The sequence below is a fragment of the Acinetobacter sp. SWBY1 genome, assembly GCF_002946595.1.
GTDB classification, from domain to species: Bacteria; Pseudomonadota; Gammaproteobacteria; order Pseudomonadales; family Moraxellaceae; genus Acinetobacter; species Acinetobacter towneri.
Map to the genome: position 1 here is coordinate 2,708,905 of NZ_CP026616.1, position 57,671 is coordinate 2,766,575.

The 57,671-nt window shown below is 41.9% G+C and carries 57 protein-coding genes, 6 tRNA genes and 1 other RNA gene (1 of these 64 running past the window's edge); 32 read left to right on the forward strand and 32 right to left on the reverse strand.

All coding sequences use genetic code 11. The annotated features are described in order from the left end of the window. The first annotated feature begins 193 nt into the window (after nt 1–193). From rplU to C3Y93_RS13055, 8 genes are all read left to right on the forward strand, one after another. Nucleotides 194–505, forward strand: a complete 312-nt coding sequence (gene rplU / locus C3Y93_RS13020; protein WP_004972275.1) for a 50S ribosomal protein L21 — start codon at nt 194–196, stop codon at nt 503–505. Between the two features lie 19 nt (nt 506–524). Next, nucleotides 525–779, forward strand: a complete 255-nt coding sequence (rpmA, locus tag C3Y93_RS13025; RefSeq protein ID WP_004760935.1) for a 50S ribosomal protein L27 — start codon at nt 525–527, stop codon at nt 777–779. A gap of 231 nt (nt 780–1,010) precedes the next feature. After that, on the forward strand, nt 1,011–1,709 hold the full coding sequence (lolA, locus tag C3Y93_RS13030) for an outer membrane lipoprotein chaperone LolA (protein ID WP_104853135.1): 699 nt from the start codon (nt 1,011–1,013) through the stop codon (nt 1,707–1,709). Between the two features lie 131 nt (nt 1,710–1,840). Then, a complete protein-coding gene (locus tag C3Y93_RS13035; protein ID WP_004972270.1) occupies nt 1,841–2,179 on the forward strand; it encodes a hypothetical protein in 339 nt (112 codons plus the stop codon). A 420-nt stretch (nt 2,180–2,599) separates the two neighbouring features. Beyond that, nucleotides 2,600–3,397 carry an RsiV family protein gene (locus tag C3Y93_RS13040; protein WP_104853136.1) on the forward strand — a complete coding sequence of 266 codons (798 nt, stop codon included), beginning with the start codon at nt 2,600–2,602 and terminating at the stop codon, nt 3,395–3,397. 120 nt (nt 3,398–3,517) lie between these two features. After that, the gene (gene serS / locus C3Y93_RS13045) at nt 3,518–4,789 is read left to right on the forward strand and encodes a serine--tRNA ligase (protein ID WP_104853137.1); all 1,272 of its coding nucleotides are present in this window, start codon (nt 3,518–3,520) and stop codon (nt 4,787–4,789) included. 63 nt (nt 4,790–4,852) lie between these two features. After that, nucleotides 4,853–6,223 (forward strand): siroheme synthase CysG, encoded by a 1,371-nt coding sequence (gene cysG / locus C3Y93_RS13050; protein WP_004972262.1) that lies wholly within the window; start codon nt 4,853–4,855, stop codon nt 6,221–6,223. 92 nt (nt 6,224–6,315) lie between these two features. Then, nucleotides 6,316–6,795 (forward strand): tRNA (cytidine(34)-2'-O)-methyltransferase, encoded by a 480-nt coding sequence (locus C3Y93_RS13055; RefSeq protein ID WP_004972260.1) that lies wholly within the window; start codon nt 6,316–6,318, stop codon nt 6,793–6,795. 195 nt (nt 6,796–6,990) lie between these two features. Here C3Y93_RS13055 and C3Y93_RS13060 read toward each other — a convergent pair whose 3' ends face one another. From C3Y93_RS13060 to rpoD, 6 genes are all read right to left on the reverse strand, one after another. Further along, entirely contained in the window at nt 6,991–8,385 is a 1,395-nt protein-coding gene (locus C3Y93_RS13060; RefSeq protein ID WP_104853138.1) for an APC family permease, read from the reverse strand. Between the two features lie 267 nt (nt 8,386–8,652). Further along, nucleotides 8,653–9,837: an iron-containing alcohol dehydrogenase gene (locus C3Y93_RS13065; RefSeq protein ID WP_104853139.1), complete on the reverse strand. Its 1,185-nt coding sequence runs from the start codon at nt 9,835–9,837 to the stop codon at nt 8,653–8,655. A gap of 1 nt (nt 9,838) precedes the next feature. After that, nucleotides 9,839–10,372: a hypothetical protein gene (locus C3Y93_RS13070; RefSeq protein WP_026438100.1), complete on the reverse strand. Its 534-nt coding sequence runs from the start codon at nt 10,370–10,372 to the stop codon at nt 9,839–9,841. Nucleotides 10,373–10,447: 75 nt separating this feature from the next. After that, nucleotides 10,448–11,104 carry a lipoyl(octanoyl) transferase LipB gene (lipB, locus tag C3Y93_RS13075; protein WP_004972253.1) on the reverse strand — a complete coding sequence of 219 codons (657 nt, stop codon included), beginning with the start codon at nt 11,102–11,104 and terminating at the stop codon, nt 10,448–10,450. A gap of 152 nt (nt 11,105–11,256) precedes the next feature. Further along, nucleotides 11,257–11,550 carry a YbeD family protein gene (locus C3Y93_RS13080; protein WP_004972250.1) on the reverse strand — a complete coding sequence of 98 codons (294 nt, stop codon included), beginning with the start codon at nt 11,548–11,550 and terminating at the stop codon, nt 11,257–11,259. Nucleotides 11,551–11,663: 113 nt separating this feature from the next. Continuing rightward, nucleotides 11,664–13,550: an RNA polymerase sigma factor RpoD gene (rpoD, locus tag C3Y93_RS13085; RefSeq protein WP_004972247.1), complete on the reverse strand. Its 1,887-nt coding sequence runs from the start codon at nt 13,548–13,550 to the stop codon at nt 11,664–11,666. Nucleotides 13,551–13,923: 373 nt separating this feature from the next. Here rpoD and C3Y93_RS13090 point away from each other — a divergent pair, with 373 nt between their 5' ends. Together C3Y93_RS13090 and C3Y93_RS13095 are read left to right on the forward strand one after the other, a co-directional pair. Then, nucleotides 13,924–14,133, forward strand: a complete 210-nt coding sequence (locus tag C3Y93_RS13090) for a PA3496 family putative envelope integrity protein (protein WP_004972246.1) — start codon at nt 13,924–13,926, stop codon at nt 14,131–14,133. A 68-nt stretch (nt 14,134–14,201) separates the two neighbouring features. After that, entirely contained in the window at nt 14,202–14,726 is a 525-nt protein-coding gene (locus tag C3Y93_RS13095; RefSeq protein ID WP_004972244.1) for a YecA family protein, read from the forward strand. 105 nt (nt 14,727–14,831) lie between these two features. Here the strand turns inward: C3Y93_RS13095 and C3Y93_RS13100 are convergent, their stop codons facing one another. The 5 genes from C3Y93_RS13100 to C3Y93_RS13120 form a co-directional block, all read right to left on the reverse strand. Beyond that, nucleotides 14,832–15,374, reverse strand: a complete 543-nt coding sequence (locus C3Y93_RS13100) for a hypothetical protein (RefSeq protein ID WP_096901027.1) — start codon at nt 15,372–15,374, stop codon at nt 14,832–14,834. A gap of 225 nt (nt 15,375–15,599) precedes the next feature. Further along, nucleotides 15,600–16,016, reverse strand: coding sequence for an ABZJ_00895 family protein (locus C3Y93_RS13105; protein WP_104853140.1), 417 nt, complete (start codon nt 16,014–16,016; stop codon nt 15,600–15,602). 48 nt (nt 16,017–16,064) lie between these two features. Next, nucleotides 16,065–16,679, reverse strand: a complete 615-nt coding sequence (locus C3Y93_RS13110; RefSeq protein ID WP_004972240.1) for a DedA family protein — start codon at nt 16,677–16,679, stop codon at nt 16,065–16,067. Nucleotides 16,680–16,754: 75 nt separating this feature from the next. Further along, the gene (locus tag C3Y93_RS13115) at nt 16,755–17,042 is read right to left on the reverse strand and encodes a hypothetical protein (RefSeq protein WP_004972238.1); all 288 of its coding nucleotides are present in this window, start codon (nt 17,040–17,042) and stop codon (nt 16,755–16,757) included. A 342-nt stretch (nt 17,043–17,384) separates the two neighbouring features. Beyond that, a complete protein-coding gene (locus C3Y93_RS13120; RefSeq protein WP_104853141.1) occupies nt 17,385–18,317 on the reverse strand; it encodes a rhodanese-related sulfurtransferase in 933 nt (310 codons plus the stop codon). A gap of 217 nt (nt 18,318–18,534) precedes the next feature. Here C3Y93_RS13120 and C3Y93_RS13125 point away from each other — a divergent pair, with 217 nt between their 5' ends. Next, nucleotides 18,535–19,020, forward strand: a complete 486-nt coding sequence (locus C3Y93_RS13125; protein ID WP_004972234.1) for a DUF1289 domain-containing protein — start codon at nt 18,535–18,537, stop codon at nt 19,018–19,020. A gap of 95 nt (nt 19,021–19,115) precedes the next feature. Here the strand turns inward: C3Y93_RS13125 and panD are convergent, their stop codons facing one another. From panD to C3Y93_RS13180, 11 genes are all read right to left on the reverse strand, one after another. Continuing rightward, on the reverse strand, nt 19,116–19,496 hold the full coding sequence (gene panD / locus C3Y93_RS13130; protein WP_004972232.1) for an aspartate 1-decarboxylase: 381 nt from the start codon (nt 19,494–19,496) through the stop codon (nt 19,116–19,118). Nucleotides 19,497–19,642: 146 nt separating this feature from the next. Further along, complete coding sequence (gene pth, locus C3Y93_RS13135; RefSeq protein WP_004972230.1) at nt 19,643–20,224, reverse strand: aminoacyl-tRNA hydrolase; 582 nt, start codon at nt 20,222–20,224, stop codon at nt 19,643–19,645. 18 nt (nt 20,225–20,242) lie between these two features. Then, complete coding sequence (gene rplY, locus C3Y93_RS13140; protein WP_004972228.1) at nt 20,243–20,539, reverse strand: 50S ribosomal protein L25; 297 nt, start codon at nt 20,537–20,539, stop codon at nt 20,243–20,245. A gap of 101 nt (nt 20,540–20,640) precedes the next feature. Next, on the reverse strand, nt 20,641–21,594 hold the full coding sequence (locus C3Y93_RS13145) for a ribose-phosphate pyrophosphokinase (protein WP_004972226.1): 954 nt from the start codon (nt 21,592–21,594) through the stop codon (nt 20,641–20,643). A gap of 36 nt (nt 21,595–21,630) precedes the next feature. Then, nucleotides 21,631–21,705 (reverse strand) — tRNA-Gln (locus C3Y93_RS13150). 93 nt (nt 21,706–21,798) lie between these two features. Further along, nucleotides 21,799–21,873: transfer RNA gene (locus C3Y93_RS13155), tRNA-Gln, on the reverse strand. A gap of 19 nt (nt 21,874–21,892) precedes the next feature. Further along, nucleotides 21,893–21,967, reverse strand: a tRNA-Gln gene (locus C3Y93_RS13160). A 27-nt stretch (nt 21,968–21,994) separates the two neighbouring features. Next, nucleotides 21,995–22,069: transfer RNA gene (locus C3Y93_RS13165), tRNA-Gln, on the reverse strand. After that, nucleotides 22,068–22,898, reverse strand: a complete 831-nt coding sequence (ispE, locus tag C3Y93_RS13170) for a 4-(cytidine 5'-diphospho)-2-C-methyl-D-erythritol kinase (protein ID WP_104853142.1) — start codon at nt 22,896–22,898, stop codon at nt 22,068–22,070. The genes C3Y93_RS13165 and ispE overlap by 2 nt, the downstream gene beginning before the upstream one ends. A 19-nt stretch (nt 22,899–22,917) precedes the next feature. Further along, nucleotides 22,918–23,496, reverse strand: coding sequence for a lipoprotein insertase outer membrane protein LolB (lolB, locus tag C3Y93_RS13175; RefSeq protein WP_004972223.1), 579 nt, complete (start codon nt 23,494–23,496; stop codon nt 22,918–22,920). Nucleotides 23,497–23,503: 7 nt separating this feature from the next. Then, nucleotides 23,504–25,216 carry a tetratricopeptide repeat protein gene (locus C3Y93_RS13180; RefSeq protein WP_104853297.1) on the reverse strand — a complete coding sequence of 571 codons (1,713 nt, stop codon included), beginning with the start codon at nt 25,214–25,216 and terminating at the stop codon, nt 23,504–23,506. A 78-nt stretch (nt 25,217–25,294) separates the two neighbouring features. Between C3Y93_RS13180 and hemA the strand changes: the two genes are divergently transcribed. Then, nucleotides 25,295–26,569 (forward strand): glutamyl-tRNA reductase, encoded by a 1,275-nt coding sequence (hemA, locus tag C3Y93_RS13185; RefSeq protein ID WP_104853143.1) that lies wholly within the window; start codon nt 25,295–25,297, stop codon nt 26,567–26,569. A gap of 68 nt (nt 26,570–26,637) precedes the next feature. Here hemA and C3Y93_RS13190 read toward each other — a convergent pair whose 3' ends face one another. Both C3Y93_RS13190 and C3Y93_RS13195 read right to left on the reverse strand, forming a co-directional pair. Beyond that, nucleotides 26,638–28,617 carry a DNA primase gene (locus C3Y93_RS13190; RefSeq protein WP_104853298.1) on the reverse strand — a complete coding sequence of 660 codons (1,980 nt, stop codon included), beginning with the start codon at nt 28,615–28,617 and terminating at the stop codon, nt 26,638–26,640. Nucleotides 28,618–28,815: 198 nt separating this feature from the next. Further along, complete coding sequence (locus C3Y93_RS13195) at nt 28,816–29,796, reverse strand: outer membrane protein assembly factor BamD (RefSeq protein WP_104853144.1); 981 nt, start codon at nt 29,794–29,796, stop codon at nt 28,816–28,818. 71 nt (nt 29,797–29,867) lie between these two features. On the opposite strand from C3Y93_RS13195, the gene rluD reads away from it, so the two are divergent. From rluD to C3Y93_RS13210, 3 genes are read left to right on the forward strand one after another with little or no spacing between them, the layout of a single operon-like run. Then, nucleotides 29,868–30,920, forward strand: a complete 1,053-nt coding sequence (gene rluD, locus C3Y93_RS13200) for a 23S rRNA pseudouridine(1911/1915/1917) synthase RluD (protein WP_104853145.1) — start codon at nt 29,868–29,870, stop codon at nt 30,918–30,920. A 58-nt stretch (nt 30,921–30,978) separates the two neighbouring features. Further along, nucleotides 30,979–31,722: a peptidoglycan editing factor PgeF gene (gene pgeF / locus C3Y93_RS13205; protein WP_104853146.1), complete on the forward strand. Its 744-nt coding sequence runs from the start codon at nt 30,979–30,981 to the stop codon at nt 31,720–31,722. A 39-nt stretch (nt 31,723–31,761) separates the two neighbouring features. Next, a complete protein-coding gene (locus tag C3Y93_RS13210) occupies nt 31,762–32,331 on the forward strand; it encodes a flavodoxin family protein (protein WP_004972210.1) in 570 nt (189 codons plus the stop codon). Between the two features lie 78 nt (nt 32,332–32,409). On the opposite strand, the gene smpB is transcribed toward C3Y93_RS13210, so the two are convergent. Continuing rightward, entirely contained in the window at nt 32,410–32,886 is a 477-nt protein-coding gene (gene smpB / locus C3Y93_RS13215; RefSeq protein WP_004972209.1) for an SsrA-binding protein SmpB, read from the reverse strand. 179 nt (nt 32,887–33,065) lie between these two features. On the opposite strand from smpB, the gene coaD reads away from it, so the two are divergent. From coaD to C3Y93_RS13235, 4 genes are all read left to right on the forward strand, one after another. Then, nucleotides 33,066–33,557, forward strand: coding sequence for a pantetheine-phosphate adenylyltransferase (gene coaD / locus C3Y93_RS13220; protein WP_004972207.1), 492 nt, complete (start codon nt 33,066–33,068; stop codon nt 33,555–33,557). Nucleotide 33,558: 1 nt separating this feature from the next. After that, on the forward strand, nt 33,559–33,822 hold the full coding sequence (locus tag C3Y93_RS13225; RefSeq protein ID WP_004972206.1) for a YfhL family 4Fe-4S dicluster ferredoxin: 264 nt from the start codon (nt 33,559–33,561) through the stop codon (nt 33,820–33,822). A 27-nt stretch (nt 33,823–33,849) separates the two neighbouring features. After that, an RNA gene (gene rnpB / locus C3Y93_RS13230) (RNase P RNA component class A) lies at nt 33,850–34,227 on the forward strand. A gap of 73 nt (nt 34,228–34,300) precedes the next feature. Then, nucleotides 34,301–34,377, forward strand: a tRNA-Met gene (locus C3Y93_RS13235). Nucleotides 34,378–34,415: 38 nt separating this feature from the next. On the opposite strand, the gene C3Y93_RS13240 is transcribed toward C3Y93_RS13235, so the two are convergent. Continuing rightward, a complete protein-coding gene (locus C3Y93_RS13240) occupies nt 34,416–34,829 on the reverse strand; it encodes a hypothetical protein (protein WP_171287401.1) in 414 nt (137 codons plus the stop codon). Nucleotides 34,830–35,022: 193 nt separating this feature from the next. Here C3Y93_RS13240 and C3Y93_RS13245 point away from each other — a divergent pair. Continuing rightward, nucleotides 35,023–35,099: transfer RNA gene (locus C3Y93_RS13245), tRNA-Met, on the forward strand. 143 nt (nt 35,100–35,242) lie between these two features. On the opposite strand, the gene C3Y93_RS13250 is transcribed toward C3Y93_RS13245, so the two are convergent. From C3Y93_RS13250 to gltA, 3 genes are all read right to left on the reverse strand, one after another. Beyond that, complete coding sequence (locus C3Y93_RS13250; protein WP_104853148.1) at nt 35,243–36,868, reverse strand: NAD+ synthase; 1,626 nt, start codon at nt 36,866–36,868, stop codon at nt 35,243–35,245. 354 nt (nt 36,869–37,222) lie between these two features. Then, the gene (locus C3Y93_RS13255; RefSeq protein WP_104853149.1) at nt 37,223–37,738 is read right to left on the reverse strand and encodes a hypothetical protein; all 516 of its coding nucleotides are present in this window, start codon (nt 37,736–37,738) and stop codon (nt 37,223–37,225) included. A 191-nt stretch (nt 37,739–37,929) separates the two neighbouring features. Then, nucleotides 37,930–39,204: a citrate synthase gene (gene gltA / locus C3Y93_RS13260; protein ID WP_096901013.1), complete on the reverse strand. Its 1,275-nt coding sequence runs from the start codon at nt 39,202–39,204 to the stop codon at nt 37,930–37,932. A 1,166-nt stretch (nt 39,205–40,370) separates the two neighbouring features. Between gltA and sdhC the strand changes: the two genes are divergently transcribed. From sdhC to sucD, 9 genes are all read left to right on the forward strand, one after another. Beyond that, nucleotides 40,371–40,769 carry a succinate dehydrogenase, cytochrome b556 subunit gene (gene sdhC, locus C3Y93_RS13265; RefSeq protein WP_143228670.1) on the forward strand — a complete coding sequence of 133 codons (399 nt, stop codon included), beginning with the start codon at nt 40,371–40,373 and terminating at the stop codon, nt 40,767–40,769. Beyond that, nucleotides 40,769–41,134 (forward strand): succinate dehydrogenase, hydrophobic membrane anchor protein, encoded by a 366-nt coding sequence (gene sdhD / locus C3Y93_RS13270; RefSeq protein WP_004972200.1) that lies wholly within the window; start codon nt 40,769–40,771, stop codon nt 41,132–41,134. The genes sdhC and sdhD overlap by 1 nt, the downstream gene beginning before the upstream one ends. A 12-nt stretch (nt 41,135–41,146) precedes the next feature. Beyond that, nucleotides 41,147–43,045, forward strand: coding sequence for an FAD-binding protein (locus tag C3Y93_RS13275; protein ID WP_004972199.1), 1,899 nt, complete (start codon nt 41,147–41,149; stop codon nt 43,043–43,045). 14 nt (nt 43,046–43,059) lie between these two features. Continuing rightward, nucleotides 43,060–43,770 carry a succinate dehydrogenase iron-sulfur subunit gene (locus C3Y93_RS13280; RefSeq protein ID WP_004972196.1) on the forward strand — a complete coding sequence of 237 codons (711 nt, stop codon included), beginning with the start codon at nt 43,060–43,062 and terminating at the stop codon, nt 43,768–43,770. Nucleotides 43,771–44,653: 883 nt separating this feature from the next. Then, nucleotides 44,654–47,476, forward strand: a complete 2,823-nt coding sequence (locus tag C3Y93_RS13290) for a 2-oxoglutarate dehydrogenase E1 component (protein ID WP_178318583.1) — start codon at nt 44,654–44,656, stop codon at nt 47,474–47,476. 16 nt (nt 47,477–47,492) lie between these two features. Further along, nucleotides 47,493–48,707 (forward strand): 2-oxoglutarate dehydrogenase complex dihydrolipoyllysine-residue succinyltransferase, encoded by a 1,215-nt coding sequence (gene odhB / locus C3Y93_RS13295; RefSeq protein WP_104853152.1) that lies wholly within the window; start codon nt 47,493–47,495, stop codon nt 48,705–48,707. A gap of 60 nt (nt 48,708–48,767) precedes the next feature. After that, nucleotides 48,768–50,201 (forward strand): dihydrolipoyl dehydrogenase, encoded by a 1,434-nt coding sequence (gene lpdA, locus C3Y93_RS13300; RefSeq protein ID WP_004972188.1) that lies wholly within the window; start codon nt 48,768–48,770, stop codon nt 50,199–50,201. 174 nt (nt 50,202–50,375) lie between these two features. Beyond that, complete coding sequence (gene sucC / locus C3Y93_RS13305; protein WP_070153939.1) at nt 50,376–51,542, forward strand: ADP-forming succinate--CoA ligase subunit beta; 1,167 nt, start codon at nt 50,376–50,378, stop codon at nt 51,540–51,542. Between the two features lie 11 nt (nt 51,543–51,553). Continuing rightward, nucleotides 51,554–52,447, forward strand: coding sequence for a succinate--CoA ligase subunit alpha (gene sucD / locus C3Y93_RS13310; protein WP_104853153.1), 894 nt, complete (start codon nt 51,554–51,556; stop codon nt 52,445–52,447). Between the two features lie 593 nt (nt 52,448–53,040). Here the strand turns inward: sucD and trpS are convergent. Beyond that, nucleotides 53,041–54,054, reverse strand: coding sequence for a tryptophan--tRNA ligase (trpS, locus tag C3Y93_RS13315; protein ID WP_004972183.1), 1,014 nt, complete (start codon nt 54,052–54,054; stop codon nt 53,041–53,043). A 206-nt stretch (nt 54,055–54,260) separates the two neighbouring features. Between trpS and C3Y93_RS13320 the strand changes: the two genes are divergently transcribed. The 3 genes from C3Y93_RS13320 (at nt 54,261) to C3Y93_RS13330 (ending at nt 56,547) form a co-directional block, all read left to right on the forward strand. Beyond that, nucleotides 54,261–55,187, forward strand: a complete 927-nt coding sequence (locus C3Y93_RS13320; RefSeq protein WP_004972181.1) for a DUF808 domain-containing protein — start codon at nt 54,261–54,263, stop codon at nt 55,185–55,187. A 34-nt stretch (nt 55,188–55,221) separates the two neighbouring features. Continuing rightward, nucleotides 55,222–56,127, forward strand: coding sequence for a neutral zinc metallopeptidase (locus C3Y93_RS13325; protein ID WP_104853154.1), 906 nt, complete (start codon nt 55,222–55,224; stop codon nt 56,125–56,127). 84 nt (nt 56,128–56,211) lie between these two features. Continuing rightward, nucleotides 56,212–56,547 (forward strand): MGMT family protein, encoded by a 336-nt coding sequence (locus C3Y93_RS13330; RefSeq protein WP_004972177.1) that lies wholly within the window; start codon nt 56,212–56,214, stop codon nt 56,545–56,547. 155 nt (nt 56,548–56,702) lie between these two features. Here C3Y93_RS13330 and C3Y93_RS13335 read toward each other — a convergent pair whose 3' ends face one another. Continuing rightward, a complete protein-coding gene (locus C3Y93_RS13335) occupies nt 56,703–57,143 on the reverse strand; it encodes a universal stress protein (RefSeq protein ID WP_004972175.1) in 441 nt (146 codons plus the stop codon). 189 nt (nt 57,144–57,332) lie between these two features. Continuing rightward, nucleotides 57,333–57,671, reverse strand: partial view of a CatB-related O-acetyltransferase gene (locus C3Y93_RS13340; RefSeq protein WP_096901002.1) — the 3' portion only. Its footprint extends 300 nt past the window's final position; the window shows 339 of its 639 coding nt (coding positions 301–639); its start codon lies off the right edge, out of view; it ends in the stop codon at nt 57,333–57,335.

Consider the following 57,671-nt stretch of genomic DNA (forward strand, 5'->3'; position numbering starts at 1 on the left):
AGGCTACAAAAGTCATTTGCGCGGCTGGGTATTAAACAATCAACCTTGTTGTGCAATAATTGCCGTAAATGGCTTGTTGTTTGTGCGAATATCGCTTAAAATCCTTGCCCTTGAATAACCCCCAGTGGCGTTCGTTTTAAGATCGATATATCCCTTTATCGGCACGACGACACGGGCATGTTTGGAGTACATTATGTACGCAGTAATCCAAAGCGGTGGTAAACAGCACCGTGTTGTTGAGGGTGAAACCCTTAAAGTTGAATTATTGAAAGCTGAAACTGGCGCAACTATTACGTTTGATGACGTATTAATGGTTGTAAACGGTGACAACGTTCAAATCGGTGCTCCAGTTGTTGCTGGCGCTAAAGTAACTGCAGAAGTGGTTGGTCATGGTCGTCACGACAAAATCCGTATTGTTAAAATGCGTCGTCGTAAACACTACCGTAAGCAACAAGGTCACCGTCAATGGTTTACCGAGTTGAAAATTACTGGTATTGCAGGCTAATCACTAGGAGTAAATAGACATGGCAACTAAAAAAGCCGGTGGATCGACTAAGAACGGTCGTGATTCGAATCCTAAGATGTTAGGTGTTAAAGTTTACGGTGGTCAAACTGTAACTGCTGGTAACATCATCGTTCGTCAACGTGGTACAGAATTCCATGCTGGTGCAAACGTAGGTATGGGCCGTGACCATACTTTATTTGCTACTGCTGACGGCGTAGTAAAATTCGAAGTGAAAGGTCAATTTGGCCGTCGCTACGTATCTGTTGAAGCGTAAGCTGAAATAGTGAAAAAAACCCACAAGTGATTGTGGGTTTTTTTATGCTTGTATGATGAAGAAGAAATGCTAAATGATAAATTTTAGTTCTTCATCATGATGGATAAATTTCTACATTTTATATTAATAAGCATACAAAACTTCTTATTTTCTATCATATTAGCGCCAGAAATTGGTTTAAGATGGGACATCCAAAACATTGCGATTGAGCAAATATAAAAAGGTGAATCTATGAATATGCTTCGTAAAACGATGTGTGCTGTGGCATTGGGTGCAACCACTTTAGCGCCAATCATGAGTACTACAGTGTTCGCTGTGCCAGTGGCAGCATCGGAGCAACAAGCGACAGCAAACCTTGTTAAACAATTAAATGGCATTAAAAGTTTTACTGCCAATTTTGAGCAAACCACAAAAGTTAGCAACAATGGCAAGGCTTTGCCAAACCGTGGTTTATCGGCACAGCACATGAACCAGAATTTTAAAGGGGTTATGAAAGTTGAGCGTCCGGGTAAATTCTTCTGGGAAACCACCAGTCCAGCCAAACAAACAATTGTGACTACGGGTAAAACCGTATGGATTTATGACCCAGACTTACAACAAGCTGTACGCCAAAGCCTAGATGATCAAGTGGCAAATACGCCTGCGTTGTTGCTTTCGGGCAATACCAATCAAATCATGCAGTCGTATCGTGTGACCCAGCCGAATAAGTCAAAGACTTATTACACCTTATACCCAAAAAGTGATGATGGCGTATTTCAGAGTTTAACCATTAGTTTTGGTGCGCGTAACGCGCCAACCTTAATGATTTTACAGGACTCATTGGGACAAACCACGCATGTGCGTTTTAACAATGTGAAAGTCAATGCCCAAATTCCTGCATCGACCTTTAACTTCACACCGCCAAAAGGTACGGACATTATTGATCAATAATCGAATGCTTCCCTACGTTGTTTTTTAAGCATAATTTGCTGTCCCTTTCTAGCCTTCTCCCACAGGGAGAAGGCTCTTTTAATCCCAATTTGGTTTATCGCTCATAATTTTTAGCTTATGAAAGGACTCTGATGTCAATTTTACATAATAAAAAGTTTGTAAATCAGCAAAACACCGCGAATGGTGAGGTATCTGGCTCAACAGTTTTTTACTATAAACAAGTAGGGGAAACAATTGAAGCTACTTATTCTGGCGGAAGTATTAGGCAAGGGCATCTGTTGGGAGTCATGACTTCAGTAGATACATTTAGTATGGTTTATCATCATGTCAATCAGTTAGATGAACTACGTATTGGTCAATGCAACTCAACTATCATTTTGGATGAAAACGGAAAAATCAAATTGCTTGAACGTTGGCAATGGTTAAATGGTGATTGTTCAACAGGTGAGTCTGTACTTGTAGAAATTTAATCCGATTATTTAGGTTTTAATCATAGATTTTTAGTTGAAGCATTTTCAATACAGCGGAAATTTATTTGAATATTCTTCCTGAGAAATCCACAATTTCTGTGGATAAATCTCGGGATAATTCATATTTTGCAGTATGCGGGATATAGATTGAGTCATCACAGATCATTATTTTATATTAAGGATTTGTTATCAAAATTTTGATTTATAATGAAAAAATAAAAATAATCATACAAAAATATGAGCATTAATTTTAAGCAACTTTATCCCCCGATTATTCCGTTACACAACTGCTCTAGGATTGAACAGCGAGAGTTATCTATAGTCTTGACTAATTCAATTGAAGCAATTTTATCGCAAGATTTGTGCAGGTTTGCATTTCTAATCATTGGACTTTATGAATCGTGGTAGAAGGGGAATTTAATGCAATATTTAAAATCACAGGTGTTTTTGGGTGCTGTCGCTTTAAGTTCGGTTCTGTTGTTGACTGCATGTCAGCCAAAGAGTGAGGCAACTTCTAAAACCGAAACTGAGCAAGCTGCGCCTGCATCTGTCACAGCCGAGATTCCTGTGATTCAAGCTAAAGTGGTGGTGCTTAAATTGCCACAACAGCAAATTTGTGATGAAGAAGGCTGTACTGCTTACGATATTCAGACAGTAAAAACCAATGTGGCGTGGATTGATGAATATTTTATGCAGCGTTTGCAAAAGGCAGACCCAATTGCATTTTCTGAAGCTGCGGCATCAACTGCAACGCCAAAGGTAGAAGAAACCGATCCTATGCGACTGAGTCAGAGTTCGAGCTATGTGCGTTATATCGGGCAACATGCCAATTTAGCGACGTTTAGTTTGCAAAGCTATAGTTACCCTGCGGGTGCAGCATATGGTATTCATCACCAAGAATTTGTGACTTTTGATTTAAAACAGAAAAAGCGTTTGGCGTTGCAAGATATTATGCTGCGCAATACGGAAGCCAAAATGACAGAAGAATTATTTAACCATAATTATAACTGGCTAGATGAACATGATATTTCCCGTGAAAAGTTTAAACTGAGCGATAATTTTTATTATGGCGCCAATGGTTTGGTCTTTGTCTACCCGTTGTATGAATTGGCATCTTATGCAGAAGGTATGCCTGAGTTGATTCTGCCTTACTACGCGACAGAAAAATTAATAAAGTCTGAATATTTGCCAAGTTTGCCGCAGTATCCTAGCCAATAAAATTGCACAAAAATACGCAGAGATTGCTGTAATAAGGTGCAGCCGTGAATCGGGTTACTGTATTTTTTAACCCGAAGCGCTTACACTATAGCCAGTTTTTTTCTTATTCCAAGATTGGCTATGATTGACCCGAAATTACTCAGAAATAATATTGAGGCTGTAAATTTAGCCTTGGCAAAACGTGGTGTGCAATTAGATGTGGCAGAGTGGGCAGCACTTGAAGCACGTCGTAAAGAATTGCAATCTAAAACCGAAGCATTACAGGCAGAGCGTAATTCGGGCGCAAAACAAGTCGGTCAGATTAAAAAAGCAGGTGGTGATGCTTCTGAAATTATGGCTCGCATGGCTGCTATTGGCGATGAAATCAAAGCCGCTGAAGTGGCTTTGGCAGAGTTACAAGATGAGTTAGAAGCTAAATCATTGTCTATTCCAAACTTGCCAGATGAGTCTGTGCCTGAAGGTAAAGATGAAGCTGATAATGTGGAAGTATTGAAATGGGGCACACCACGCCAGTTTGATTTTGAAATTAAAGATCATACCGACCTTGGCGAAATGATGGGTGGTTTGGAATTTGAAACTGCAACCAAATTAACAGGTTCTCGTTTTAGCGTTCTGAAAGGGCCATTGGCGCGTTTACAACGTGCGATTACACAGTTCATGTTAGATACGCATACTGTTCAAAATGGTTATACCGAAGCGTATGTACCGTATTTGGTCAATGCAGATTCATTGCGTGGTACTGGTCAGCTGCCTAAATTTGAAGAAGATTTGTTCAAGCTACAAGGCGAAAAAGAATACTATCTAATTCCAACTGCCGAAGTTCCAGTAACCAACTTTGTGCGTGATGAAATCATTGATCCTGAACGCTTGCCATTAAAATATGCCGCTCATACCCCTTGTTTCCGCAGCGAAGCAGGTTCTTATGGTCGCGATACTCGTGGTTTAATCCGCCAACACCAATTTGATAAAGTCGAAATGGTGCAGATTGTAAAACCAGAAACCTCAATGCAGGCTTTAGAAGAATTGACTGGACATGCAGAAGGTATTTTGCAGGCACTTGGTTTACCGTACCGTAAAATTATTCTATGTGGTGGCGATATGGGCTTTGGCGCAACCAAAACCTATGACTTAGAAGTTTGGGTGCCAAGTCAAAACACTTACCGTGAAATTTCATCATGCTCAAACATGGGGGATTTCCAAGCGCGTCGTATGAAAGCACGCTACCGTGCCGACCAAAAGAAAACTGAATTTGTGCATACATTAAACGGTTCAGGTTTGGCGGTAGGACGTACTTTATTGGCTGTTATGGAAAACTATCAACGTGCCGATGGTTCGATTGAAATTCCTGCAGTATTACGTCCGTACATGGGCGGTTTAGAGTTTATTGACTAAGTTGAGTGCAGGTCGACTTAGGATGAAATTGCTTACAATCAGATTTAAATATTGAGGTTTAGTGTGGATATTTTTCCAATCTCGTTAAAGTTGCAGCAGCAACCTTGTCTGATTGTGGGCGGTGGGCATATTGCTTATCGCAAAGCGGTGTTACTGGCTAAAGCGGGCGCAAAAGTTGATGTGCTTGCCCCTGAAATTGATGTCAATTTATTGCAACTGGTGCAACAAAGTCAGGGGCAGTATGTACAGGATGTTTTTAGTCCATCTACTGCGTTACGTCACTATCGTTTGGTGATTGCTGCAACGGATAACAATTTGGTCAATCAGCAAGTTTTTGCAGCTTGCGAAGCCGAAAATGTGCTGGTCAATAGTGTTGATGATCCACCACATTGCCGTTTTATGGTGCCTGCCATCATTGACCGTTCGCCTTTGGTGATTTCAGTCGCGAGTAATGGCACATCGCCTGTATTGTCACGTCAAATTCGTACACAACTGGAAAGTACCATTCCGCATGGTATGGGCAAACTGGCAGAGTTTTCAGGTCAGTGGCGTGCCGCAGTAAAACAGAAAATTGTAAATCCAGATGAGCGCCGTATTTTTTGGGAGGAGCTATATGCCAGTCCTCTTAAAGAACAGGTGTTCAACGACAATCTTGACGCTGCAAACCAAAGTATCCAACAGGCTTTAGCGGAATGGCAAACACCGAAAGGCGAGGTGTATTTGGTTGGTGCAGGGCCAGGTGATCCTGAGTTACTGACCTTAAAAGCCTTGCGTTTAATGCAGCAAGCCGATGTGGTGATTTATGATCGTTTGGTGTCTGCACCTATTTTAGAATTGTGTCGCCGTGATGCCGAAAAAGTCTATGTCGGAAAAGCACGTTCTAACCATGCTGTACCGCAAGAAGGCATCAATGCATTATTAGTGAAATATGCACAAGCAGGTAAGCGAGTTTGCCGTTTAAAAGGTGGCGATCCGTTTATTTTTGGGCGTGGCGGTGAAGAAATTCAAGAATTGTATGAAGCAGGTGTGTCATTTCAGGTCGTACCGGGCATCACCGCAGCCTCGGGCTGTTCGGCTTATGCAGGTATTCCACTGACTCATCGAGATTATGCGCAAAGTGTGCGTTTTCTTACTGGACATTTAAAAGAAGGTTCGCCTGAATTGCCGTGGTCAGAATTGGTGTATGAACAGCAAACTTTGGTGCTGTATATGGGCTTGGTTGGCTTAGAAAGCATTTGTGAAAAACTGATTGCACATGGACAACGGGCGGATATGCCTGTCGCCTTAATTTCTAAAGGCACGACACCTGAACAAAAAGTGGTGGTGGGGACGTTGGCGGATATTGCCAGTAAAGTCGCACAGCACCACATTCAGGCGCCTACCTTGACCATTATTGGTGAAGTGGTCAATTTACGTGAACAGTTGAAATGGTAATGAATCTCCCCCAACCCCTCTTTTAAAAAGAGGGGAGTTCCTACATTTTCTAAAGGGAGCTGGGGAGGGATTGTGAAAAGTAGAGAAAATTTGTGATCCACGTTGTTTTATATGAGCCTGAAATTCCAGCCAATACAGGAAATATCATTCGTTTGTGTGCCAATACAGGTGCGCAATTACATTTGATTAAGCCATTAGGTTTTGAGTTGGATGATAAAAAGCTGAAACGTGCAGGTTTGGATTATCACGAATGGGCACGTATGCAGATTTGGGACAATCTTGAGCAATGCTTGGCTGATTTAGACAGCAAAGGCGTGGGTTTAGATGCGATTTATCCATTAACCACCAAAGGCACAGAAACACCACATACTTCGGATTTAAACCGACCTGTTGCCTTGTTGATGGGGCCTGAAACACGCGGTTTGCCAGAAGCCGTACGCATGTTGTTTCCGCAGCAGCACTGGATTCGTTTACCCATGGCAGAAAACTCACGTAGTTTAAACTTGTCCAATGCAACGGCTGTGATTGTGTATGAGGCATGGCGTCAGCAAGGTTTTAAAGCATTGCTCTAATTTGAGCATCAATTCATTTCAAATTTGATGCGATCTTCATCGTAATTGTATGCATTGATAGATAAAAAGCTGAGACAAAATTGTACTCAGCTTTTTTATTTTCGCTATTTTGCTGCTTTAAAGCTGAAACCCATTTGAGGCATAAGAAAAGGCGCATAAAGCGCCTGATCTTAAGAGGTTGAGATGCTATTTGTCTTAGCGATCATCAAACTCATTGTGCTGCGGAGCAGGGTGTTTAAAGCCTTTGGTTTTATAACCGAGGTATAAAACCCCAAACATTGCCCACCATAAGCCATACTTCAATGAAGTTTCATCGACTTCGAGCCATAAAGCAAAGACTGCAATAAAGCCGCACAACGGTACGATCACAAAATTGAGAAGGTCTTTAAAGTCTTTGGTACGACCATCACGTAGCGCGTAACGTGAAATCACCGATAAATTCACAAAGCTAAATGCGGTGAGGGCACCAAAACTGATTAATGAAATGACAAAATCCAAGTCCATAAAACCAGCAGTTAACGCTACAGCACCTACAATTAAAATATTGTATGAAGGTGTATAGCTGCGTGGGCTGATATGACCAAAGATTTTTTTGTTGATCACGCCATCACGACCCATCACGTACATTAAACGCGATACGCCCGCATGAGCCGAAATACCCGATGCCATTACCGTTACAATAGCAAAGGCAAGCACATATGACTGGAACAACGAGCCGCCGACCAAGAGCAGAATTTCTGGCTGTGTTTCAGCAATATTTTTAAAGTAGCTGCCTGGTTCATTCGGGAAGAAAATCTGCATGAAATAGGTGCTGACAATAAAAATCACACCCGCAATCAGCGCAGTTAAGAACATTGCCTTCGGTAAGGTTTTTTCAGTGTCTTTGGTTTCTTCTGCAAGCGAGCTGAGTGAGTCAAAACCTGTAAATGAAAAGCAGAGTAGGGTTGCACCTGTAATCAATGCGCCTACCGAAGTCAGTTCATTCCAGAAAGGTTCTAAGCTCCATAACTGATAGCGTTGCTCGGCAGTGATTGGACCATCGGCATTGAAACCTGCCTGAAGTTTGGTGTACATCATCCATGTAAATACGCCAATGACCACCAACTGTACCAAAACGATCATACTGTTAAAGTTGGCGACAAAACGCGCGCCACGCAAGTTGACACCCGTCATAAATGCCGTGAGTACCACCACCCAAATCCAGTGATTCACATCAGGGAATAAGGCTTCCAGATAAATCACCGCCAAGATGATGTTGACCATTGGCGAGAGTAAATAATCTAGCCAAGATGACCAACCCACCATAAAACCAACGTTGGGGTGAATCGATTTTTGTGCATAGGTATACGCCGACCCAGAAGAAGGATAACGACGAATCATGTGACCATAACTTAAAGAAGTTAAAAGAATGGCAACCAGTGCAAAAATATAAGATGTGGGTACGTGAAAATGACTTTCTTCCGATACTAAGCCGAAAGTGTCGAATAACGTCATCGGTTGAATGTAGGCTAAACCAATAATAATAATGTGCCAGAGTCCTAGCGTTTTTTGCAGTTTAGCTGCCGATTGAGTCCCAGAGATATTTGTCAACGGCGTTATCCTCTTAATCGTTGATCAAGGATCAGTCATGTTTGTTCAGGATTGTTTGAGACGAACAATCCCCCCTACATAAAAAGTAAAAACGCGCCAATCTACTCCATAATGACGCGCTTTGTCAGTATCTTTGCTTTCTTTTTTAGCAGAAAAAACGCCATATTGATGAAAAAACATCAGACGCAGCAGTCTACCAATGAAAAGCCCGATGTTTAGAAAAACATCAGGCTAGATTTTCGGCTATGTTCGCCTATTTTGTAGGAATTACCAAGCCTTTTTTAAGATGGCTTTGAGTTCTTCTAAATTGGCTTCTTTCGGGTTGTAAATAATCGAACCATCGTTCAGGGCTTTTTCAGCGACTTCATCTAATTGTGCTTCGCTGACTTTACCAGTTTCTTGTAAAGTGCGTGGCAATTTGGTCAGTGCATATAAGCGGTCACGAATGGCTAAGAGTGTCGCAATGGTTTTATCGGCACGTAAATGTGCAGGGGTTTGCGCATAGACGTCTGCGCCTGCCAACGGTAATAGCAGCTCGGCAATTTTATCGGCATTGACGTCTTTGTTGTATTCCAACACGTATGGCAAGAATAAATTCATGCACAGTCCATGTGGCAAATGTGCCACAGCACCCAACGCATGACCTAGGGAATGCACTAAACCAACCATGGAATTTGAAAATGCAATGCCCGCCATAGTAGATGCTTGTGCCAGTTCCAAACGGCCTTGTTCATCGCTTGGGTTGTCTAATACATTGAACAGGTTATTGCTGATTTTTTTAATTGCTGCCGTAGCATAAGCATCAGAAATTGGGTTGGCTGCCATGCAACTATAAGCTTCAATGGCGTGCGTCATGGCATCCATAGCCGTCATTGCTGTTAAATGTGGTGGCAAAGTTTGCGTCATACGCGGGTCTAAAATGGCTGCATGTGGCATTAAGTAATACGATGCAAACGGCATTTTGACGTTCTTTTCGGTGTCGGATACCACCGCAACCATCGTGACTTCTGAACCCGTGCCTGATGTAGTAGGAATCACAAAAAATGGTTTCAGTGGGCGCGGTAAGTTATGTGCACCTGAATATTGCAACAAGTCATCACCGCCTTCGCTGACTAAAATATTGGTAGCTTTAGAGGTGTCAATGACTGAACCGCCCCCCACCGCGATAATAGCATCACAGTTGTTTTCGCGATACAACTGCGCAGCACGGCGAACTGTCGCCACACTTGAATCTTGCGGGACATCATCAAAAACATAGCCAATCACGGCATCGGTAGATTCAAAAGCTGCTTCAATCGGTGCAAGCAAATTGTTGGAACGCACGCCTTTGTCAGTAATGATCATTGGGCGTTGTGAACCGAGTGTCGCCAATTCAAACGGAATATGTTCAAGCGCGGCATGACCTGCAATGACTTTGACTGGGCAAAAAAATTCGTAATAAGGCTTCGCCATGTTATGCACTCCGTTTGAAATAAGATTGGGCAACTTTTAAATAGATATTGGCTGCACCTGATAGTTTTTCTTTTAAGCTGAGTTCAGTCGGGTATTGTTTTACCGCCAGTTCTGCCAGTAATTTAGGCAAGATCAGCGCTTCCATTTTATTCAGGCAACGTACCAAGCGAATTGCATAAGATACATCACCATCGGCAATCATGCGGTCATGCGCAAAGGCTTGTGCGGTACTTTCCTGAAATGAAAACACTAAAAATGCATGATTTAAGTGTTTGAAGGTAATGGTTAAATCGGGTTTTTGTGCTGTATTCTGTAACAGTTCTAATTGATGATCTGCAGTGACTTTGGCAACAAAGGCTGGACCATTCGGAAAAACTTTCATAGACAACACAAAGTTGCTGGGAAATTTGGCAACTTCTTGTTTAATTTCTTCATCGACCTGACTTGCCATGACTAAACCTCTGCCAATCACATCCATCATGAGTTTGACATAGGCCAGTTGCAAAGCGGGTTTCACAGATTTAGTTGAAATCACGCGCTGAATCCCTGTGTTATAAATCATTATTTAGAGTAAATACTCTATTTTATTTCTTATTGAAAAGAAAGCCATTTATACGTGAATGACTTGTACGTCATTAAAGTAACCGCTGTTTTGTAAAGTTTCAATGATATCTGCGCAGAAGTTTTCAAAATGTGGATAGTCATTGACTAAATCCATCACACGTACCATTTCCAAACCTGCATAGCCGCAAGGGTTTATACTTTGAAAACCTGTTAAATCACAATCAATATTAAGAGCTAAACCGTGATAACTACGACCTTTACGAATTTTAAAACCAAGTGAGCCAATTTTTCGTTCATTGACATATACCCCTGGTGCATCTGCTTTGGCATAGGCTTCAATGCCGTATTTTTTAAGCAGCTCAATCATCAAATTTTCGGCATAAGATACCAAAGTACGGACATTCCAGCCTAAACGGTTCAGGTCAAACATGAAATAGGCGACCAATTGGCCTGGGCCATGCCATGTGACTTGACCACCACGATCAGTCTGTACCACAGGAATATCTGTCGCCATTAAAATATGTTCGGCTTTGCCTGCTTGCCCTTGGGTCAGTACATTTGGATGTTGCAAAATCCAGAGTTGGTCAGGGCTGTCTGCATCACGTTGTTCAGTCCAGTCTTTCATTTCCTGAAAGCGAGCTTGATAGTCAGTCAGGTCATGATATTGACGAATAATCAGGTTTGGCCGTTGTGCAGTATCCACAGTGATGCAGTCCTATCCATAAAAGCAAGAAATTGATTTTATTATACGAAAATGTGGCGGCTGTAGGGGATTTGTGGATTGAATAAGATTTTGGCAGCGCAGAAACAAAAAACACGCCCGAAAGCGTGTTATTTGAAAATCAATCTACAAAATTACAATGCAGTTTTAATCAGTGGGCAAGCTGCCAAATCTGCATAAATGGCATGCACTTGTTCCAATTCTTCAAAACGCAATTGTGCTGTAATTGAATGATACTTGCCTGTGCGTGATGGGGTAATGCTGATGCTTTGTGCATCAAACTCAGGGAAGTGCTTCACTAAAATTTCAAGCACAGCAATACGCAGTTCATCACCCGCGTCACCAATGAGTTTAATTGGGTAATCCATTGGAAACACCCAAAGATGCTCTTGTAGTTCACGAGATGGGGTACGGTTGAATAACGTCATAAGCGTGTGTCTCTATCTCTATATCAAACGCCTGCATAGGGCAGGCGTTTTTTGTCTTGTTGAATAAATGAGGCTGAATTTAAAAATTTCAATAGCTCATTTATGCAGCAATCTTAGTCATTTTCCAAGAACGAGCGTAAGTGTTCAGAACGAGAAGGGTGACGAAGTTTACGTAAGGCTTTGGCTTCAATCTGACGGATACGTTCACGGGTCACATCAAACTGCTTCCCAACTTCTTCCAAAGTATGATCGGTTGGCATATCAATACCAAAACGCATTTTCAGAACTTTGGCTTCACGTTCAGTCAAGTTTTCAAGCACTTCACGGGTCGCTTCTTTTAAGCCTTCAGAGGTTGCCGCATCAACAGGTGAGGTGATGTTGCTGTCCTCAATGAAGTCACCCAAATGTGAATCTTCATCATCACCAATTGGCGTTTCCATAGAAATCGGCTCTTTGGCAATTTTCAGAACTTTACGAACTTTAACTTCATCCATTTCCAAGCGTTCGCCTAATTCTTCTGGAGTCGGTTCACGACCCATTTCCTGAAGCAATTGACGCGATACACGGTTGATCTTGTTAATGGTTTCGATCATGTGTACTGGAATACGAATGGTACGCGCTTGGTCGGCAATAGAACGGGTAATCGCCTGACGAATCCACCATGTTGCATAAGTCGAGAACTTATAACCACGACGGTATTCGAACTTGTCTACCGCTTTCATCAAGCCGATGTTACCTTCCTGAATCAAGTCTAGGAATTGTAAACCACGGTTGGTGTATTTTTTTGCAATCGAAATAACCAGACGCAAGTTGGCTTCAACCATTTCTTTCTTCGCACGACGGGCTTTGGCTTCGCCTACTGCCATACGCTTAGAAATTTCTTTGATGCCTTTAACATCTAAGCCTAACTCTTTTTCAATGTCGGCAATTTTTTGTTGGAACGCCAAAATATCTGGACGTACTTTTTCCAAATAGCCTTTTTGGTCGGCAGGTGCTTTGGCAATGTGCTCGTCTAACCAAGCAAAGTTAGATTCCTGACCTGGGAATGAGGTACGGAATTGAGTACGATCCATACGACCACGACGCACCGCATAACGCATCACTTCACGTTCAGCAGTACGAATTTGTTCATGTGTACCACGAATCATTTCCGAAATAATATCGAATAAACGTGGCGTAAATTTAAACATCATGAATACAGTCGCTAAAGCTTCTAAAGCCTCTTGAGCTTCGGCACTTTCACGACCATGTTTTTCAATGGCAGCAATTTTTGCAAGATAAGCCTGTTCCAATTCACCAAAACGCATTCTTGCAATTTCTGGGTCTGGACCTGAATCTGCTTCAGATTCTTCTTCGGCTTCAGCTTCTTCTTCCTCATCGTCATCATCAAGTTTGACGTCTTTGGTTGGTTTGTTGCTGGTGTCTTCTTCTTTGTCTAAATCGGCTTCGTCTTCTAAAACTTCTGGAATTTCTTCATCGGTTTCAGGGTCTAAATAACCTGATAAAATATCGGCAAGGCGACGTTCGCCTGCTTCATAATCTTTATATTCTTGCAGTACCACTTGCACTGCGTTTGGCCAGTAGGCAATCGAGTGAAGTACATCGCGAATCCCTTCTTCAATACGTTTCGCAATGCTAATTTCACCTTCACGCGTTAACAGCTCAACCGTACCCATTTCACGCATATACATACGCACAGGGTCTGTGGTGCGACCAGGCTCATTTTCTACAGAGGCAAGTACCGCTGCAGCTTCTTCTTCAGCAACTTCGTCGGCAGCTTCCGCATTATCCTCGAACATTGCATCATCAGATTCAGGCGCACGTTCATGCACAGGAATACCGACGTCTTGAAGCATTTGAATAATGTCTTCAATCTGCTCGCTTTCTGTGATTGAGTCCGGGAGATGATCGTTAACCTCAGCGTAAGTTAGGTAACCTTGCTCTTTGCCTCGGCTAATCAGAGCCGCTACTTGCGAAGTAGGGGAATTCATATCGCTCATCTTTGCTTACTCTTCGTTGAATCTGTGGCAGTGAAAAACCGTGCATGATAGCACAATTCGCTTTAAATAGGGGGTGAATTGATCAATCAAGCATGATTTTAAAATGATGTTTGAATGAAGAATGTGATAGGAATATGGGGCTTCATTACTGTTTTTCAAGTCAATTTCCTTTTTGCCCGCAAAATATTTTTATGATTGGGGCGAATCTCAAATAATGATACTAACTTGTTCATAAATACACAAATTTGCCGCAATGTTGCAAGCTGTCTATGTTGCAGTTTTTTGAAAAAAATAAATAAAACTTGACAATATTTATAAAGGCAGATAAATAGCGGCTAGACCCTTCACATTTTTTCATTCTGAGGTAGTTTTAGTGTCTTCTACAGATTTTGAACTAGATGATAACTACGGTGATGATGATGTTAATTTCGATGAGGCATCAAACAAAATAAGCGCGAAAGAATCTTTAGAAAAGCGCCGTTTGATTGATGATTTACTCGCACAACGTCGTTTGGAACGTGAGCTCAAAGATTTTGATTATGATTTTGACGATGACGACGATTTTGACGATGAAGATGACTAAAATCAGGTACTGTATCTGGCATTGAAAATGCTATGCTACACCCCTAAATTGACACCGATGGATTTGAAATGACTGCTTTAGATTTAGACCTGTTAAGTGAATATCTAGATGGTGACCAAAACGAGTATGGTCTAGACTTCGCTGCAACGCATGGTTTCTTGTGTGCCATTGCAGTTGGACCTCAATTTGACCCATGGTTAAATGAATTGTTTGAAGGCAACCAAAAGAAAGTGCCTGCTGAAATTATTGCGCAAATTCAGGCTTGGTTAGAAAGCATTCGCCAAAGTTTAGCCAATGAAGAAGGCATTGAGTTTCCATTTGAAATTGAAGAAGCAGAAGTTGATTCAAGTTTGGGTGATTGGAGCGTTGGCTTTGTCGATGCGATGTTCTTAAACGAAGAAGCATGGTTTACGCCTGAATTTGAAGAGCAATTGGTTGATTTAACTTTGCCAATGATGGTGTTTAGCGGCATTGATGAAGAAGATCCACAAATGGAATCTTTCCGTCGCAATGGTCAGTTAATGGACGAAATTGCAGAAGAAATTCCTGAAAACCTGAATGAATTATATTTGATGTACCACACGCCTGATTAATGGCTTGGTTTACATATTGTGTAATATGTAATCCTCATAAAAAAAACGCACTGCGCAAATCGCAGTGCGTTTTTTATTATGGCGCTTCAATGATCATGTTACCAATTAGCGTGTCGCACGATCCCAAGCATCTTTGACAGCAAATTTAGCTTGTTCCCACGTTAAGCGTGAACTGCCTTTAATTTGCTCCCATTTGCTTCTTAGATCGGGCTCAACATCTTCGAAACGTGTGTGCGTATCATAATGTGGGCGGTTTTCATAACCAATGCGATAGGCATTTTGATAGTCACGATCATAATCTAAATCATGATAATGGTTGCGTGTTTCTGTAAAGTAGGTTGTATTTAAGCTATTGGTACGCCAGTAAGCTTCTTCTTCGGTAGGGTTCACAACTTCTGCTGCACCTTTACCTGCCAAACCACCCACTACAGCGCCTACAGCACCACCGACCACAGCACCTACTGGACCACCCAGCGCACCTACTGTTGCACCAGTAGCCGCACCGCCAACAGCACCTAAACCAGTACCGACAGGGTGTGCACCAGGTTCTCCTGTAATTGGATCGGCATTTAAGCGATCACGTTCTTCTTTTGGTAAGTTCTTAACCACATCACGGTCAATTTTTTCATTGCGTTCAAAATCTGACATTCGAATCACCTTTTTATCTTTGTATGCGTTATAGCGTTCCTATATTCATAAATCGCTATGAATAGGCTTAATCTACGCTGCTACAATGTAGGCTTATAGCCTATTCAGAATGCATTTCAGTTACAGCGCATGTCAGACGTAAATTTATGTGTGATATATCAGCCTGATGTTGATTTTAAGTGTTTGATGTTGCGGTTCAGTGTGAAATACGTACTTTAGGTAAGCTTATAAGTACTTTTTTTGATAATAACGGTTTGCATACCAACCATAGGCAATATGAAAAACTGCACCATGGATCGCAATCAAACACAGCATCACCACCGCAGCCAAAGCCAGTCCTGCTTTATCTGCAGCTTTTAAAATGGCTTCTGCATTCGGATTCATCAGCACCAAGAAAAAAACAAAGAAGCTGCCAATAATAATCGCGACCGCACTTGAGCCCCAAACCAGTTGAATTTTTTCATCACTGCTCGGTAAGCGTTGTTCTTTTTTGATAAAATGTCCTGCGCTAATGAATGCTGCGGCAATTAATGCAGGGAGCAAGGTCAAGCCACCTAAGTTCAGACCAAAAATCAATACGGTAATGAGTAAGACCAGCGTAATACTGTAAACCGCAGCAAAAAATAATAAATATGGTTTCATGTCTGATTTTCCCCAAAAAATTGATTCAATTGCGCAGCAACACAAGCATTAGTCACGCATTTTACGGCGATGCCTACGGTATAAAATAATTGCGATGACTAAGAGCACCAAGCCTATAATGACATGGCTGACCTGACTGAAAATTTGCTGCATCAATTGTTGGTTTTCACCAAAATAATAACCCACGCAAGCTAAAAAAGTGGTCCAAATTATTGTGCCTAAACCACTATAAAACATAAATTTCCAAAATGGCATGTGGCTCATGCCTGCAGGAATACTGATGAGAGAACGAATAGCGGGAATCATGCGCCCAAAAAATACAATCCGATGTCCATATTGTTCAAACCAATGCAGGGAGTTTCGGACGTCTTGTTCTTTAATCCATAGATATTTACCGTAGCGATTGACCCAGTGGTAAATACTTTCATGTTTGCAGCGATAACCTACCCAATATAACACTGCCGCTGCGAACAACGAGCCGATACAGCCTGCAATGATGACACCCAATAGCAGTAATTGCCCTTGCGATGCAGAATAGCCTGCAGAGGGCATAATAATTTCAGAAGGAACGGGTGGAAAAACATTATCCAGAAACATTAACAGGGCAATACCAAGGTAGCCCAGTTGTTCCATAATGGAAATAATCCATTCAGTTAAGTTCATGCAAGTTGTGCTTTAGAAAAGTGCTTCTATCCTAAGCAGTATTGGACGAACAGTAAAGTCTTGCGCAATTTAGACTTAATCAAGCTCTGCATGGGTCAGGGTATAGATATATACACGTCTTAAGCTATATGCCACAAGTATAGGAATGGCACAGAGCAGGGCGTAATTCAAGAAATGCGCTTGCAGATGGTAGCCCACAAATGCTGCAATAATACCGCCTAAAATTGCACCTAAAGCCACAATAAAAGTATGTGACTCATGTTCCAAACAATCTTGCATTGTTGTGCTATGCGCAGCAGTCACAGATTTTACAGGGGTAAAACGTAGTGTGTGCATTGAATTTGAAATTGTTGTTTTAGGCATAGCGTCACTCCTGATTGCGGCATATAAATTTAGGAATACATAACGATCCTTGAATTTTGGGTTATGGGAGATGTTGAGTTTGTGCTAAACATCTGCACCAATATAGCCACAGATTTTGTGGCTTATTTTGATTGAATGCTATCACCCAATCTGGGGATATTGCGCAATGCTTGGTAAACAAGCGTTGTATTTTTATGTGCTATGTAATCTTGCGTGAAGCATATATGTAGACATAAAAAATCCCCATACTGGATGAGGACTTTTTCAATATGATTAGAGTGGTCGATACAACATCAACATGGCTTTTGTTAGACCTTGTTGATGTGTATGAGCCTGTACGGATTACAGACGTTTACGTTTAGCTGCGGCAATTTGTGATTGGCGCATACGGAAACCTTCTTTTTGTTTCTCACTGGTTTTATCAATACAGTACACACAAGATACACCGTGTTCATAGCTTGGTAATTCAACTTCTTCAGGCAGTAATGGCCAACCGCAAGCATGACATTTGGTGTTTTGACCTTCTTGCATACCATGTGTCACCGCAGTACGGCCATCAAATACGAAACATTCACCTTCCCATAAGCTTTCATCGGCTGGTGTTTCTTCTAAGTATTTAAGTACGCCACCTTTTAAGTGATAAACCTCGGTAAAACCTTCTTGCAACAATAATGACGTCGATTTCTCACAACGAATCCCGCCTGTGCAGAACATCGCAATTTTTTTATCTTTATGCTGTTCTAGGTTTTGTTTCACATATTCTGGAAATTCACGGAACGTTTCAGTTTTCGGGTCAATTGCGCCCTTAAACGTTCCTGCTTTGTATTCATAGTCATTACGGGTATCAATCAGAATGACATCGTCACGGGCAATCAGTTCATTCCATTCTTTCGGGTCTAGGTAGTGACCGACTAAATCACGTGGTTTTACTTCTACACCCAAAGTCACAATTTCTTTTTTCAGCTTGATTTTCATTTTACGGAATGGTTTTTCAGAGCTGTGCGACTCTTTGTATTCCATTGTAGTAAAGCCTTCATTCAACAGAAATTGGTGAACTTGATCAATCGCGGCACGATCACCCGCTACAGTTCCATTAATGCCTTCACCTGCCACAATAAGAGTACCGCAAAGGTTGATTGAATTTACCAAATCTAATAAGCGTTGTTGAAGATCGGCAGGATCTGCAACTTCTTTGAATTGATAAAGTGCGGCAACAACCCAAGTCGTGGTCGCTGGCTGTTCTACAGGTGCAAGCTGTTCTACAGTAGCGTTCATGGAGTACTCCAATAGATGAAAGACAAAAATTTAAGGCGCATATTCTAACCTGCTTTGTGTGAATATGCGAGAAAACCGAGTGCGGTACATGGTTTTAAAGCACGACACAACATTTTAAAAATGTAGCAGAACGGGGTATGATGCCACTCGTTTCAAAGAAGAATGTTGTGTTCATGTTGATGCGCCAACAGGTGTTGTTAAATATTGGAGTGTTGTGTTGAGTAAGGATCGTCAAATTGCCACTTTAACCCCGTGTGCAGGTCGTTGTTCTACGGTGTTTGGTGATGCTGTCTGTCGAGGTTGCCGTCGCTTTAACCATGAAGTGATTCAATGGAACAGTTATACGTCTGAACAACACACTGCCGTTTGGCGTCGTTTAGATGCACAGCTCGATCAGATTTTAGTGCCTATGTTGCCTTTTGCTGACCTGCGTCATGTCGAAGGGTTTATCCGCTCTAAGCGGGTGCGTTTACGTGATGATGCTTCAAAAGGGCGTAAGTTGTATCATGCACTGAAAATTTGTGAAAAAAATCGACATTTTACCGATGAAAGTGGCCTGGGCATTCACTACAAAGAAGTGCGACCTTTGTGGCAGGAATTTGAGCGTCGCGTGTTGGCGCTTGCAACCGCAAGTTATGATTTTGCATTTTTAAGGGCTGATGGTATTAGCCATAGCTTATTGCATAGCTTGCACGATGACTAATTTGTAATTCTTGCGATTAAAGACTAGAAAGACTTTTATTGAGCCATAAAAAAACTCGCAAAATTTGCGAGTTTTTTATTTTATACAGGAATGGCTTAAGCCACTTGTACAGGAATACAGTTTGCAGTGTGGCTCACGGTATTGTCTGGGTTTGCATAGACCAAACGTGGTTCGTGCGCATTGGCTTCTGCTTCAGTGAAGTCACCAAAGGTTGCAATAATAATAATATCGCCTACATCGGCTTGGTGTGCAGCACCACCATTGACTGAAATGATGCCTGAGTTGTCTTCACCACGAATTGCATAAGTTGTGAAGCGCTTACCATTGGTCACGTTCCATACGTGGATTTCTTCATATTCACGAATGCCAGCCAAATCCATGAGTGTTCCGTCAATTGCACATGAACCTTCGTAGTGAAGTTCTGCATGAGTTACAAAAGCACGGTGGATTTTGCATTTTAATAAACGAGATAGCATGGTGAGCGTCTCCTTAGTGGACCTAAGATTTTATCTTATGGTTGAATTCAAACACTGCTTGCTGGATGTCAGTTCCGAGCAGAAAGCGCATTTTGCTCTGAAAATTGCGACATGGCAAGTGTGATTGTTCAACAATTGTGGATTCATCAGTTCGGTTTATAGGCATTGATTTGATTCATGGCTTGTTGTACTTCGCCATTGACCAGTAACTTGATACGACCTAATGCATGTGCAAGTGCATCATCCATTAAAGTTTGCTCGCTACTTGGTGCTTTGCTCAGTACATGACCAGACACGCGTTCTTTTGAACCCGGATGCCCAATACCAATGCGTAAACGATGGAAGTTTGGACCTGTGTGCGGCACGATGTCACGTAAACCATTATGTCCACCATGACCACCACCCGTTTTTAGGCGAATGATCCCTGGGTTCATATCCAGTTCATCATGAGCAATCAGCATTGCTTCAGGTGCAATTTGATAGAATTTGGCGAAGGGAACAACACTTTGACCAGAACGATTCATAAAGGTTGTGGGTAATAACAGACGAACGTCTTGACCTTCGATATTACCACGTCCGCTGATCCCGTGAAATTTAGGATCGGCTTTTAATGTAATGCCATATTGATCTGCAAGGCGTTCTACAAACCAGAAGCCTGCATTATGGCGGGTTTGGGCATACTCTTTACCAGGGTTGCCCAAACCAACAATCAGTGAAATATTAGCCACTAATTATACCATGAACACTTATGCGCGTTTGAAGTCAGCGTGCATAGGTGTGTTTTTAGCAGGGTGACGTTGTAACGCTTGGATTTTCACGTTTTCAACTTTGTCGCCTACTTTGATTTCTACAACTTCTTCAAAGAAAGCATTGCTTTCTAAAGCTTTTACAAGCTCACGAAGTTCTAAAGTGATTGTTACAGGCTCAGCGTCGCCACCATAAATGATAGCTGGAACTAATGCAGCGTGACGAAGGCGGCGGCTCGCACCTTTCCCTTGGTTAGCTGCTTCACGCGCTTGAGCGTTTAATACGAAGTTTGCCATGATAGACATCCTTATTTTGAGTTTAAATAAACTAGATCTGCGACCAATCTAGTGATAGAAAACCCTGCCAAGTGGCAGGGCTTTGAAAATTTAGCGCTCTATTATAGATAAGAATCGAACATTGCGCTAATAGATTCTTCGTTGTTAATACGGCGAATTGTTTCTGCAACCATACTTGCTACAGATACTTGGCGAATTTTACCAAGTGCTTGAGCTTCTTCTGAAAGAGGAATGGTGTCTGTAACAACCAGTTCATCAATCACAGAATTTTTCAGGTTTTCAATCGCTTTGCCTGAAAGTACAGGGTGGGTAGCATAAGCAACAACGCGGCGAGCACCAAAAGTTTTAAGTGCATCGGCAGCTTTGCATAATGTACCTGCAGTATCCACCATGTCATCTACAATGACACAGTCACGATCTTTTACATCACCAATCAAATGCATCACTTGTGATTCATTCGCTTTTTGACGACGTTTATCGATAATTGCAAGATCGATATCACCCATTTGTTTTGCAACAGCGCGCGCACGAACCACACCACCAACGTCTGGTGAAACTACCATGAGATTGTCGTGTGACTGTTGACGCAGGTCAGCCAATAGCGCAGGCGTACCATAAATGTTGTCTACAGGGATGTCGAAGAAACCTTGAATTTGGTCTGCGTGCAAGTCAATCATCACTACACGGTCAATCCCTACAGTGGTGAGCATATCTGCAACCACTTTAGCGGTAATTGGAACACGTGTAGAACGAGGACGACGGTCTTGGCGGGCATAACCGAAGTAAGGAATAACGGCAGTAATACGACCTGCACTTGCACGACGCAACGCGTCAGCCATCACCAAGATTTCCATGAGGTTGTCATTGGTTGGCGCACAAGTAGGTTGTACGATAAATACGTCTTTACCACGGACATTCTCGGTAATCTCTACAGCAATCTCACCATCAGAGAAGGTAGAAACTGATGCAGCACCTAAAGGAATGTGCAAGTGGCTTACGACTTTTTGAGCGAATTGTGGATGCGCGGTTCCACTAAAAACGACAAGATTGGGCATGAAGCACCCTTGGCGGTTGGTGTATGTAGGAATAGATGGCAGGGGTAGCTGGATTCGAACCAACGGATGCCGATATCAAAAACCGGTGCCTTACCACTTGGCGATACCCCTAATGCGGCAGAACTTTAATATTTTTACTGCGTTCTGTCAAGGTAAATTAACAGGATAGCGGTAATATTGGGGGTTCTGTCTAATGCGAGAAAATGGCAGGGGTAGCTGGATTCGAACCAACGGATGCCGATATCAAAAACCGGTGCCTTACCACTTGGCGATACCCCTAGATTTGATCACTGTAAGATGGCAGGGGTAGCTGGATTCGAACCAACGGATGCCGATATCAAAAACCGGTGCCTTACCACTTGGCGATACCCCTAATACAGTAATCTACAGGTGAAAGAGATGGCAGGGGTAGCTGGATTCGAACCAACGGATGCCGATATCAAAAACCGGTGCCTTACCACTTGGCGATACCCCTATTGTACTGTGAAATGTCGTAATGGAGATTCATCTAAGCTGTTCACAACGTACGCAGTACATGGTGAGTGTGCCAAAATGTCGTCTACATTCATTTCTGCAGTCACTTCAGTAAAGACACAAGCACCTGTACCTGTAAGCTTTGCTTGACCAAATTGGTCTAAATAACGCATTGCTTCATCAACTTCGGGGTATAAATTTCGTGCCACAGGCTCAAAATTATTTCCAAAGTCAGATGGCTTTATCTGATAGCCGCAGAATTTAGTGGGCTTCGTGTTTCTTGTCAATGTTTTTTGTGAAAAAAGTAGTTGAGTGCTGATAAAACAGTCAGGTTTTAACACAATATATTGTTTTGGGGCTAAGTCTATGAATGTTAACTGTTCACCAATGCCTTCTGCCCATGCATTACGACCATGCACAAAGATAGGTACATCTGCTCCGAGCTGTAAACCAAGTTCAGCTAGTTTTTGAGTATCCAAGCCACATTGCCAAAGTTGATTGACTACAATTAAGGTGGTTGCGGCATTGGATGAACCTCCGCCAAGCCCTGCACCCATAGGGATGTACTTCTCAATTGAAATATTTAAACCTGTGGCTTGTTTCGCGTAAGGTTTTAAAATTTGCGTGGCTTTGTAAATCAGGTTTTGCTCTAAATCGACACTATTTAAGCCCTGAATTTGAACAGTCTGCGTAGCATTGACTTCAAATTCTAACCAGTCGTATAAATCAATCAGTTGAAAAATCGTCTGCAATTCATGGTAGCCGTTGTCACGACGCCCAGTAATGTGCAAAAACAGATTTAATTTGGCAGGTGAGGGTACACGAATCATGGCGAAACTTGGCAAGTGATTAACGATTTTGGATGAGCATTGTAATACGGTTTTCTTGCCCTGATTCAAGTGCTTGTTTCAAAATCAGACGGTTTGGCAAACTAGCACTGTCGTTATAGCTCAAATCGACCGTCCAACCATCTTCAATAAATTGAGTCGGGCGCTGTTGGGGGTCTTTTTGAATTTGGGCATTGACCGTTGCAGGTCGGGCTTGTACCCAATCGACCAAGTGGGTGATGGGCGCTTGCCAACCTGTGGCTTGTTCTAACAGTTCTTCAGGACTTTCGGCATAAATTATCCCTGTTTTGGCACTGTTGAGGGTGACTTGTCCTGGTTGTCCGCTAATTTGCGTTTTACCAACGCCCAAAATGCCGCTCAGTTCAATATCAAACTGCTGTTGCTGCTGTACCCAAGTAAAAAAGGCACTGCCAGATTGCTGCGGAGTGCGCACACCAATTTTGCCTTGTAGGTTAAATTGATTTTCGGCTTCAACTTGCTGTGAAATGTTGGCTGGTTTTTGTACGAAAGGCTGACAACCTGTCAGCACAAGGCTACTGGTGGCAAAAAGGGTTAATCCTAATTTTGAAAATAAACGCATGAATCTTTTAACTCTTTTTAACTGGCTGCGGTAACAATAGCGAATTTAATTGTTGCAATTGCGGATCATTCGGATGATTTTGTTGTAATTGTTGTAACACTTGGCTGAATTTTTGAATATCTCCTTGCATATACAACGATTTTGCATAACGTGAGCCAATCGCGGCACTATGACTCAGCGCGTAGGCTTTTTCCAAAGCCTGTGCCGAAGCAGTGTAGTCATTTTGCAAATAGCTGACATAACCTAAAGTATCTAAAATAGAGGCCTGTTCAGGTGCAAACTCAAGTGCTTGCTCTACATAGCGACGCGCTTCATCCAAACGACGATTTTGCAGTGCAAGAGTATAGGCGTAGGCATTTAAATAGGTTGGGCTGTTCGGCTCAATTTCCAGTAACTTGGTGAGCAGTTGATCCAGTTTGTCTTTTTCCTGATGTGCATCCAATAGTAAGACTTCTGAATAGATCAGGTCAGGATCATCGGGCAGGTTTTTGATGGCTTCATCTAACAAACGCAGTGCTGCTTTTTTATTATCCATACGTTTTAAAATATCGGCCTGTGCCTGATATAAAAAACTGGCGTGCTGCGGATAGTTGACCCGTTCCTGCGTTAAAAAGCGCAGGGCATCGTTCAGTTTAACTTGCTGGGCAAAAATACTGATCATGTTGCGACGTGAAACCGTATAGAGGCTACCATCCACCAAACGATAATAGGCTTTGGCTGTTTCAAAGTGCTGTTTACGTTCGGCATTGACCGCTAAATAAAAATAGGCTTCGTTTTGATATTGTGCCGAATAGCGTAGCTCTACCAAATATTTTTCGGCTTTTTCGTATTGTTTCAAGTCAATACTGGTCAAACCTGCAATAAATAAGGCTTCATCTTCCGTAGGCCATTTTTTTAAAATAGCTTCTAGCTTTGTTAGCGCCAAAGTTGCTTCATTTTTTTTGACCAAATATTTGGCTTCGGCTAAACGGACTTCAAAATTATTTTTGTGTTTACGGCTGGATTTTGCATACCAAGCTGCCGTTTCTTCTTCATTGCCAAGTACGCTCAACAAATTGGCTTTCATTAAAATATAGCCAGTGACTTTCGGGCGTTTGCGCAACGCTCTGTTAATGGTGTCGAGCGCGGCTTGATATTGTCCATTTTGCGCTTTTAAACCTGCAATCAATACCAAAATAGATGGATTGTCTTTGGCTTTGCTGGTGCGCAGGGCTTGAATCAGAAATTCACGGTCTTCTACAGATTCAGGGGAAATTCCCGCCAAAATTTGTTCTAAGTCAGCCGTGGCATCAATATTTAGAATTTTATCTAAGGTTTCTGCAGCCAAGTCATATTCATGCGCTTTGAGTGCAATGTGCGCCAAATAAAACAGTGCAGGGACATCGGATGGTTCTTGTACCACCCAATGTGTTGCAATATCTAATGCGGCACGTAGGTCATTTTGTTCAATGGCAATATTCAGGGCGCGTTGTTTAATGGAAGTCGAATTGTTCTTAATTGCCAAGACCGTGTAGTTGTGTAATGCAGTTGGAATATCGCCATAAGCCAAGGCAAATTCTGCCACCATGGTTTGTTTTACCGCATTATAATTTGAATTTGCATGATAAATTTCTTCAGATGCTCTAAGATGAGCAACTGAAGCCATGCTACCGACCAGTAAGAATGTGGTAGAATATTGCTTAATTGTCGCGCCGTATGGTCGGCTATTTGTTTGACGCAATTTTTCTTGATCCAAGTAATGCTTTTTATGACACCGTTATTGCACAATAGCATAAATTTAGCGAAATGATGATCTGATATGTCTTTCTTTGCATTGGGTGTCAACCATCAAACCGCCTCTGTAGAGTTGCGCGAGCAAATTGCATTTAACCCAGAAAAGTTAAGTGCCTTACTTGCTGAGCAAAGCCAACATCCCGAACTGAATGATTTGGTGGTGGTGTCTACCTGCAACCGTACCGAAGTCTACGCCATGTCTGAACATCCAGAACAGGTGTTGGATTGGCTTGCACACGTCAATGGTATTGATGCGAAGCAATTGAGTCGTCATGTTTATCGTTATGAAAATGCACAGGCGGTGTCGCATTTAATGCGCGTAGCCAGTGGGCTAGATTCACTCATGTTGGGTGAGCCGCAAATTTTAGGTCAGGTCAAAACTGCGCTGTCTTTAGCCAAAGACTCACATACGGTTTCGCAACAACTCAACCGAATTTTTGAATATGCGTTTTATGCTGCCAAACGGGTACGTTCAGAAACTGCCGTAGGCAGCCATGCCGTGTCTATGGGTTATGCGGTTGCGCAACTGGCGTTACAAGTATTTAGCCATCCTGAAAAACTAACCGTGATGGTGGTGGCAGCAGGCGAAATGAATAGCCTTGTAGCGAAGCATTTAGCTGAGATGGGCGTCGCTAAAATTTTAATTTGTAACCGTACCCGCGCCCGCGCCGAAACTTTGGCACAAGAAATTGCGCATCGGGTTGAAGTTGAAATTATTGAATTTGATCGGTTAGCAGCCAATTTACACCGCGCTGATGTAATTTCAAGCTGTACGGGTAGTTTGCATCAGGTGATTGCTTATCCTGAAGTGAAAGCAGCGTTAAAGAAACGTCGCTATCAGCAAATGTTGTTGGTCGATTTGGCCGTACCACGTGATATTGATCCTAAAATTGAAAATTTGGATGGCGTGTATTTGTACGGGGTCGATGACCTGCAAAGCGTGATTGATGAAAACTTGGCGCAGCGTCGTCAGGCGGCTGTGGAAGCAGAGCTAATGGTCAATCAGCTTGTGACTGAGTTGGTGACCCATCAAAAAGTTCAGCAAGCAGGTGCGACCATTCATGCTTACCGTGAACATGGCGAAAGCTTGCGTCAGGAAGAATTAAATTTGGCGATGGCGCGTATTGCCAAAGGTGAAGATGCTGCACAAGTTATGCAAGAATTTTCCTATCGTTTAACCCAAAAACTGCTGCATCCAACTTCTATTTTATTGCGTGAAGCAGCCAAAGGTGATGAGCCTGAATGTTTTGAGTTTATGCAGGAAAATTTAGCAGCGACTGCCAAACGTCGTCGCAAATAAGTAAGATTAACGTGATTTACAAAAAAGATTTTTGACGATACAAACTTAATCTAATCAGACCAGATCGCTTATTCCTCTAACAAGGTCAGCGATCTTTTTTTATCAATTTCATAAATTTGATGTTTCAAGCGCTTCATTTCTTCAATACTGCTGAATTTTTTGGAGCGAATTTTTTGCTGTAAACAGTCGTATTGCAATTTGGTCGAAAAATCCTGCGCCAATTTATCGACGTGTTCAGGAGAAGTCGTGTAATCACTGACATTGGCTTGTTGTAAAATGCGTTGTAATTCATAGTGATACGCTGAGCATGCACCCAAAATATAATATTTGGCTTGTTCAGGATCATCGGGTAGATCATCAAAAATAGTATTTAAAATATTTAAGATTTGGTGTAGCAGATGATCATTTGGAATCAGCGCACGTAACGGTTCAAAGTGAATATACAAATACGGGTGATTGATTAGAATCGCAATCACATATTCTTCGGCATCGACTTTGGTGCTAAAACTCAAAGATGCATCGTTATTGGTCTGTGCCTGCCATTTACGGTTAAAGCCTAACTTTTCACGGAAAAACTGTTGCAGCAAATAGCGATAAGAACCCGTTTTGGGCAAAAGTTCGGTCAACTGCCGCAGTTCACCCATGACCTGACTTTTGCCTTCAGGGGTACTGATATTATGGTTTTGGGTGAGATGCGCAAAGACAAAATCTGACAGCAAAGGTGCTTGATCTAATAAACGTCGGAAATTTTCGATGCCTTCACGACGAATAAGTGAGTCAGGGTCGTGCTCATTGGGCAAAACAAAGAACTTCAGTTCACGTCCATCATTGAGCAAAGGTAGTGCAATTTCTAGTGTGCGACGTGCGGCTTTTTGACCTGCGGCATCGCCATCAAAAGCGATGGTAATGCGGTTGTTTTGGCGGAACAGAATATTTAAATGATCGGTATTACTGGCTGTACCGAGTGTCGCTACAGCACCATGAATGCCGTATTGCTGCAAGGCAATCACATCCATATAGCCTTCGACCATTAAATAATCTTGGGCTTTTTGTTTGCGTCCTTCATATAAACCATAGAGCAATTGGTTTTTATGAAACACTTCCGAATCGGGCGAGTTGATGTATTTGGGTTTGATTTCATCATTAAGTGCGCGACCACCAAAACCGACTACACGACCTTTACTGTCACGAATTGGGAAAATCACTCGATCACGCAGTAAATCGAAGTCACGCCCTTTGTCACTGGTACGAATCAAGCCCAGAAGCTTTAAGCCTGCAATATCTTGTGGAAAGGCTTTTTCCAAATGTTGCCAGTCTTCAGGTGCATAGCCCAAACGCCAGAATTGCAGGGTCTGTGCAGTTAAACCACGTTTTTGGAAATACTGTTGTGCAGCAGGGCTATGCGGTAATTGCTGCTCATAATATTGAGCCACGTTTTCGAGCAAGTCGTATAAGTTACCTTCCTGCGCAGGTGTTTCCTGTATGGCGTCCCATTGTTCAAAACCTGCAAACGGGTCGGCATTGTTTTGAAATTCCGAGTTCTGAAATTCAGAACTTGAGTATTCAGTGCTTTGAAACTCGGCAAAAGGATCAAAGTCGATGCCCGCACTTGTGCCAGCATCGTTAGCATGCTCGGCTGGTGCAGTTGGAGCGGCTGCAGTTTCGTGCTGATCTTTTACAGGCGCTTTTGGCTTTGCAATTGTTGCTGGCTTTTTGGCTTCACGCTTATAGGAGAGTTTTTTGCTGTCGTGCTGATCTTTCGGGAGTTCGATGCCTGTCTGACTAGCCAAGTCTTTCATTACATCCACAAAATTTCGGTTATCAATATCCATTAAAAAACGGATAGCGTTACCATTGGCCTGACAACCAAAGCAATGATAATACTGCTTGTCACGGTAGACGTGAAAAGACGGTGTTTTTTCCTGATGGAATGGGCAACAGCCCGAATAGGTACGACCTGTTTTTTTTAGTTTCACGCGCTGACCAATCAGATCGACAATATCGGTGCGATCTAGAATTTGATCAATCGTGTGTTGTGGAATGGCCATACGTTTCGGTCTTTTATCTCTTAATTGGTTTGAAAGCAGTTTTTGCCGAACAGGTCGGAAACTGAAGTCAGTGCTGGCAGAATTATTCTCTTTTGTAGCTGTTTCTGCTGTTTGAAACAAGCCCCAGTAAAACAAAAGGCAAGTATCATAACTTGCCTTTGGTATTTTTCAAGATTGTTCAATCAGCTTGAGCTTATTTTATTCAGCACTGTCATTTTGAGACTTAGGACGATCTAACAAACCAAAACTTAAACGGTTGGTTAAGCTGCGTGATGGTGCTGCTTGTGTATTGGCTTCAGATTGCTGTGCTTCGGTGCTGCTTTGCGCTTCACGTCCGAAAATACCCAAAGTTGCACGGTTAATCCAGCTTGCGTCATGACGGGCAGCACGTAAATTCACGCTACCATCTGCTTTAACTAAGTTTGGATAGTTTAGTTTCAATACATCAATATATTGTTGAGCCGTAGCTTGATCGCCCAATTTGCCATAACCATAAGCCACCGTTGCCAATGCTTCAGGAATTTGCGGTGTTTGCGGATAGTGTTCAATTACCCACAATGAACGCTCAACTGCAGCCACCCATGCTTTACGTTTAATGTTATAACGTGCTGCATTCATTTCGGCTTCAGCCAGTTCCTGACCAATAAACTGCATACGCTGTGCCGCATCTACTGCATAAGTGCTTGATGGATAGCGACGGATAAAATCGACAAAGTTTTGATAGGCCAGTTTTAAATAACTAACATCGCGGTGTGATTGCTTGAGCGAGGTATAACGCAACAAACCATCATAGTTTTGTTCCATATTCGCCACACCACGTACATAGTAGGCATAATCGGCTTTAGGATGCTGCGGGTTCATGCGGATGAAACGATCTGCAACAGCAATTGCGCCTTCATAATCTTTTTGCTGGAATTTTGCATACAACAATTCAAGCTGCGCCTGCTGCGCATAATCACCCGTTGGGTAATAGGTTTCTAAAGCTTCAAGATGCTTAACGGCATCGGTGTATTGACCACGATCCAGTGCTTTTTCTGCTTTTTCAATATAAACTTGTTCGCTAGATTGCGGACCAGTATCGACCACTTCTTTTTTTGGATTGCTGCTACAGCCCACAATTGCAGACGCAACGCCGAGTGAAAGAGCAAGCATTGTTATTTTATAACGTGGTAGCGACATAAAAATTCCTCTGTTAATACGGGCAATGAGCTACAATTGCGCTATTAAACCACTTTTGTCTGAATGAGCAAATGAGTCAAGCACAATCTACCCATTCCAATTTACCTGAAACTGAGTTCAATTTACTTGAAGATGCTGAGGATGCAGATAACCATACTTCAGACTCAACTGCAACACGTTTATCGTTGCAATTTCAATTGGATGACAGCCACTTAGGACTACGCATCGACCAAGTTGCAGCCATCATTTGGAGTGAATTTTCACGTGAAAAGCTAAAACAGTGGCTCAAAGACGGTCATTTGTTGGTAAATGGTAACACGGTCAAACCTAAATATAAGTGTGAAGGAGATGAGCTTCTTACCCTAGAAGTCGAGCTTGAAGCGCAAACCCGCAGCCTGCCTGAAGATATTCCACTGGATATTATTTATGAAGATGATGACATCATGGTGATTAATAAACCTGTGGGCATGGTGGTGCATCCAGGGGCGGGAAATAGCTCTGGAACTCTGGTAAATGCCTTGCTGCATCATTATCCAAAATCGGCAGAGTTAACTCGTGCAGGTTTGGTGCATCGTATTGATAAAGATACTTCGGGTTTGCTGGTGGTTGCCAAAAATCTGGAAGCACAGTTTGCTTTAACCAAACAACTGGCGAAGAAATCAGTTTATCGTTTATACGACTTGGTGGTGTATGGCAACATGATTGCAGGCGGCACGGTTGATGAACCGATTAAACGCCATCCTGTAGATCGAATTAAAATGGCGGTCTTGCCAGGCGGTAAAGAGGCCGTGACGCATTACAATGTGAAAGAACGTTTTCAGCACTTCACTCGCGTTCAGGCACGTTTGGAAACAGGGCGTACCCATCAAATTCGTGTGCATTTAAGCTATATTGGTTTTGGTTTGGTGGGCGATCCTGTCTATACCCCACGTGTACGTGTCCCTGCGGGTGCATCGGCATTGTTAAACGATACACTGCGTAACTTTAAACGTCAGGCTTTGCATGCGGTCAAATTGGGTTTGGTTCATCCGCGAACACATGAAGAAATGATGTTTGAAGCGCCGTGGCCTGAAGACTTTAAGCAATTGGTAGATGTATTACGCAGCGAAAATGCCGCGTACTGATGCCATTAACATCTGTCAGCTCAGATGGGCCGTTATATGCAGTTAAAAGGATAGAGGCATGCAATTTGTTCAAGGACTCCCTGCAGGAGTATATGTCGGACAAACCCGCATACAACATGTGCAGGCACTGGAAACAAGTTCTACAGAACTGTCTGGGTTTAATCTGGCACTGCATGTGCAGGATGATGCATGGCGTGTGCAGCAGCATCGTATGCGTTTGCTGGCAGAGTTTGCTGAATATGGGGTCGATAAAATGACTTGGATGACACAAACGCATAGTGTGTTGTGTCAGACCATTAATGAGCAAATCACTTTTGAAGCCTTAGAGGGCGATGGCTTGGTCACACAGCGCAAAGCACATGCTTTAATGATGATGACAGCGGATTGTTTACCTGTGGTTTTAGGTAATGCATTAGGCACAGAAGTGGCCAACTTGCATGCAGGCTGGCGAGGTTTAGCCAACGGTATTATTGAAAACACCATTGCCGAAATGCAAAGTGCACCAACATGGGCGTGGTTAGGTGCTGCCATTAGTCAGCCATGTTTTGAGGTTGGAGCAGAAGTAAAACAGGCCTTTTGTGATAAATATTCTGAATTGGAAACGGCCTTTATAGATGGGCAACAATCTGGTAAATACTTCGCCGACTTGTATGCGATTGCCCGCTATATTTTGCAGCAGCATGGTGTCACAACGGTATTGGGTGGTGATCAGTGCTCATATTCGCAGGCCGATCAGTACTATTCTTACCGCCGTCAGCCACGTACAGGACGTATGGCAACATTCGTGTTTATGCAGGCTTAGTGTTAAACTTGACTTAATTATTTGGTTTTAAACATTCTCATGTCAGTGACTCATTCAACATCTTCTTGCGCTGCTATTCGTGTGGCGGTGGTTTATCACAGTCCTTATGGTCATACTGCTAAGGTGGCACAGCATATTGCACAAGGTGCTGCGCAAATGGATGCTCAGGTGACTTTGATGGATGTGGCTGAAATTGAATGGGATAGCCTAGATCAAGCCGATATTATCATTATGGGCTGTCCAACTTATATGGGCAGCATTACTTCGGCTTTAAAACAGTTTATGGAGCAATCGTCTAAGCGTTGGTTGGCCAGAACTTGGCAGGGCAAACTGGCGGCAGGTTTTACCAATGGCGGTGGTTTAAGTGGCGATAAACTGGCAGTGCTGCAACAAATTAATTTATTTGCGATGCAGCATGGCATGTTGTGGTCAGGTTTACCGTTTATGCCGACAGGGCGTAGTCCACACGATATTAACCGCATGTCGAGCTTTTTGGGTTTAATGACGCAGTCTGATAATGCCAGTGTTGAAGTTACGCCACCCGAAGGTGATTTGGAAACTGCAGTCAAATTTGGTAAATATTTGGTGGAATTAAAACTTAAAGACTAAGCATTTTTAGTTTTACAACTTCCATAAAAAATGCTCGATGTTGATCTCGAGCATTTTTTATGGGCGGAATGTGCAAAATTATTTGTGCATCAAACGTGCTTTATCACGCTGCCAATCGCGGTCTTTTTCAGAAGCGCGTTTATCGTGCAATTGTTTACCTTTCACCAAAGCAATTTCAAGCTTCGCTAAAGGGCCTTTCCAATAACATGCTAAAGGTACGCAAGAATAACCTTTTTGATTGACTGCACCCATCAACTTTTCAATTTCACGTCGTGAAAGTAAGAGTTTGCGGGTACGGGTCGCTTCAGGCACTACATGCGTTGAAGCCGACAAGAGTGGTTGAATTTGTGCACCAAATAAAAAGGCTTCATTGTCACGAAACAGGATATAACTTTCGGTAATAGTCATACGTCCTGCGCGCAAAGATTTGACTTCCCAACCTTGCAAAGAAAGTCCTGCTTCAAATTTTTCTTCAATAAAATAATCGTGGCGTGCACGTTTATTCTGTGCAATTGTTCCGCCCGTATTTTTTTTAACTACAGTTAGCTTCGCCATATTCAATTACTTCCAAACTTATGACTATTGTGCCTCAAACCAAGGCTTGCTGACAAATCAAAATCATCACAACTGTTGGCTAAACTGCTTTGATATTTCATAATTTGGTAGACTTTAGTTCACTAAAATTTTTTGTATTTGTTAAACTAACTTTGACAAAACCAACTAGAGCATAATGGATGTCTAAAACTCGCGTAATTTATCCGGGCACCTTTGACCCGATTACTAATGGTCATATTGACCTGGTGACACGTGCTGCAAAAATGTTTGATGAAGTCGTGGTCGCAATTGCCATTGGACATCATAAAAATCCAATTTTTACTTTGGAAGAACGTGTGGAATTGGCACAGGCATCTTTAAAGCATTTGCCTAATGTTGAATTTGTCGGATTTGATGGTTTATTGGTTAATTTTTTCCGTGAGCAAAATGCGACTGCAGTTTTGCGTGGTTTGCGTGCTGTTTCAGATTTTGAATATGAATTTCAGTTGGCAAATATGAACCGTCAATTAGATGCGAAATATGAAGCGGTATTTCTGACTCCTTCAGAGCAATATTCATTTATTTCTTCTACATTAGTTCGTGAAATTGCACGCTTAAAAGGTGATGTGACTAAATTTGTTGCACCTGTTGTGGTCGAAGCCTTTGAGCGTAAATTACGACAAGGTTGGTAGCGTGTCTTTATATATTACCGATGAATGTATTAACTGTGATGTCTGTGAACCTGTATGCCCAAATGAGGCAATTTATATGGGTGAGCTGATTTATGAGATTAATCCAGCATTATGTACTGAATGTGTAGGACATCACGAGCAGCCGCAGTGTCAGTTATTTTGCCCAGTCGATTGTATTCCGCTCGATCCAGAGCATGTAGAAACACAGGAACAATTGCTGGAAAAATATAAAAAACTGATTGCTCAAAAAAGCGCAAGCAATTAACTTATAATTTTGCTAAGATGCGCCTTCGAAGTGAACCAGACGATCGCTGCTGTGGAGGTCTCCGTGACTGAAACAGGGGAGGAAAGTCCGGGCTTCATAGGGCAGGGTGCCAGGTAACGCCTGGGCGGCGTGAGCCGACGGAAAGTGCAGCAGAGAGTAGACCGCCTTCATATGGTTTCTTTTTCGGAAGAAATTGAAGGTAAGGGTGAAAGGGTGCGGTAAGAGCGCACCGCATGGCTGGTAACAGTTCATGGCATGGTAAACCCCACCAGAAGCAAGACCAAATAGGAATCCTGAGGTACGGCCCGTACTGGATTCGGGTAGGTCGCTTGAGCGTATGAGTGATTGTACGCCTAGAGGAATGATCGTTCTCGACAGAACCCGGCTTATCGGTTCACTTCACCAAATTTTAAGCAATTGATGCGTGATAAGGCTTGACGTTACCTAGATTACAGCAGATAATGCGCGCACAGTTTTTGGCTATGTAGCTCAGTTGGTTAGAGCACCGCACTCATAATGCGGGGGTCACAGGTTCAAGTCCCGTCATAGCCACCATTTTCAGACCACGTTCACTAACGTGGTCTTTTTTTTGTTTAAAATTTGTCTGTGCAATCTATTTGAGCTGTATCCATTTGAATCTGCATTTGTAGGTTTTGAATCTGTTGCCAATTGGCTTGTTGATCAGAGTGAGCAAAAATTTTGGCATCGACCTGATTTAATTTTTTTAGCGAAATGTGTTGTGATGCACAATAACGCCCTACAGCACGCTCATAAGCCAGTTGTTGCTGCGCTGCAGCATTGAGTTGATGTGCCGTTAAAATCTTTTGCTGCCCTTTGGCATAAGCAACCAAGACACGTCGGTCTGCGATGCTATAACTCATTTTAGAATTAATAAATTGCGCAACATCACGCCGTACACCGTTGTAATCTACAAAAATAGGTGAAACCAAAGCGCAGGAACTTAAGCCAACAACAAGGCTACTCAGTATTATAGACTTCAAGATCATGGTTGAATTCATTCTCTTTTTTCTGTGTGACTTGATATAGATTTTGCTGCAAATATTTAAGAATCTCCGTAAGAAAATAGTAATTTGATTAAAATTAAACAAATTGCACTGTTTTTGCTTAAACTGTGAGCGTTTGTAAATTAAAATACTTGACGATGCAGGGCTAAGTTTAGATAATGCGCACACAGTTTATGGCTATGTAGCTCAGTTGGTTAGAGCACCGCACTCATAATGCGGGGGTCACAGGTTCAAGTCCCGTCATAGCCACCATTTTTATAGACTAAGCTCTCAGCTTGGTCTTTTTTTATGTCAAAATTTTAGGCTACTTTTTGCAGCATTGGTTTAATGGCAGGTACAAAAAAACCAAGCCGTAGCTTGGTTTTTTATATCTTTGTTTAAGCAATGCTTTAGCGTTAAATCCCTGCTTTCCAACCATTGACGAGCGGATAGCGACGTTCACGACCAAAAGCGCGTGAACTAATACGTGGTCCTAATGCACCTTGGCGACGCTTGTACTCGTTGCGATCAACCAATTGAATGACTTTCTCGACCATCGCGCGTTCAAAGCCTTTGCTAATGATGTCTTCTTGGCTCTGATCTTCTTCAATATACGCATACAAAATCGCATCGAGCACTTCGTATGGTGGTAAAGAATCTTGGTCTTTTTGGTCAGGACGTAATTCTGCTGAAGGTGGGCGCGTGATCACACGCTCAGGAATCACAGGAGTATCGGCAATACTGTTACGGTATTTTGCCAATTCAAACACAATGGTTTTGTACACATCTTTGAGTACCGCATAACCACCGACCATATCGCCATAAAGCGTGCAATAGCCAACTGCTAACTCAGATTTGTTACCTGTAGAAAGCACGAGGTTACCAAACTTATTCGACAGACCCATTAAGATTGTGCCGCGGGCACGGGCTTGTAGATTTTCTTCTGTGGTATCGCTAGGGCTGTTACCAAAGAAAGGATACAGCGTTTGCATAAAGCTATTTACGATCGGGTGAATTTCGGCAATACCAAAAGTCACGCCTAAAGTTTTGGCTTGCTCTGCAGCATCTTCCACACTAATTTGCGCGGTATAAGTGTACGGCATCATTACCGCTTGTACCTTATCTGCACCAATTGCATCAACCGCAATAGCAAGAGTGAGCGCTGAATCAATTCCGCCCGACAAGCCAAGAATTACACCAGGGAAGCCAGAGCGTTGCACGTAGTCACGGGTTGCGAGCACTAAACCTTGATAGATTTCTGCAAGGGTGTCTAAAGCTGGGCTAATTTCGGCAGTTTTAAAGTGCTTCTGTGCAGCGTCATATTCTGCGTAGAATAAACCTTCTTGGTAGGTTGGGGCTTGTAATGCAACATTGCCTGCTTGGTTAATCACAAAGCTCGTACCATCGAAGATTAAATCATCTTGACCGCCAACTTGGTTTACATACACCACATTGAGATGTAATTGTTTTGCCAGTTCGGTCATGGTCTGTACACGATGCTGCGGTTTACCCACTTCATAAGGCGATGCGTTCAAGACCAATGCAGTTTCTACATTCAACTGTGCCAATTGCTGCACGGTTGGCAAAGACCATAAATCTTCGCAAATCAAAACGCCAAATTTATGACCAAGGTATTCAAATACCAGATGTTGATGACCCTCATCGAAATAACGCTTCTCATCAAATACGGCATAATTTGGTAAATTTTGTTTGTTATAAATACCAAGAATATTGCCATCTTTCATGACTGCAGCAGAGTTGAAACGTTGACCATCTTCAGTTTCATTCACAAAACCGAAAACTAAAACGATATCTTTAATTTCACGTAATTGTTCAAATGCTTGTTGAGTGCGTTTGTTCAAGCTTGGGCGCAGTAATAAATCTTCTGCTGGGTAACCCAAGAGAGAAAGTTCAGGGAAAATAATCAGATCTGCGTGTTGTTTTTTCGCTTCATTTGCCTGTTCAAGCATTTTTTGAGCATTTGCTTCGAGATTGCCGATGTGTGGAGAGAACTGTGCAAGGGCAATTTTAAAAGATTTCATTTAAATTAAGTCCTATTCCTATAGGTTTAAAATACACATAAACGACTGATTATTATTGTTATAAAAATTTCAGCGCAGTGTATTGTGGATTAAACGACTGCCGAAAGGCACAAATAAAAACCATTTATTATCTAATAGATAAAGATCTTATTTTGCGGTGCAAAAATAGAGGCTTTTGCTATTTTATCGTAATTTAGAATAGATGCTAGCATCGAATACACTTTATTCTTGTATGCTGCAGAATATCACTGAAATATGACAGAATTTTTATGCTATTTATTTGAAATTATTATATTTTAAGATTGGACTTGTCTATGGTTTTAAGTCGGATCGCTCAAGTTAAAGAATATTCAGTTAAGCAATTGGTTTTGGTGGATTCAGAATAATATTGTCAATTTTTTTCAGGAAAATATCTTTAGCGATGTCGCCTTGTTGTTCAATGTTATAGGCAAAAAAAGGCTTGTTTGTAATCAATTGATAGCGATATGGATTGTACTGTTTAAAACTTAAATAATATGCCGTTTGTAAGAGTGCGCCATGTAGCAAGACATTGATTTTATGTTGGTATTGTAAAACATGCGCCATTTCGTGAATAAAAATAGCTTGATAGCCTAAATGTGCTTGTGTGTAGTCTGAACGGTAATGCAAATTGCGCACATGAATATCACCACAGGGTGCCATAAATATATGTTGTGGTTGCCAAGGTAAATAGGGGTGATTCATGACTCTGACTTTGCTGTAGTCAATTAAATGGCCGAACACAGACTGGCAGAGCTGTATTTCTGCAGGTGTTAAGTAGCGATATTTAAACTGCGCAAGTTTTAAAAAACGCATGAGCAGACTTAAAAATAAGAAATGCAGTTGCAGCATGTAAATTGATCATGAAAGGCTGACATTAAAAATATAGCGTAAAATGGGTTGCGACCCAATTTAATTATGTTGTCTAAGTCAAACTACCAAGGCTTTGTATTCTAGTGTGGATAAATATTCAAAAATAAAAAAACCACCCGAAGGTGGTTTTTTGAGTCGTACTCGTTTTACAAGGTACAACGCAAACCGAATTAACGGTTGATGTCGCGTTGAGTGTAACCTGTGTAAAGCTGACGTGGACGACCGATTTTGTAAGGACCGCTGTGCATTTCTAACCAGTGGCTGATCCAGCCTACAGTACGTGCAAGAGCGAAAATTACAGTAAACATTTCTGTTGGGATACCAATCGCTTTAAGGATGATACCTGAGTAGAAGTCTACGTTAGGGTATAAGTTACGCTTGATGAAGTATTCATCAGATAACGCAATACGCTCAAGTTCCATTGCAAGTGCAAGTTGTGGATCGTTGATACCTAAGTCGTTAAGAACTTCGTCACAAGTTTGCTTCATTACTGTTGCACGTGGGTCGAAGTTTTTATAAACGCGGTGACCGAAGCCCATAAGCTTCACTTCTTTAGTCTTCACTTTTTCCATGAAGTCTGCAACGTTTTCTACAGAGCCGATTTCGTCAAGCATCTTAAGAACAGCTTCGTTCGCACCACCGTGAGCAGGACCCCAAAGTGCAGAAATACCTGCAGAGATACATGCGTATGGGTTAGCGCCAGTAGAACCAGCTAAACGTACAGTTGAAGTAGACGCGTTTTGTTCGTGGTCAGCGTGAAGCGTGAAAATACGATCCATAGCGCGTGCATGAACAGGGTTAACTTTGTAGTCACGGTCTGCTGGTGTAGCAAACATCATGTACAAGAAGTTTTCTGCGTAGCTTAAGTCGTTACGTGGGTAAACGAATGGTTGACCAACTGTGTACTTGTAGCTCCAAGCCGCTAAAGTAGGAATCTTCGCGATTAAACGAATCGCTGTGATTTCACGGTGGTTAACATCTTCGATGTCCAAATTGTTGTGATAGAACGCAGATAACGCACCAACAACACCAACCATGATTGCCATAGGGTGAGCATCACGACGGAAACCGTTATAGAAACGCTTAACTTGGTCGTGAACCATAGTGTGGTTGCGAACTTTTGCGTCAAAATCAGCTTTTTGTTCAGCTGTTGGAAGCTCGCCATTTAATAATAAGTAGCAAGTTTCTAAGTAGTCAGCTTTAGTTGCCAATTGGTCAATTGGGTAACCGCGGTGTAAAAGAATACCTTTGTTACCATCAATAAATGTGATTTTAGACTCGCAAGACGCTGTTGCCATAAAACCAGGATCAAAAGTAAAGTGACCTGCCGCCAACACATCCTTAACGTCAATTACATCTGGGCCTAATGTGCCGCTGTAAATTGGTAATTCAATTTCTTTTCCATCAAGCTGTAATACGGCTTTTTTGCCAGTTGCTTCAGACATTCAATAGATCTCCTGTCCTGGTGAATGTTGATCTGACTCGAAGTATCAATCTTTTAATGCGCAAGTCAGACGGATTAAAAATTTGCTCTAAGATTAGAGAGTACTGAAATTTTGTCAATTATACTTATGGATTAAGTAGACGACTGTTTGCAGAAAAAGCCGAAAAAATTCCAGTAAAAAAATCAATAAAATCACAGCACAGCCGCACTATCATAAGTCAAAATTTGTTGGATGTGCAGAAAAAAATCATCGTTTGGGATTAATTGTAAGCAATTTTAAATAATGGTTTTGCTGTGGTGATTCTGCGGTGGGTTGCAGCCCAAAACTTAAATTTATCTAATTCTCATAACTTACACGTTTTTGCATAGGCATCAGGTAGGTTTGTCTTTTGGATACAGGCTGCAAGTCGGGTATTTAAAATAGATGTTAATTGATCAAAAAATGACTGATTAAACTCAGAAAAAATTTCAGGAATAAGCATTTTTTGGGCAAAAGAATATGGGGTTCTGCATAAGATTAAGAGTTTCTTGTTTTGTGTAATATTGGAAAATACTGGATAAGTCATTCTTTCGCATGATGATTATGGTAAAAAAGGTAGATTGGTATTTAGAGCGGACGCTGAATATAAGTTTGAGAAATAGTCTGGGTTGTAAACCTTGTAATCGGTGAAATATAAAACAGTCTAAGTGTGTTGATTATAAATAAATAAAAGTTATCCGAGTGTGAGTAAGCCAATAATTGTTGCTTTGCAGCAACGTATCACAGCTTTAACAGTAAAAGATGCGAGTGTCCGATAAAGCTGTGTGCTCAATGTTTGTAGACGCGAATAGATACGATAGAGCACAAGGTGCAAATTTATCTTTAGTCTAAATATTCTAAACAGGTATAAAGCCATATATAGAGCCTATTACTGAATAATTTGTATAAAAACATTGTGTTAGAAGTGTAATTGCAATTCGTTTAAGCAGGTTATTGCTTCTTGTTGTTGTTAACGATTCTTATTTAAAGGTTTTTTGGCAAAAAAGCCGAGCTGTGTTGTTTGTATTTTGACAGTTGACGTTTTATAATTCAGTGTCGTTTTAAGGTTAGGCATGAATTTGCCTGACAATGCCAGCTTTCCTTCGAATTTATTCCAACAAACTCCGGATGGAGTTTTTACTTACAGGATGCCCGCTGTGAAAAGCAACAGACCTGTCAATTTGTCCATGGGTCAAGTTTTAGAAGTAAACTTAAAATCGCCCGTGGCTATTGCATCAATTCTACACCGTCTTTCTGGTGTCATCGTATTTTTACTCGTACCGGTACTTTTATGGTTGTTAGACAAGTCTTTGTCTTCACCTGAAGGTTTTGCTCAAGTTCAAGAAATTTTTAACGGTTTCTTTGTACGCTTTATCGTATGGGTATTTGTAGCCGGCTTAATTTATCACTTCATTGCTGGTATTAAGCACTTACTTGCTGACCTTGGTTTTGCAGAAGAACTGCAAAGCGGTCGCATTGCAGCTACTATTTCATTGATCTTGTCTGCAATTGGTATCGTTGCAGCATTTGTATGGATTGTAATCTAATGAAAAGTGCTACAGGTTTAACGGGTTCAGGTTCTCGCGATTGGTTTATCCAACGTATTAGTGCTGTTGTTCTTGCTGTTTATACCGTTGTGGTATTTGGTTGGATTCTTCTTAACGGTGGATTCAACTTTGAACAGTGGTACGGCTTTATGATGACATTACCAATGAAGATTATGTCTTTATTGGCAGTCTTATCTCTTGTTGCACATGCTTGGATCGGTATGTGGCAAGTATTCACTGACTATGTGACTACTCGTCAAATGGGTCCTTCAGCTTCAGGTTTACGCCTAGTGCTGACTTCAGCAGTGATTATTGCTGTTTTTGCATACGCAATCTGGGCAATCCAGATTTTCTGGGCGAATTGATAGGAAAATATCATGGGCGCGATTAACCCTAAAGAAGATTATACAAATATTCCACACCAATTCTTTGACGCAGTCATCGTTGGTGGTGGTGGTTCAGGTATGCGTGCATCTTACCAACTTGCTCAAGCAGGTTTGAAAGTTGCGGTATTGACCAAAGTATTCCCTACACGTTCACACACTGTTGCAGCGCAGGGTGGTATTGGTGCATCTCTTGGTAACATGCAAGAAGATAACTGGCACTACCACTTTTACGACACAGTAAAAGGTTCTGACTGGTTGGGCGACCAAGACGCGATTGAATTCATGACGCGTGAAGCGCCACAAGTGGTTTATGAATTAGAACACTTGGGTATGCCATTTGACCGTAACGCAGACGGTACAATTTACCAGCGTCCATTCGGTGGTCACTCTGCAAACTACGGTGAAAAAGCGGTTCCACGTGCATGTGCTGCAGCTGACCGTACAGGTCACGCACTTCTTCACACGCTTTATCAAAGCAACGTGAAAATGGGCACTCAATTCTTCGTAGAATGGATCGCTCTTGATTTGATCCGTAACGAAGCTGGCGATGTACTAGGTGTGACTGCAATTGACCAAGAAACAGGTAAAATCGCAGTATTCCAAGCGAAAGCGACATTGTTTGCTACAGGTGGTGCAGGTCGTGTGTACCGTGCATCTACAAACGCATATATCAACACTGGTGACGGTCTTGGTATGGCTGCGCGTGCAGGTATTCCATTACAAGATATGGAATTCTGGCAGTTCCACCCAACAGGTGTTGCGGGCGCGGGCGTATTGTTAACGGAAGGCTGTCGTGGTGAGGGTGGTATCCTTCGTAACGATTCAGGCGAACCGTTCATGGAGCGTTATGCACCAACTTTGAAAGACTTGGCGCCACGTGACTTCGTATCACGTTCTATGGACCAAGAAATTAAAGAAGGTCGTGGTTGTGGTCCAAACAAAGACTACATCTTGCTTGATATGACGCACTTAGGTGCAGACACAATCATGAAGCGTCTTCCATCTGTATTTGAGATTGGTAAGAAATTCGCGAACGTTGACTGTACTAAAGAGCCAATTCCTGTTGTGCCTACAATCCATTACCAAATGGGTGGTATTCCAACCAATATTCATGGTCAAGTGGTTGTTCCAGAAAGCCGTGAAACTCAAGAGTTGGTTGCGAACTACAACGCAGAAACTGATACATATACAACCAACGCGGGTGACCGTGACTTTGCTAAACCAGTAAAAGGTTTCTATGCAATTGGTGAGTGTTCATGTGTATCTGTACACGGTGCAAACCGTTTAGGTACAAACTCATTGCTTGACTTGGTTGTATTTGGTAAGGCTGCTGGTCAACACATCATTGAGTATGTGACTAAGCAACATGATGGTGAGTACGAACCACTTCCAACAACTGTACTTGAAAATACTGTGAACCGTATTCGTAAACTTGACGAATCGACTTCAGGTGAAAACGCTCAAGAAGTTGCTGATGCAATTCGTAACATCGTTCAAGACCACGCAGGTGTATTCCGTACTTCAGCATTGCTTGATGAAGGTGTGAAACAAATTCTTGCGCTTGAGCCACGTGTTCGCAACATTCATTTGAAAGACAAATCTAAAGTATTCAACACTGCACGTGTAGAAGCATTAGAAGTTGAAAACTTGTATGAAGTTGCTAAAGCGACACTAATCTCAGCTGCTGCACGTAAAGAATGTCGTGGTGCGCATACGGTTGTAGACTTTGAGTTACCACCAGATCACCCAACTTATTCTTATGGTCGTCGTGATGATGAGTGGATGAAGCATACTTTATGGTTCTCTACAGATAACCGTCTTGAGTACAAACCAGTACGTTACAAGCCGCTTACTGTAGCTGCTATTCCACCTAAACCACGTACATTCTAATTGGGAGAAGTAAGATGAGTAGAGGTACTCGTACATTTAATATCTACCGCTACGATCCTGATAAGGATAAAGCACCGTACATGCAAACTTTTAAGCTTGAATTGACTGATAAGCACCGTATGTTGCTTGATGCACTTCTTGAATTGAAAGTACAAGACGAATCTTTGACATTCCGTCGTTCATGTCGTGAAGGTATTTGTGGTTCTGATGGTGTAAACATCAATGGTAAAAATGGTTTAGCGTGTCTTTGGAACCTAAACGATTTACCAGAAGTGATCACAATTCGTCCGCTTCCAGGTCTTCCTGTAATTAAAGACTTGGTTGTAGACATGAATCAGTTCTACGATCAGTACAACAAGATTCATCCGTTCTTGATCAACAACCAACCTGCGCCACCAAAAGAGCGTTTACAATCTCAAGAAGAGCGTGAGCATCTTGATGGTTTGTATGAATGTATTCTTTGTGCATGTTGTTCAACTTCATGCCCATCATTCTGGTGGAACCCAGACAAGTTCTTGGGTCCTTCAGCGTTGTTGAATGCATATCGTTTCATTATCGATTCGCGTGATACTGCAACTCAAGAGCGTTTGGCTCGTCTTGACGATCCATTCTCTTTGTTCCGTTGTAAAGGTATTATGAACTGTGTGTCTGTTTGTCCGAAGGGTTTGAACCCGACGAAAGCAATCGGTCACATCCGTAACATGCTTTTAGATATGGCTGGCTAATAGACTGCGTGATCAGTTGAAAAAAGCACACCTAGGTGTGCTTTTTTTTGTGCCAAAATTACGATAAAAGTCGTGTGATAAGTTGCTTGTTTTTGATGAGTACGTAAATGAAAAATGTTGCATGCAAAGAAGTGATTAAAAAGTGAGTATTTGATATTTTTTAGGTATAACTGTTGGATAAATAGACAAAAACAGCATTTAGCCGACTAAAGTTGCACACAATTGTAATCCAGTGCTGCTATTTTGTTGTAAAGCATGGGCAAATGCCAAGTTTAGCTGCAATATTTATTTTTAGATGTTATCATGTAACGTGTAAGTGAGAGGGCAGATTGAGAGATGTGCTCTCTTTTATTTTATCTGAAATAGCGGTGTTGGACTTTGGTCTAAATTGCATCTGTTTTTTAAATAAAGCACCATATGTTAGATGAAAATAGAATCAGTGTATTTCGCCAATTTATAGGAGGTATGTGTCAAAAAAATCAATTGCATTTCTGAGATCATGTTACGATTAACAAATGACTATATCTGAAAAATGTTGAATTTTTGTACATTTTATCAACATTTTAAGTGCAAATGATGTGTTATTAAATCAGGACTATTGCAGAAAAGTCGTATTAGAAAAGCTAAGACTGAGCACTTATTTTTTCTAAAACGATTTTGCAAAAAATTGCTCGGCTTGGGTCGAGTATATAAATGAGTGATGATGCCAATGAGGGCGTTATGATTCATAAATGACATTGGGTTTTCCTAATGTAGTGATAACGCCTCATGACATATGTCAACTGGGGACTAATGTCATGTTACCAATTTGACATTATCAATCATGGGTTTTGCTTAAAAAGCATCCTGGAAAATGTTTTTGCAATAGGAAATGGGTCCACAAATGCAAGAAGTTGCTGACGCACTGCGTCTTGACACTGAACTTTCCGCTGATAGTGCAGCGTATATTGAAGAACTTTACGAGCATTATTTGACGTCACCGGAATCAGTCGGTGCTGATTGGCGTGAATATTTCGATAAATTCCCGAAGGGTGATCAACCACACAGCAATGTACGTGAGCAATTCCTTTTATTAGGTCGTAATTCAAATCGCGTTCAAGCCATTGTTCAAGGTTCAGTGAGTTCTGAACACGAACAACGTCAAATTGGCGTGTTGCAACTGATTGCAGCTTACCGTAACCGTGGTCACCAAAAAGCAAAATTAGATCCATTAGGTTTGGCAAAACGTGAAGACGTGCCAGATTTAGATCTTGCTGCGCATGGTTTAACCAAGTCAGATTTAGACACGGTATTCCACACAGGTAACTTGGCGATTGATAAAGCTGAAGCGACCCTAGGTGAAATGGTTGAAGCCATGCAGTCAATCTACTGCGGTTCAATTGGTGCAGAATACATGCACATTGTTGATACCAAAGAGAAACGCTGGATTCAACAACGCTTAGAGAGCGCACGCGGTAAATTTACGTTCACTGCAGACCAAAAGAAACATGTACTTGAGCGCTTAACAGCAGCTGAAGGTCTAGAAAAATATCTAGGTAACAAATACGTGGGCGCTAAACGCTTTGGTGTAGAAGGCGGCGAATCATTTATCCCAATGGTCAACGAAATTATTCAACGTGCAGGTGCTGTAGGTTGTAAAGAAGTTGTGATTGGTATGCCACACCGTGGTCGTTTGAACCTGCTTGTGAATATCATGGGTAAAAACCCAGCAGACCTATTTGGTGAGTTCGAAGGTAAGAGCTTACACAAAAAAGGTTCGGGTGACGTGAAATATCACCAAGGTTTCTCATCTAACGTGATGACACCAGGTGGTGAAGTGCACTTGGCGCTTGCGTTTAACCCATCACACTTGGAAATTGTTGGTCCAGTGGTTGAAGGTTCTGTTCGTGCACGCCAAGTACGTCGTAAAGACATTGGTGGTGATGACGTATTGCCATTAATCGTACACGGTGACGCAGCATTTGCAGGTCAAGGTGTGAACCAAGAAACCTTCCAAATGTCACAAACTCGTGGTTATACCGTAGGTGGTACAGTTCACATTGTGATTAACAACCAAGTTGGTTTCACAACTTCTGACCCACGTGACGCACGTTCTACAGAATACTGTACTGATATTGCTAAAATGATTCAGGCGCCAATTTTCCACGTGAATGGCGATGACCCTGAAGCTGTAATTTTTGTATCTCAATTGGCACACGATTTCCGTCATACGTTCCGTAAAGACGTTGTGATTGATTTGTTCTGCTACCGTCGTCGTGGTCACAACGAAGCTGACGAGCCAGCAGCAACTCAGCCAATGATGTATCAAGTGATCAACAAAAAGACCACAACACGTACTTTATATGCTGACCAATTGGTGCAAGAAGGTGTGCTGGATCGTGCTGCGGCAGATCAAATGGTTGAAGACTACCGTTCTGATTTAGAAGCAGGTAATCACGTTGCGAATGCATTGGTACTTGAGCCAAATACCAAAATGTTTGTAGATTGGTCTCCGTACTTAGGCCACGACTATACAGACGTTTGGGATACGACTTTCCCGGTTGAGCGTTTGAAAGAACTTGGTCAAACCATGCGTAAACTTCCAGAAGGTTTCGTAATGCAGCGCCAAGTTGCAAAAGTGATTGATGATCGCTTAAAAATGCAAACGGGTGAAATGCCACTGAACTGGGGTGCAGCTGAAACTTTAGCTTATGCCACTTTGTTGGATGAAGGTTATTTAGTTCGTTTGACGGGTGAAGACGTAGGTCGTGGTACTTTCTCACACCGTCACGCAAAATTGCACAACCAAGTCGATGGTAAAACTTATATTCCGTTATGCCATATCAAAGAGAACCAACCACGTGTTGCAATCTACGACTCTTTATTGTCTGAAATGGCAGTATTGGCATTCGAATACGGTTATGCAACGACACTTCCAAAGAGCTTGATCATTTGGGAAGCACAATTTGGTGACTTCGCAAACTGTGCTCAAGTGGTGATTGACCAGTTCATCTCATCTGGCGAAACCAAGTGGGAGCGTGTGTGTGGTTTGACTATGCTACTTCCACACGGTTTTGAAGGTCAAGGTCCTGAGCACTCATCTGCACGTTTAGAGCGTTTCTTACAGCTTTGTGCGGAAGAAAACATGCAAGTGATGACACCAACAACACCTGCACAGATTTTCCACGCTTTACGTCGTCAGGCGATTCGTCCAATCCGTAAGCCAATGATCATCATGTCGCCGAAGTCTTTACTTCGTCACAAGTTAGCAGTGTCTAACCTTGATGAGCTTGCAACTGGTACATTCCAGACTGTGATTGATGAAATTGACAACATCAACAAATCAGACGTGACGCGTTTGGTATTGTGTGGTGGTAAAGTGTATTACGACTTGCTTGAAAAGCGTCGTGAATTAGAATTGAACAATACTGCAATTGTTCGTATTGAACAGTTGTACCCATATCCAGAACAACGTCTTGCTGAAGTTCTTGCTTCTTATCCAAACGTAAAAGAATTAGTTTGGACTCAAGAAGAGCCGAAGAACCAAGGTGCTTGGTTATTCATCGCGCCACGTTTATATGATGACGTAATGAAAACTGGTAAACAGATTCGCATTAGTTATGCGGGTCGTGAAGCATCTGCAGCACCAGCGTGTGGTTCACCATATTTGCATGCAAAACAACAAGCTCAGCTCATCAATGACGCGCTTGCGATCGTAGCTGAATAACAGGAGATTCGAAGTAATGGCAACCGAAATTAAAGCACCGGTATTTCCAGAGTCAGTTGCAGACGGTACGATTGCAACTTGGCACAAACAACCAGGTGAAGCAGTTTCACGTGATGAAGTGATCTGTGATATTGAAACCGATAAAGTTGTTTTGGAAGTAGTCGCTCCTGCTGATGGCACAATCTCTGCAATCATCAAAAACGAAGGCGATACTGTTCTTTCTGACGAAGTAATTGCTCAATTTGAAGCGGGTGCTGTTTCTGGCGCTGCTCAAACTCAAGCTGTTCAGTCTGAAGGTCAAGTAGAGCAAGCTGCAGCGAAAACTGAAGCGGGCGCTGCGCCAGTTGTTGAGCGTGCACAACCAGTTGCTGACCAAGCACCAGCAGTACGTAAAGCGTTGACTGAAACAGGTATCAATGCTGCAGACGTTTCTGGTACAGGTCGTGGTGGTCGTATCACTAAAGAAGATGTTGCAAATCATCAAGCTAAACCTGCTGCTGCAGCTGCGCCATTAAGCGTTGCGGTAGGTGAGCGTATCGAGAAACGTGTTCCTATGACACGTTTACGTAAGCGTGTTGCAGAGCGTTTACTTGCAGCGACTCAAGAAACTGCAATGTTGACAACATTCAACGAAGTGAACATGAAGCCAATCATGGAAATGCGTGCACAATACAAAGACGCATTTGAAAAACGTCATGGTGCACGTTTAGGCTTTATGTCTTTCTTCGTGAAAGCTGCAACTGAAGCATTGAAACGTTACCCAGCAGTAAACGCTTCTATTGATGGTGAAGATATCGTATATCACGGTTACTACGACATCGGTGTAGCGGTTTCTTCTGACCGTGGTCTAGTGGTTCCTGTATTACGTGATACAGACCGTATGAACTACGCTGAAGTTGAAAACGGTATTCGTGACTATGCTTACAAAGCACGTGACGGTAAGTTGGGTATTGAAGACATGACTGGCGGTACATTCACCATTACTAACGGTGGTACTTTCGGTTCATTGTTATCTACTCCAATTCTAAATACGCCACAAACTGCAATTTTGGGTATGCACAAAATCCAAGAGCGTCCTATGGCGGTTAATGGCCAAGTAGAAATCTTGCCAATGATGTATTTAGCGCTTTCTTATGACCACCGTTTAATTGATGGTAAAGAAGCTGTAGGTTTCCTTGTAACAATCAAAGAATTGTTAGAAGAACCAGCTAAACTCATCCTTGACCTTTAATTCTAAAGAATAAATCAGTGGGCTTGGAGCGATTCTCTAAGCTCATTTTTGGAGATAAAAATGTCTCAACAATTTGATCTTGTTGTTATTGGCGGTGGCCCAGGTGGTTATGAAGCGGCAATTCGTGCGGCTCAACTTGGCTTTAAAGTTGCGTGTATCGAAAAACGTATTCACAAAGGCAAACCATCTTTGGGTGGTACATGCTTAAACGTGGGCTGTATCCCATCTAAAGCATTACTTGATTCTTCACATCGTTATGAAGATACGGTTCATCACTTGGCTGATCATGGTATCACTACAGGTGAAGTACAGTTTGACCTTGCGAAGCTATTAGCACGTAAAGACAAAATCGTTGACCAATTAACTGGCGGTATTGATCAGTTATTAAAAGGTAACGGTGTTGAGTGGTTAAAAGGTACGGGTAAATTGCTTGCAGGTAAAAAAGTTGAGTTCGTTTCTCATGAAGGCGAAACTCAAGTTTTAGAGCCTAAGTATGTGATTCTTGCGACTGGTTCAGTTCCTGTAAATATTCCTGTTGCTCCTGTAGATCAAGACATTATTGTTGATTCTACTGGTGCATTAGAATTCCCAGAAGTGCCTAAGCGTTTAGGTGTGATTGGTGCAGGCGTAATTGGTCTTGAACTTGGTTCAGTATGGCGTCGTCTAGGTGCAGAAGTTGTTGTATTTGAAGCAATGGATGCATTCTTACCAATGGCTGACAAAGCTTTGGCAAAAGACTACCAAAAACTATTGACCAAGCAAGGTATGGATATCCGTATCGGTGCGAAAGTTTCAGGTACTGAAGTTAATGGTCGTGAAGTGACTGTTAAATATACCCAAGGCGGCGAAGACAAAGAACAAACTTTCGATAAATTGATCGTTTGTGTAGGTCGTCGTGCTTATGCTGAAGGTTTATTGGCAGATGACTGCGGTATTAAACTGACTGAACGTGGTTTGGTTGAAGTAAACGATTGGTGTGCAACTTCTGTTGAAGGTGTATATGCAATTGGTGACTTAGTACGTGGTCCAATGCTTGCACACAAAGCAATGGAAGAAGGCGTAATGGCAGTTGAGCGTATTCACGGTCATGCTGCACAAGTTAACTACGACACAATCATTTCAGTAATCTACACACACCCTGAAGCGGCGTGGGTTGGTTTAACTGAAGAGCAAGCGAAAGAAAAAGGCCACGAAGTGAAAACTGGTCAATTCGGTTTCGCGGTAAATGGTCGTGCTTTAGCTGCAGGCGAAGGTGCTGGTTTCGTGAAGTTTGTTGCAGATGCAAAAACAGATCGTTTATTGGGTATGCACGTGATTGGACCTGCTGCGTCTGACATCGTTCACCAAGGTATGATTGCACTTGAGTTTGTATCTTCAGTTGAAGATTTACAATTAATGACATTTGGTCACCCAACCTTCTCTGAAGTGGTGCATGAAGCCGCTTTAGCTGTAGATGGGCGTGCGATTCACGCGATTCAGCGTAAACGCAAATAACACTAAAAAGAGCGGCTTAGGCCGCTCTTTTTGCATTTGATGGTTGTATTTATGGGAATAATCATCTAAAAGTAAAGAGCATAGGAAAAACACCACACAAGGAAAGCAATATTAAAACGCAGGTTTGATATTGGTGGTGATAACTGAATAAAAGAAGTAGTAAAAGGTTAGTCAATGAATCTACATGAGTATCAAGCAAAAGCGCTATTAAAAAAATATGGTATGCCAGTACAAGAAGGCATTTTGGCAACTACAGCCGTAGAAGCTGTGCAAGCTTTCGAGCAACTGGGCGGTAAATTTGCAGTGATGAAAGCTCAGGTGCATGCAGGTGGTCGCGGTAAAGCGGGCGGCGTGAAGGTCGTAAAATCTGCACAAGAAGCAGCAGACTATGCCAACCAAATTCTTGGAACACGTTTGGTCACCTATCAAACTGATGCCTATGGTCAGCCTGTAAACAGTATTTTAGTGGCTGAAGATGTTTATCCTGTAGAGCGTGAACTGTATTTGGGTGCAGTGGTAGATCGTTCTAGCCGTCGCGTCACTTTTATGGCATCTACTGAAGGTGGTGTTGAAATTGAGAAAGTGGCAGAAGAAACCCCAGAAAAAATTATTAAAGTAGAAGTTGATCCTTTAGTGGGTTTATTGCCATTTCAGGCACGTGAAGTGGCTTTTGCATTAAAACTCAAAGACAGTCAAATCACGCAGTTTGTGAAGATTATGACAGCGGCTTATCAGGCATTTATCGACAATGATTTTGCCTTATTTGAAATTAACCCATTGTCTGTACGTGAAAATGGCGACATTTTATGTGTCGATGCCAAAGTCGGTATTGATTCCAATGCGCTGTATCGTTTGCCTGAAGTCTTGGCACTGCGCGATAAAACACAAGAAAATGAACGTGAATTGCGTGCATCAGAATTTGACCTGAACTATGTTGCTTTAGAAGGCAATATCGGTTGTATGGTGAATGGTGCAGGTTTAGCAATGGCAACTATGGATATTATTAAACTCTATGGTGGTCAGCCTGCGAACTTCTTGGATGTAGGTGGTGGTGCAACCAAAGAACGCGTAATTGAAGCCTTTAAAATTATTTTGGCAGATCACTCGGTTAAAGGCGTACTGATTAATATTTTTGGTGGAATTGTACGTTGTGACATGATTGCGGAAGCAATTATTGCAGCGGTTCAGGAAGTAAATGTGACGGTACCTGTAGTGGTTCGCCTAGAAGGGAACAACTCGGAACTTGGTGCAAAATTACTGGATGAATCAGGATTAAAACTTATTTCTGCAAACGGCTTGTCTGATGCCGCAGAAAAAATTGTTGCTGCAGTGAAAGCTTAAGGAGAATCAGGATGAGCGTATTAATTAATAAAGACACCAAAGTATTGGTACAAGGTTTCACTGGTAAAAATGGTACTTTTCACTCAGCACAAGCACTTGATTATGGAACTAAAGTGGTGGGTGGGGTAACGCCAGGAAAAGGTGGTCAAACCCATTTGGAATTACCTGTATTTAACACCATGAAAGAAGCTGTACGTGAAACAGGTGCAGATGCATCGGTGATTTATGTGCCTGCACCGTTTGTTTTAGATTCGATTGTAGAAGCAGTCGATTCTGGAGTAGGTTTGATTGTGGTGATTACGGAAGGTGTGCCAACCACCGACATGCTCAAAGCCAAGCGTTATTTAGAAACCAATGGCAATGGTACACGTTTGGTGGGACCAAACTGCCCAGGTGTGATTACACCAGGTGAATGTAAAATTGGCATCATGCCAGGGCATATTCATCAACCAGGACGAATTGGCATTATTTCACGTTCAGGTACTTTGACCTATGAAGCTGTGGCACAAACCACCAAATTAGGCTTAGGGCAATCGACTTGTATCGGGATTGGTGGTGACCCAATTCCAGGCATGAACCAAATTGTTGCTTTAAAATTGTTCCAAGACGACCCAGACACCGATGCGATTATTATGATTGGTGAAATTGGTGGTACGGCAGAAGAAGAAGCTGCGGAGTATATCCAGTCGAATGTTAGCAAACCTGTGGTGGGTTATATTGCAGGGGTGACGGCACCTAAAGGTAAGCGTATGGGACATGCGGGTGCAATTATTTCAGGCGGTAAAGGTACTGCGGAAGAAAAATTTGCAGCCTTTGAGCGTGCTGGAATTGCTTATACGCGTAGCCCTGCAGAACTGGGTTCTACCATGTGGCAAGTATTAAAAGATCAGGATTTGCTTAAATAAGTCAAATTTTGAAGAGCTTGATTTTATTCTGCGCTCAATCCCCAATATTGGGGATTTTTTTATGCTGAAAAATTAGCCATACTTGAAATATAAAGTATTTGTTATGAGTTGATTTGGTATTGCTTTGTTGCATAAATATGTAAGCATCTGATTTAAATAAATTTAATTTTGTATCAAAAAATAATCAAAACTTTTAAATCATATAGTTATGAAATCTTTGTGCGACAAAGCCGTTCAAGTAGTTTTTGCATCTAGGGAAATGATTTTTTATTGTTGAACAAGCTGTATAAACAGCTGATTCAAATAAAAAAATACGCAATGATTGGGGTGATCATTGCGTATGAAAACGAATCTGCTTTCACAGCTTCGATAACGGAGAAATGTTATGAAATTAGGATTACTCCTAAAGCATGTAAGTATACTAAACTGAGAAGAAATACTAATCCGCAGTATTCAGGTTACGTGATGTTAAATCACGTAAGTAATAAGTGTTTTTTGTGAATCACGTCATCTTATGTTGATTTTTCACTCAAATAAAAAGTCTCTTATTCATGTGAATAAGAGACTTTAAAATATTTGTATCTACAAAATGCTTAGAAGCGGAATACACCCAAGCCAGCTTTCACTTCATCTAAAGTTTGCTGGGTAATATCACGGCATTTGTCGGTGCCTGTTTTCAAAATATCCATAATGTAGTCAGGATCTTTAGCAAGTTCGATACGACGTTCACGGATCGGCCCAATCAATTCTTTTAGAATGCCTTCCAAACGCTTTTTCACCGTACCATCGCCCAAACCACCACGACGATAATGCGCTTTCAGTTCTTCAAGTTCTTCTTTGTTGGTATCGAAGGCATCTAAATAAGTAAATACTACGTTGCCTTCAACCTGACCTGGGTCTTCGATACGCAGGTGATTTGGGTCGGTGTACATTGCATTGACAGCTTTTTTAATGTCTTTGTCTGTGGCATCTAACACAATGGTATTGCCCAGTGATTTTGACATTTTCGCTTTACCATCAAAACCAGGTAAACGTCCGACATTTGACAACAATGCCTGACATTCAGGTAGCAAGTCATGACCAATTTGACGATTCACCCGACGCACAATTTCATTGGTCTGTTCAATCATTGGAATTTGGTCTTCACCTACAGGAACGACCGTTGCTTTAAATGCAGTAATATCGGCTGCTTGAGCTACAGGGTAGCACAGGAAACCTGCAGGAATATCACGCTCAAAACCACGCATCTGAATTTCAGATTTAATGGTTGGGTTACGCTCCAAACGCGCCACAGTCACGAAGTTTAAATACAACATGGTGAGTTCGTTTAATGCAGGCAGGCAAGATTGCACGCAAATGGTGGTTTTTGTTGGATCAATCCCCACCGCTAAATAATCGGTTGCTACCTCAATAATATTACGACGGACTTTTTCAAAGTTATCGGCATTGTCAGTTAAGGCTTGAGCATCGGCAAGTAACAGATGTTGATGATGTGAGTCTTGTAAACCTACACGTGAACGTAAAGAACCCACAAAGTGACCTAAATGTAGTTGTCCAGTTGGACGATCGCCTGTCAAAATCACAGGACGATTATCTTGATTACTCATTTTTTATTCCAAGTCGTATCTACGACATCTATGTACCGATGAATTGCTACATTGTAAGGCATAACATTTTTCAATGTCACTTCCTTAAGTGAGTTGAATAGAATTTGCTGTAAAAAATTTTGTTGTAAAAATTAATGAAGTAAATACAGACCCTATATAAATTCAGTTTTAAAATAACTTGAAAATCATATAAGGATAACAACGCAATGGCGAGCAGCTTATTACTTTTATTAGATGACATTGCAACAGTTTTAGATGATGTGGCAGTTATGAGCAAAATGGCTGCAAAAAAAACCGCAGGGGTTTTGGGCGATGATTTGGCGTTGAATGCGCAGCAAGTCAGTGGTGTACGTGCAGAGCGTGAGTTGCCTGTGGTATGGCGTGTGGCTAAAGGTTCATTCATCAATAAGCTAATTTTAGTACCGCTCGCGTTATTAATTAGTGTCGTTGCGCCGTGGTTAATCAATCCTTTATTGGTGGTTGGTGGTCTATTTTTAAGTTATGAAGGTGTGGAAAAAATCATGCACACCTTACAACACAAAAAAGCCCAAACGGCTAAAGAAGCGCAACTTGAGCTAATTCAAACTGAGCAAGACCTTGCGGCTTATGAAACCGAAAAAATTAAAGGTGCTGTGCGTACTGACTTTATTTTATCGGCGGAAATTGTGGTGATTTCTTTGGGGACTGTGGCTGCGGCAGGCTTTCTAACCAAAGTGACAGTATTAAGTTTAATTGCGATTGCCATGACGGTGGGTGTCTATGGGTTCGTTGCGTTAATTGTCAAAATTGATGACATTGGTTTATACCTCACAGAACAAGCTGCCAATTTTAAACAACGTATTGGGAGTGGTTTACTGGCATTTGCTCCAATTTTAATGAAGACTTTATCTGTGGTGGGTACTGCAGCGATGTTCTTGGTTGGTGGAGGAATTATCAATCATGCTATTCCTTTTGTGCACCATTTCACAGAAGATACGGTAGAGTATGTACAAGACATCCCAACGATGGGCAGTATTGTAGGTTCAGTCACGCCAATGTTGATGAACCTTGTCGTGGGTATTTTGGCAGGCATCTTGGTGGTGATTGTGGTCGCACTTGTTCAAAAAGTGTGGTCAAAGTCTAAATCGGCTTAATCTATTATCAGAGTTTAAGAGAAGGATAAGAATAATGCGTTGGAAAGGTCGTCGAGTTAGCACGAATGTAGAAGACCGCCGTGGTGGCGGTGGAGCAAAAGCGGGCGGTATCAGTATTTTGGGCTTAGTGGTGGCCTTTGTTGCATGGAAGTTCTTTGGCATCGATCCGCAATCGGCTTATCAAGCGACCAAGCAAGTCACCTCACATGCGCAAAGTGCTGAAACTAAAGGTTTAGATAATCCAACTCCTGAACAACAAGAGGCGATGGAGTTTGTGGGCACTGTTTTGGCCGATACAGAAGATACGTGGTCACAAGTGTTTCAGCAGCAGTTAAATAGCCAATATATACCACCTAAACTGGTGTTATTTACAGGTGTGGTCAATTCTGGCTGTGGTACGGCACAATCGGCAATGGGGCCATTTTATTGTCCTGCCGATCAAAAAGTATATATTGATACTTCATTCTTCCAAGCCATGCGTCAGCAAATGGGCATTGGTGGTGAACAAAATCAGACTGAATTAAGCCGAAATGATCAGGCGGGCGATTTTGCTCAAGCCTATGTGGTGGCGCATGAAGTTGGGCATCATATTCAGACCATTTTAGGGATTTCAGAACAAGTGCATAAAGCACGTCAGCAAGTCAGCGAAGTACAGGGTAATCAGCTTTCGGTACGTCAGGAATTACAAGCGGACTGTTTATCGGGAGTGTGGGCGCATCATAACCATCAACGTACTCAATTCCTCGAACAAGGTGATATTGAAGAAGCAATGGATGCGGCACATAAAATTGGCGATGACTATTTACAAAAACGTGCACGTGGGCAAGTCGTGCCTGATAGCTTTACGCATGGTACCAGTGCACAGCGCGTACAATGGTTCCAGACTGGCTTAAAATCAGGCTTGATCAGTGATTGTGATACATTCAATGCCGCAATTTAACTGACTTAAAAATCAAGTTTTATAAACAAAAGGAGTGCTGCCAGTCGCTCCTTTTTTATAGGCTAAATGAATGCGAGTGGATAGATGCAAACAACGTTAAGCCGTAAACCGAGTGATGAATTAGCACACATGATTTTGAACGTGGTGTGTTTGATTCCAGCAGGTCAGGTTGCGACCTATGGGCAAGTGGCACGCCTAGCGGGTCTGCCCAAACATGCACGTTTGGTCGGTTATGTCCTCAGGCATTTATCGGCAGAACATACTGTGCCGTGGCATCGGGTGATTAATGCGCAAGGAAAAATTAGCCTAAGCAAACTAAACGCCCAAGGAGAAAATATACAAACTTTAAAATTACAGGAAGAAGGGATTGTGGTAATTGCAGAAAAGGTGAATTTAAAACAATACCAATGGCAGAATTAAACTGAGCTGCTAAATCGAGCGTTTAATATTGAGATATGGTGATACTGAGAAAATTTGCTGAATAGAGTGCTGCAAATAAAAATTTTAGAACAAACAAAGAAATCTAAATGAGAGGGGAAGTTCCTCACTTCCGTAGAAATGAGGAACACGCAATCTTATTGACGTACAACCAATACAGGTGTTGTACCTTCACTTAGGATGCTTTGCGCAACGCTACCTAAGAATAATTTTTTCAAGCCAGTGCGGCCATGTGAACCAATCACGATAAGGTCAGCATTTAAGTCTTTTGCAGCATTGGTAATTTCGCGTGCAATTACTTGACCTTCAAGTAGTTTAGTTTCAGCTTCAACACCTTGTTCAGTGAATTTTTGCTTTGCTTCTTCTAAAGTTTTTACGATAGAAGCGCGAGCGCGTTCAATCAAGTCATTGGTTTGGTTTGCAGTGATGTATTCTGCAGCAATATACGGGTCAAGTGTAAGTACTTGTACCACAGTGATTTTACTACCAAATGCTTTTGCAAGTTCAGCAGCTTTTGCAACAGCGGCAAAAGAAGTTTCAGAACCGTCCACTGGTACGAGGATGTTTTGGTAAGCCATGAGTGTTTCTCCTTATTGTAATTTCAATACTTTAATAAAATATTCGCTCTGAGTCCTGTCTTATCTTACGCTGAATTCATATAGAATAAAACCCAGTAATTTCATAAAGATAATTGAGTGCTGTAAGTCCTTATTTCACCTTAATTTAGCATGAAATTATGAAGCTGTGCTTTCAATTCAACTAAAGTTTTAGTCATTTTTTGTTTGCGTGTTTGTCAAAAAATCGATCAGTTGATTGACATCATTACTCTGCAATTGTTCGCGGATTTTCAGTAAATATTTTTCATCAAAATCATACAGTTTTAGCGCCAAAAGTTGAGCAATCTCTGTTTCACTAAAGCGGTATTTAATTACTTTGGCAGGCACACCTGCCACAATAGCGTAAGGCGGTACATCTTGCGTAACCACTGCACCTGTCGCCACAATTGCACCTTCGCCTAGTTCAACACCTTGCATAATCATGGCGCGACTGCCAATCCAGCAGCCATCGCCAATTGTGGTATCACCTGCCGCAACAAAACTGCGAGT

Bases quoted from the DNA above. Each gene is read 5' to 3' on its own strand.
- odhB (WP_104853152.1), top strand. From the start codon at position 47,493: ATGGCAACCGAAATTAAAGCACCGGTATTTCCAGAGTCAGTTGCAGAC.
- C3Y93_RS13100 (WP_096901027.1), bottom strand. From the start codon at position 15,374: ATGTCAGATTTTGAACGCAATGAAAAAATTGACCGTGATGTGGTTAAG.
- C3Y93_RS13325 (WP_104853154.1), top strand. From the start codon at position 55,222: ATGCGTTGGAAAGGTCGTCGAGTTAGCACGAATGTAGAAGACCGCCGT.
- rplY (WP_004972228.1), bottom strand. From the start codon at position 20,539: ATGGCAAACTTCGTATTAAACGCTCAAGCGCGTGAAGCAGCTAACCAA.
- C3Y93_RS13280 (WP_004972196.1), top strand. From the start codon at position 43,060: ATGAGTAGAGGTACTCGTACATTTAATATCTACCGCTACGATCCTGAT.
- C3Y93_RS13255 (WP_104853149.1), bottom strand. From the start codon at position 37,738: ATGCTGCAACTGCATTTCTTATTTTTAAGTCTGCTCATGCGTTTTTTA.
- C3Y93_RS13335 (WP_004972175.1), bottom strand. From the start codon at position 57,143: ATGGCTTACCAAAACATCCTCGTACCAGTGGACGGTTCTGAAACTTCT.
- C3Y93_RS13080 (WP_004972250.1), bottom strand. From the start codon at position 11,550: ATGACGTTATTCAACCGTACCCCATCTCGTGAACTACAAGAGCATCTT.
- C3Y93_RS13145 (WP_004972226.1), bottom strand. From the start codon at position 21,594: ATGCCCAATCTTGTCGTTTTTAGTGGAACCGCGCATCCACAATTCGCT.
- C3Y93_RS13290 (WP_178318583.1), top strand. From the start codon at position 44,654: ATGCAAGAAGTTGCTGACGCACTGCGTCTTGACACTGAACTTTCCGCT.
- serS (WP_104853137.1), top strand. From the start codon at position 3,518: ATGATTGACCCGAAATTACTCAGAAATAATATTGAGGCTGTAAATTTA.
- coaD (WP_004972207.1), top strand. From the start codon at position 33,066: ATGTCTAAAACTCGCGTAATTTATCCGGGCACCTTTGACCCGATTACT.
- rpmA (WP_004760935.1), top strand. From the start codon at position 525: ATGGCAACTAAAAAAGCCGGTGGATCGACTAAGAACGGTCGTGATTCG.
- lolA (WP_104853135.1), top strand. From the start codon at position 1,011: ATGAATATGCTTCGTAAAACGATGTGTGCTGTGGCATTGGGTGCAACC.
- C3Y93_RS13330 (WP_004972177.1), top strand. From the start codon at position 56,212: ATGCAAACAACGTTAAGCCGTAAACCGAGTGATGAATTAGCACACATG.
- C3Y93_RS13320 (WP_004972181.1), top strand. From the start codon at position 54,261: ATGGCGAGCAGCTTATTACTTTTATTAGATGACATTGCAACAGTTTTA.
- C3Y93_RS13035 (WP_004972270.1), top strand. From the start codon at position 1,841: ATGTCAATTTTACATAATAAAAAGTTTGTAAATCAGCAAAACACCGCG.
- C3Y93_RS13040 (WP_104853136.1), top strand. From the start codon at position 2,600: ATGCAATATTTAAAATCACAGGTGTTTTTGGGTGCTGTCGCTTTAAGT.
- sucC (WP_070153939.1), top strand. From the start codon at position 50,376: ATGAATCTACATGAGTATCAAGCAAAAGCGCTATTAAAAAAATATGGT.
- C3Y93_RS13275 (WP_004972199.1), top strand. From the start codon at position 41,147: ATGGGCGCGATTAACCCTAAAGAAGATTATACAAATATTCCACACCAA.
- rpoD (WP_004972247.1), bottom strand. From the start codon at position 13,550: ATGAGCGATATGAATTCCCCTACTTCGCAAGTAGCGGCTCTGATTAGC.
- sucD (WP_104853153.1), top strand. From the start codon at position 51,554: ATGAGCGTATTAATTAATAAAGACACCAAAGTATTGGTACAAGGTTTC.
- sdhD (WP_004972200.1), top strand. From the start codon at position 40,769: ATGAAAAGTGCTACAGGTTTAACGGGTTCAGGTTCTCGCGATTGGTTT.
- C3Y93_RS13115 (WP_004972238.1), bottom strand. From the start codon at position 17,042: ATGCCTAAAACAACAATTTCAAATTCAATGCACACACTACGTTTTACC.
- C3Y93_RS13190 (WP_104853298.1), bottom strand. From the start codon at position 28,617: ATGGCCATTCCACAACACACGATTGATCAAATTCTAGATCGCACCGAT.
- panD (WP_004972232.1), bottom strand. From the start codon at position 19,496: ATGCTATCTCGTTTATTAAAATGCAAAATCCACCGTGCTTTTGTAACT.
- C3Y93_RS13095 (WP_004972244.1), top strand. From the start codon at position 14,202: ATGACTGCTTTAGATTTAGACCTGTTAAGTGAATATCTAGATGGTGAC.
- C3Y93_RS13105 (WP_104853140.1), bottom strand. From the start codon at position 16,016: ATGAAACCATATTTATTATTTTTTGCTGCGGTTTACAGTATTACGCTG.
- C3Y93_RS13110 (WP_004972240.1), bottom strand. From the start codon at position 16,679: ATGAACTTAACTGAATGGATTATTTCCATTATGGAACAACTGGGCTAC.
- rluD (WP_104853145.1), top strand. From the start codon at position 29,868: ATGAGTCAAGCACAATCTACCCATTCCAATTTACCTGAAACTGAGTTC.
- C3Y93_RS13250 (WP_104853148.1), bottom strand. From the start codon at position 36,868: ATGAAATCTTTTAAAATTGCCCTTGCACAGTTCTCTCCACACATCGGC.
- C3Y93_RS13240 (WP_171287401.1), bottom strand. From the start codon at position 34,829: ATGATCTTGAAGTCTATAATACTGAGTAGCCTTGTTGTTGGCTTAAGT.
- C3Y93_RS13120 (WP_104853141.1), bottom strand. From the start codon at position 18,317: ATGAACGCTACTGTAGAACAGCTTGCACCTGTAGAACAGCCAGCGACC.
- C3Y93_RS13210 (WP_004972210.1), top strand. From the start codon at position 31,762: ATGTCAGTGACTCATTCAACATCTTCTTGCGCTGCTATTCGTGTGGCG.
- smpB (WP_004972209.1), bottom strand. From the start codon at position 32,886: ATGGCGAAGCTAACTGTAGTTAAAAAAAATACGGGCGGAACAATTGCA.
- lpdA (WP_004972188.1), top strand. From the start codon at position 48,768: ATGTCTCAACAATTTGATCTTGTTGTTATTGGCGGTGGCCCAGGTGGT.
- lolB (WP_004972223.1), bottom strand. From the start codon at position 23,496: ATGCGTTTATTTTCAAAATTAGGATTAACCCTTTTTGCCACCAGTAGC.
- C3Y93_RS13065 (WP_104853139.1), bottom strand. From the start codon at position 9,837: ATGGCGAAGCCTTATTACGAATTTTTTTGCCCAGTCAAAGTCATTGCA.
- C3Y93_RS13195 (WP_104853144.1), bottom strand. From the start codon at position 29,796: ATGTCGCTACCACGTTATAAAATAACAATGCTTGCTCTTTCACTCGGC.
- trpS (WP_004972183.1), bottom strand. From the start codon at position 54,054: ATGAGTAATCAAGATAATCGTCCTGTGATTTTGACAGGCGATCGTCCA.
- ispE (WP_104853142.1), bottom strand. From the start codon at position 22,898: ATGATTCGTGTACCCTCACCTGCCAAATTAAATCTGTTTTTGCACATT.
- gltA (WP_096901013.1), bottom strand. From the start codon at position 39,204: ATGTCTGAAGCAACTGGCAAAAAAGCCGTATTACAGCTTGATGGAAAA.
- sdhC (WP_143228670.1), top strand. From the start codon at position 40,371: ATGCCCGCTGTGAAAAGCAACAGACCTGTCAATTTGTCCATGGGTCAA.
- pgeF (WP_104853146.1), top strand. From the start codon at position 30,979: ATGCAATTTGTTCAAGGACTCCCTGCAGGAGTATATGTCGGACAAACC.
- hemA (WP_104853143.1), top strand. From the start codon at position 25,295: ATGTCTTTCTTTGCATTGGGTGTCAACCATCAAACCGCCTCTGTAGAG.
- rplU (WP_004972275.1), top strand. From the start codon at position 194: ATGTACGCAGTAATCCAAAGCGGTGGTAAACAGCACCGTGTTGTTGAG.